Source organism: Fictibacillus macauensis ZFHKF-1 (assembly GCF_000269865.1).
Taxonomy (GTDB): domain Bacteria; phylum Bacillota; class Bacilli; order Bacillales; family Fictibacillaceae; genus Fictibacillus_C; species Fictibacillus_C macauensis.
In genome coordinates, this window is record NZ_AKKV01000043.1 from 1 (window position 1) to 51381 (window position 51381).

At 42.3% G+C, this 51381-nt stretch carries 58 protein-coding genes, 1 pseudogene and 1 riboswitch; of the genes and pseudogenes, 11 read left to right on the forward strand and 48 right to left on the reverse strand.

The window, feature by feature from the left end:
• From A374_RS18245 to A374_RS18265, 4 genes and pseudogenes are all read right to left on the reverse strand, one after another.
• Positions 1–274: pseudogene (locus A374_RS18245) on the reverse strand (NADH-quinone oxidoreductase subunit C); the annotation flags it as partial.
• A 1-nt stretch (position 275) separates the two neighbouring features.
• On the reverse strand, positions 276–788 hold the full coding sequence (locus A374_RS18250; RefSeq protein WP_007203729.1) for a NuoB/complex I 20 kDa subunit family protein: 513 nt from the start codon (positions 786–788) through the stop codon (positions 276–278).
• On the reverse strand, positions 779–1153 hold the full coding sequence (locus A374_RS18255; RefSeq protein ID WP_007203730.1) for an NADH-quinone oxidoreductase subunit A: 375 nt from the start codon (positions 1151–1153) through the stop codon (positions 779–781). Before A374_RS18255 ends, A374_RS18250 begins: the two co-directional genes overlap by 10 nt.
• Positions 1154–1373: 220 nt before the next feature.
• A complete protein-coding gene (locus A374_RS18265; protein ID WP_007203731.1) occupies positions 1374–1886 on the reverse strand; it encodes a Rok-like winged helix domain-containing protein in 513 nt (170 codons plus the stop codon).
• A 103-nt stretch (positions 1887–1989) separates the two neighbouring features.
• On the opposite strand from A374_RS18265, the gene A374_RS18270 reads away from it, so the two are divergent.
• Positions 1990–2388 carry a DUF1722 domain-containing protein gene (locus tag A374_RS18270; protein ID WP_007203732.1) on the forward strand — a complete coding sequence of 133 codons (399 nt, stop codon included), beginning with the start codon at positions 1990–1992 and terminating at the stop codon, positions 2386–2388.
• A gap of 48 nt (positions 2389–2436) precedes the next feature.
• Here the strand turns inward: A374_RS18270 and A374_RS18275 are convergent, their stop codons facing one another.
• The 17 genes from A374_RS18275 to A374_RS18355 form a co-directional block, all read right to left on the reverse strand.
• Positions 2437–2958: a C40 family peptidase gene (locus A374_RS18275; protein ID WP_007203733.1), complete on the reverse strand. Its 522-nt coding sequence runs from the start codon at positions 2956–2958 to the stop codon at positions 2437–2439.
• A 156-nt stretch (positions 2959–3114) separates the two neighbouring features.
• Positions 3115–3591, reverse strand: coding sequence for a C40 family peptidase (locus A374_RS18280; RefSeq protein WP_007203734.1), 477 nt, complete (start codon positions 3589–3591; stop codon positions 3115–3117).
• A gap of 78 nt (positions 3592–3669) precedes the next feature.
• Entirely contained in the window at positions 3670–4146 is a 477-nt protein-coding gene (locus A374_RS18285; protein ID WP_007203735.1) for a C40 family peptidase, read from the reverse strand.
• Positions 4147–4404: 258 nt separating this feature from the next.
• Positions 4405–6066, reverse strand: a complete 1662-nt coding sequence (locus A374_RS18290) for a glycerol-3-phosphate dehydrogenase/oxidase (RefSeq protein ID WP_007203736.1) — start codon at positions 6064–6066, stop codon at positions 4405–4407.
• A gap of 225 nt (positions 6067–6291) precedes the next feature.
• Positions 6292–7785, reverse strand: a complete 1494-nt coding sequence (gene glpK, locus A374_RS18295; protein WP_007203737.1) for a glycerol kinase GlpK — start codon at positions 7783–7785, stop codon at positions 6292–6294.
• A 31-nt stretch (positions 7786–7816) separates the two neighbouring features.
• Positions 7817–8644, reverse strand: coding sequence for an MIP/aquaporin family protein (locus tag A374_RS18300; RefSeq protein WP_007203738.1), 828 nt, complete (start codon positions 8642–8644; stop codon positions 7817–7819).
• A 256-nt stretch (positions 8645–8900) separates the two neighbouring features.
• Entirely contained in the window at positions 8901–9446 is a 546-nt protein-coding gene (locus A374_RS18305; RefSeq protein ID WP_007203739.1) for a glycerol-3-phosphate responsive antiterminator, read from the reverse strand.
• 293 nt (positions 9447–9739) lie between these two features.
• Positions 9740–10141, reverse strand: a complete 402-nt coding sequence (locus A374_RS18310; protein ID WP_007203740.1) for a F0F1 ATP synthase subunit epsilon — start codon at positions 10139–10141, stop codon at positions 9740–9742.
• 22 nt (positions 10142–10163) lie between these two features.
• Positions 10164–11552, reverse strand: a complete 1389-nt coding sequence (gene atpD / locus A374_RS18315) for a F0F1 ATP synthase subunit beta (RefSeq protein ID WP_007203741.1) — start codon at positions 11550–11552, stop codon at positions 10164–10166.
• 62 nt (positions 11553–11614) lie between these two features.
• Positions 11615–12484 carry an ATP synthase F1 subunit gamma gene (gene atpG / locus A374_RS18320; protein WP_040340741.1) on the reverse strand — a complete coding sequence of 290 codons (870 nt, stop codon included), beginning with the start codon at positions 12482–12484 and terminating at the stop codon, positions 11615–11617.
• A 122-nt stretch (positions 12485–12606) separates the two neighbouring features.
• Positions 12607–14106 (reverse strand): F0F1 ATP synthase subunit alpha, encoded by a 1500-nt coding sequence (atpA, locus tag A374_RS18325; protein ID WP_007203743.1) that lies wholly within the window; start codon positions 14104–14106, stop codon positions 12607–12609.
• A gap of 24 nt (positions 14107–14130) precedes the next feature.
• Positions 14131–14676, reverse strand: coding sequence for a F0F1 ATP synthase subunit delta (locus tag A374_RS18330; protein ID WP_007203744.1), 546 nt, complete (start codon positions 14674–14676; stop codon positions 14131–14133).
• The gene (atpF, locus tag A374_RS18335; RefSeq protein WP_007203745.1) at positions 14673–15179 is read right to left on the reverse strand and encodes a F0F1 ATP synthase subunit B; all 507 of its coding nucleotides are present in this window, start codon (positions 15177–15179) and stop codon (positions 14673–14675) included. The genes A374_RS18330 and atpF overlap by 4 nt, the downstream gene beginning before the upstream one ends.
• A gap of 100 nt (positions 15180–15279) precedes the next feature.
• The gene (gene atpE / locus A374_RS18340; protein WP_007203746.1) at positions 15280–15492 is read right to left on the reverse strand and encodes a F0F1 ATP synthase subunit C; all 213 of its coding nucleotides are present in this window, start codon (positions 15490–15492) and stop codon (positions 15280–15282) included.
• Positions 15493–15574: 82 nt separating this feature from the next.
• Positions 15575–16285, reverse strand: coding sequence for a F0F1 ATP synthase subunit A (atpB, locus tag A374_RS18345; RefSeq protein ID WP_007203747.1), 711 nt, complete (start codon positions 16283–16285; stop codon positions 15575–15577).
• 6 nt (positions 16286–16291) lie between these two features.
• Positions 16292–16675, reverse strand: a complete 384-nt coding sequence (locus tag A374_RS18350) for an ATP synthase subunit I (RefSeq protein WP_007203748.1) — start codon at positions 16673–16675, stop codon at positions 16292–16294.
• On the reverse strand, positions 16672–16896 hold the full coding sequence (locus tag A374_RS18355; protein WP_007203749.1) for an AtpZ/AtpI family protein: 225 nt from the start codon (positions 16894–16896) through the stop codon (positions 16672–16674). The genes A374_RS18350 and A374_RS18355 overlap by 4 nt, the downstream gene beginning before the upstream one ends.
• A gap of 411 nt (positions 16897–17307) precedes the next feature.
• Here A374_RS18355 and A374_RS18365 point away from each other — a divergent pair, with 411 nt between their 5' ends.
• Positions 17308–17652, forward strand: a complete 345-nt coding sequence (locus A374_RS18365; RefSeq protein ID WP_007203750.1) for a DUF3889 domain-containing protein — start codon at positions 17308–17310, stop codon at positions 17650–17652.
• A gap of 56 nt (positions 17653–17708) precedes the next feature.
• Here the strand turns inward: A374_RS18365 and upp are convergent, their stop codons facing one another.
• From upp to gnd, 6 genes are all read right to left on the reverse strand, one after another.
• Positions 17709–18338: a uracil phosphoribosyltransferase gene (upp, locus tag A374_RS18370; RefSeq protein ID WP_007203751.1), complete on the reverse strand. Its 630-nt coding sequence runs from the start codon at positions 18336–18338 to the stop codon at positions 17709–17711.
• A gap of 115 nt (positions 18339–18453) precedes the next feature.
• Positions 18454–18861, reverse strand: coding sequence for a disulfide oxidoreductase (locus tag A374_RS18375; protein ID WP_007203752.1), 408 nt, complete (start codon positions 18859–18861; stop codon positions 18454–18456).
• A complete protein-coding gene (locus A374_RS18380; protein WP_007203753.1) occupies positions 18854–19582 on the reverse strand; it encodes a DsbA family protein in 729 nt (242 codons plus the stop codon). The genes A374_RS18375 and A374_RS18380 overlap by 8 nt, the downstream gene beginning before the upstream one ends.
• Positions 19583–19732: 150 nt before the next feature.
• Positions 19733–20968, reverse strand: coding sequence for a serine hydroxymethyltransferase (glyA, locus tag A374_RS18385; RefSeq protein ID WP_007203754.1), 1236 nt, complete (start codon positions 20966–20968; stop codon positions 19733–19735).
• A 129-nt stretch (positions 20969–21097) separates the two neighbouring features.
• Positions 21098–22654 (reverse strand): gluconokinase, encoded by a 1557-nt coding sequence (gene gntK, locus A374_RS18390; RefSeq protein ID WP_007203755.1) that lies wholly within the window; start codon positions 22652–22654, stop codon positions 21098–21100.
• A 106-nt stretch (positions 22655–22760) separates the two neighbouring features.
• A complete protein-coding gene (gnd, locus tag A374_RS18395; RefSeq protein WP_007203756.1) occupies positions 22761–23657 on the reverse strand; it encodes a phosphogluconate dehydrogenase (NAD(+)-dependent, decarboxylating) in 897 nt (298 codons plus the stop codon).
• Between the two features lie 149 nt (positions 23658–23806).
• Here gnd and A374_RS18400 point away from each other — a divergent pair, with 149 nt between their 5' ends.
• Positions 23807–24655, forward strand: a complete 849-nt coding sequence (locus tag A374_RS18400; RefSeq protein ID WP_007203757.1) for a MurR/RpiR family transcriptional regulator — start codon at positions 23807–23809, stop codon at positions 24653–24655.
• Here A374_RS18400 and A374_RS18405 read toward each other — a convergent pair.
• The 5 genes from A374_RS18405 to A374_RS18430 form a co-directional block, all read right to left on the reverse strand.
• On the reverse strand, positions 24633–25301 hold the full coding sequence (locus tag A374_RS18405) for a haloacid dehalogenase type II (protein WP_007203758.1): 669 nt from the start codon (positions 25299–25301) through the stop codon (positions 24633–24635). The two genes, A374_RS18400 and A374_RS18405, sit on opposite strands and share 23 nt — an antisense overlap.
• 981 nt (positions 25302–26282) lie before the next feature.
• Complete coding sequence (locus A374_RS18415; protein WP_007203760.1) at positions 26283–26855, reverse strand: TIGR01440 family protein; 573 nt, start codon at positions 26853–26855, stop codon at positions 26283–26285.
• 42 nt (positions 26856–26897) lie between these two features.
• Entirely contained in the window at positions 26898–27335 is a 438-nt protein-coding gene (gene rpiB, locus A374_RS18420; RefSeq protein WP_007203761.1) for a ribose 5-phosphate isomerase B, read from the reverse strand.
• A 66-nt stretch (positions 27336–27401) separates the two neighbouring features.
• Positions 27402–28022 (reverse strand): low molecular weight protein arginine phosphatase, encoded by a 621-nt coding sequence (locus tag A374_RS18425; protein WP_007203762.1) that lies wholly within the window; start codon positions 28020–28022, stop codon positions 27402–27404.
• An 83-nt stretch (positions 28023–28105) separates the two neighbouring features.
• Positions 28106–28663, reverse strand: a complete 558-nt coding sequence (locus A374_RS18430; protein WP_007203763.1) for a manganese efflux pump MntP — start codon at positions 28661–28663, stop codon at positions 28106–28108.
• Between the two features lie 172 nt (positions 28664–28835).
• Between A374_RS18430 and A374_RS19680 the strand changes: the two genes are divergently transcribed.
• From A374_RS19680 to A374_RS18455, 5 genes are all read left to right on the forward strand, one after another.
• A complete protein-coding gene (locus tag A374_RS19680) occupies positions 28836–31031 on the forward strand; it encodes a PAS domain-containing sensor histidine kinase (RefSeq protein WP_162098309.1) in 2196 nt (731 codons plus the stop codon).
• A gap of 167 nt (positions 31032–31198) precedes the next feature.
• Positions 31199–31387: riboswitch (cobalamin riboswitch) on the forward strand.
• A 170-nt stretch (positions 31388–31557) separates the two neighbouring features.
• The gene (locus A374_RS18440; RefSeq protein ID WP_050979782.1) at positions 31558–32277 is read left to right on the forward strand and encodes an energy-coupling factor ABC transporter permease; all 720 of its coding nucleotides are present in this window, start codon (positions 31558–31560) and stop codon (positions 32275–32277) included.
• 2 nt (positions 32278–32279) lie between these two features.
• Positions 32280–32570 (forward strand): energy-coupling factor ABC transporter substrate-binding protein, encoded by a 291-nt coding sequence (locus A374_RS18445; protein ID WP_007203766.1) that lies wholly within the window; start codon positions 32280–32282, stop codon positions 32568–32570.
• Positions 32564–33340, forward strand: a complete 777-nt coding sequence (gene cbiQ / locus A374_RS18450; protein ID WP_007203767.1) for a cobalt ECF transporter T component CbiQ — start codon at positions 32564–32566, stop codon at positions 33338–33340. The genes A374_RS18445 and cbiQ overlap by 7 nt, the downstream gene beginning before the upstream one ends.
• An 18-nt stretch (positions 33341–33358) precedes the next feature.
• On the forward strand, positions 33359–34213 hold the full coding sequence (locus A374_RS18455; protein ID WP_007203768.1) for an energy-coupling factor ABC transporter ATP-binding protein: 855 nt from the start codon (positions 33359–33361) through the stop codon (positions 34211–34213).
• A 41-nt stretch (positions 34214–34254) separates the two neighbouring features.
• On the opposite strand, the gene A374_RS18460 is transcribed toward A374_RS18455, so the two are convergent.
• The 3 genes from A374_RS18460 to spoIIR all read right to left on the reverse strand — a co-directional run bounded on the left by A374_RS18460 (position 34255) and on the right by spoIIR (position 36606).
• Complete coding sequence (locus A374_RS18460) at positions 34255–35307, reverse strand: L-threonylcarbamoyladenylate synthase (RefSeq protein WP_040340748.1); 1053 nt, start codon at positions 35305–35307, stop codon at positions 34255–34257.
• 103 nt (positions 35308–35410) lie between these two features.
• A complete protein-coding gene (locus A374_RS18465) occupies positions 35411–35860 on the reverse strand; it encodes a GNAT family N-acetyltransferase (RefSeq protein ID WP_007203770.1) in 450 nt (149 codons plus the stop codon).
• A 62-nt stretch (positions 35861–35922) separates the two neighbouring features.
• Positions 35923–36606 carry a stage II sporulation protein R gene (spoIIR, locus tag A374_RS18470; protein WP_007203771.1) on the reverse strand — a complete coding sequence of 228 codons (684 nt, stop codon included), beginning with the start codon at positions 36604–36606 and terminating at the stop codon, positions 35923–35925.
• Between the two features lie 309 nt (positions 36607–36915).
• On the opposite strand from spoIIR, the gene A374_RS18475 reads away from it, so the two are divergent.
• Complete coding sequence (locus A374_RS18475; RefSeq protein WP_007203772.1) at positions 36916–37311, forward strand: nuclear transport factor 2 family protein; 396 nt, start codon at positions 36916–36918, stop codon at positions 37309–37311.
• Positions 37312–37344: 33 nt separating this feature from the next.
• On the opposite strand, the gene prmC is transcribed toward A374_RS18475, so the two are convergent.
• The 4 genes from prmC to A374_RS18495 all read right to left on the reverse strand — a co-directional run bounded on the left by prmC (position 37345) and on the right by A374_RS18495 (position 40521).
• On the reverse strand, positions 37345–38199 hold the full coding sequence (gene prmC / locus A374_RS18480; protein WP_040340749.1) for a peptide chain release factor N(5)-glutamine methyltransferase: 855 nt from the start codon (positions 38197–38199) through the stop codon (positions 37345–37347).
• A 13-nt stretch (positions 38200–38212) separates the two neighbouring features.
• Positions 38213–39289, reverse strand: coding sequence for a peptide chain release factor 1 (prfA, locus tag A374_RS18485; protein ID WP_007203774.1), 1077 nt, complete (start codon positions 39287–39289; stop codon positions 38213–38215).
• 209 nt (positions 39290–39498) lie between these two features.
• Entirely contained in the window at positions 39499–40134 is a 636-nt protein-coding gene (locus A374_RS18490; protein WP_007203775.1) for an MOSC domain-containing protein, read from the reverse strand.
• A 63-nt stretch (positions 40135–40197) separates the two neighbouring features.
• The gene (locus tag A374_RS18495) at positions 40198–40521 is read right to left on the reverse strand and encodes a hypothetical protein (protein WP_007203776.1); all 324 of its coding nucleotides are present in this window, start codon (positions 40519–40521) and stop codon (positions 40198–40200) included.
• A 121-nt stretch (positions 40522–40642) separates the two neighbouring features.
• On the opposite strand from A374_RS18495, the gene A374_RS18500 reads away from it, so the two are divergent.
• A complete protein-coding gene (locus A374_RS18500; protein WP_007203777.1) occupies positions 40643–41977 on the forward strand; it encodes a CoA-disulfide reductase in 1335 nt (444 codons plus the stop codon).
• Between the two features lie 65 nt (positions 41978–42042).
• On the opposite strand, the gene A374_RS18505 is transcribed toward A374_RS18500, so the two are convergent.
• The 9 genes from A374_RS18505 to A374_RS18545 form a co-directional block, all read right to left on the reverse strand.
• Positions 42043–42504, reverse strand: a complete 462-nt coding sequence (locus A374_RS18505) for a hypothetical protein (protein WP_007203778.1) — start codon at positions 42502–42504, stop codon at positions 42043–42045.
• Between the two features lie 197 nt (positions 42505–42701).
• Complete coding sequence (locus A374_RS18510) at positions 42702–43322, reverse strand: thymidine kinase (RefSeq protein ID WP_007203779.1); 621 nt, start codon at positions 43320–43322, stop codon at positions 42702–42704.
• Positions 43323–43456: 134 nt separating this feature from the next.
• Positions 43457–43702, reverse strand: a complete 246-nt coding sequence (locus tag A374_RS18515; RefSeq protein WP_007203780.1) for a type B 50S ribosomal protein L31 — start codon at positions 43700–43702, stop codon at positions 43457–43459.
• A gap of 111 nt (positions 43703–43813) precedes the next feature.
• Positions 43814–45103: a transcription termination factor Rho gene (gene rho / locus A374_RS18520; RefSeq protein ID WP_007203781.1), complete on the reverse strand. Its 1290-nt coding sequence runs from the start codon at positions 45101–45103 to the stop codon at positions 43814–43816.
• Between the two features lie 306 nt (positions 45104–45409).
• Positions 45410–46378, reverse strand: a complete 969-nt coding sequence (gene glpX / locus A374_RS18525) for a class II fructose-bisphosphatase (RefSeq protein ID WP_007203782.1) — start codon at positions 46376–46378, stop codon at positions 45410–45412.
• A gap of 98 nt (positions 46379–46476) precedes the next feature.
• On the reverse strand, positions 46477–47769 hold the full coding sequence (gene murA, locus A374_RS18530; RefSeq protein ID WP_007203783.1) for a UDP-N-acetylglucosamine 1-carboxyvinyltransferase: 1293 nt from the start codon (positions 47767–47769) through the stop codon (positions 46477–46479).
• Positions 47770–47911: 142 nt separating this feature from the next.
• Positions 47912–48562, reverse strand: a complete 651-nt coding sequence (gene fsa, locus A374_RS18535) for a fructose-6-phosphate aldolase (RefSeq protein ID WP_007203784.1) — start codon at positions 48560–48562, stop codon at positions 47912–47914.
• 210 nt (positions 48563–48772) lie between these two features.
• Complete coding sequence (fba, locus tag A374_RS18540; RefSeq protein ID WP_007203785.1) at positions 48773–49636, reverse strand: class II fructose-1,6-bisphosphate aldolase; 864 nt, start codon at positions 49634–49636, stop codon at positions 48773–48775.
• A 217-nt stretch (positions 49637–49853) separates the two neighbouring features.
• On the reverse strand, positions 49854–50225 hold the full coding sequence (locus tag A374_RS18545) for a response regulator (protein WP_040340745.1): 372 nt from the start codon (positions 50223–50225) through the stop codon (positions 49854–49856).
• Between the two features lie 140 nt (positions 50226–50365).
• Between A374_RS18545 and A374_RS18550 the strand changes: the two genes are divergently transcribed.
• A complete protein-coding gene (locus A374_RS18550; protein WP_007203787.1) occupies positions 50366–50887 on the forward strand; it encodes a DUF2529 family protein in 522 nt (173 codons plus the stop codon).
• Positions 50888–51381: the final 494 nt, after the last annotated feature.

The window sequence follows — 51381 nt, forward strand, 5'->3', positions numbered from 1 at the left end:
CAGCGAGCGCTTTTTCTTCTGGTGTCGCGGTACTGCCTGATTCAGTTTCTTCTTTCGCCGCCATTTTGGCTTGTGCGGCAGCTTTTGCCTTCGCGGCAGCGGCGGCCTTGGCTTTTGCGACAGCGAGCGCTTTTTCTTCTGGTGTCGCGGCACTGCCTGATTCAGTTTCTTTCGCGGCCATTTTGCCTTGTGCGGCGGCTTTTGCCTTCGCGGCAGCGGCGGCCTTGGCTTTCCGTTCTTGAAGGGATGCTTCGTCGTCTCGCTGATCACTCACGTTACATCACCTTCTTTCCGGTTTTGGCCTCGCTACGGATTTTCCCTTGTAGCTTATTAATGCCATAAATCAGCGCGGCTGGATTAGGCGGACAGCCTGGAATATAGACATCAACGGGCACGATTTGGTCAACACCTTTGACAACGGCATATGACTTAATATACGGACCTCCAGCGGTTGCACAAGAGCCCATGGCAATCACCCATTTCGGTTCTGGCATTTGCTCATACAAACGCTTTAAAACGGGGGCCATTTTTTTCGTAACGGTACCTGATACAATCATGACATCCGACTGCCGAGGCGACGTACGAAAAATACTGCCAAAGCGATCTAGATCATAATGAGATGAGCCGGTACCCATCATCTCAATGGCACAACATGCTAAGCCAAACGTCATTGGCCATAGGGAGTTACTTCGTGCCCACGCTTTTATTTGTTCTAACGTTGTCATGAAAATATTGCGATCAAGCTCTGCTTTTACATCGGGAGAAATATTTTGTAACGTTAAATCCATTTCAGCACCTTCTTTCTCCAAGCATAAAGAAGACCAAATGCTAACATAACAATAAAAACCGTCATCTCAATAAGAGCAAACATCCCAAGCTTGTCATACGCTACAGCCCACGGATATAAAAAGACGGTTTCCACATCGAATATAACAAAAAGAAGTGCAAATAAATAATAACGCACATTAAACTGAATCCAGCTTTGATGAAAGGGTTCAATGCCGCTTTCATACGTTGTATATTTCTCCTTTCTTGGTTTGTACGGGCGCAGCAATCGTCCTGCTGTTAACGCGCCGACTGGCAAGAGTATGCCAAGCAATAAAAAAATAACAACGACTAAATAATTGTTTTGATATACATTCGTTAAATCCATCTGTGACCTCCTGTAATCATCAGAATCTTTTTAACATTATGTAATCTTTTTTTATTATAGCAAATTCTAACATTTGTGTCGACATGCTCCTGTTCGTCCGTTATCGTTAGTGTATGTTTCATTTTGATGGATAGAATGTGTTTTATTTCTTCGACAACTATAGCGCTATAATGATAAAAAACGACAAAAAAACGCCTCATGCTTGAGGCGCCGAACGTACCTAGTTCTCTTCTTGAACTTCTTCAGTTGCTGCTACTTCATTCACAGCCGCTCTTGAATGATTGTACGTATACTTTCCGCGTTCAGGATTATCAATTAGAGGCGACTCTTTTCTAACTTTCCAAAGAACAGTGGAAAGGTTATTGACATTCATGCCATATGTTTCATCTAGGCGAGCACGAATTTGCTTAATGTTAAGCGCTTCTCCGCTCTCCTTTAATACACTTTCGATTGCTTTTGGGATCGTAATGGATACTTTTTTTCTAGGAGAACGACGCGTACTTGTTGCTTTTCTCTCTATACGTTCCTCTTGAATTGGTTCATCTGCAGTCTCAGTAGTTGCTTTAGGAAACGCTAGCGCTCCACCTTGAAGGGAGGAAACGTCCGAGCGGTCTAATTCTCTTAGACGGTCGTAAATTTCATTACGTTCTTTTTGTTGCTCTTTCAAAAAGGAACGTTTTTCTTCCTCCATTTGCTGCAATCGGTAATGCAACGCTTCTCGTTCATTAAACATGAATTTTCCTCCTAATTCTTTTAAAATCAAAACTACTACAAGAGTACCATAGATCAAAACAATTGAGATATAACTTCGATCATTTTTTTAAGGAGTGATTAACATGATAACTAAAAAACAAGCAGAAAATCATTGGGCACACCATAAATATGAAATTATGGCAAAAGGGTATCAGTTCTATACGACCATACGCGATCGCTTTCGAGAAGCAGGGACAGAGAAAGAATACCTAGAAATTCTAGCTGAAATTGATGTTCTTACAAATAAGCCTTATACGAAAAAAGGGTTTGTCACCACGGCAGAACATATGTGGGGCTATTTTAAAAAAGAGGCAACCGCTTCGGAAAAAGAAACGTTCTTTATGGCTTTGCAAGCATGCAGTACGCTTCCCGATACCTTTACGAAGCTTGAAGGAGCAGCCTTAGACGTTATTGTTGCGTTACAGCAGCTAGAACGCACCTATTCCCGTCCTTATTTAGCCCACTCCTCTCTTTTACAGTAACAAAAAGAACCGAGCATTAACGCTCGGTCCTTTCTTATGTTGCTTATTTTATTTAACAAAGCGCTTCACAGCGAATACTTTGTCTTTCCAATAACCCGTTGTAATGCTGAAAAGTTTAACGCCTTTTGTAGTTGCGGCAACAACTTGTCCTTTTCCATCATACAATCCTACGAATGATGGTGCTTTCTTTCCTGTTAGGTCAAAAAAGACAACGTCACCTTTTTTCCATTTTTGATCTTTCACCGCTACGCCTGCTTTAAATTGCGTTGCTACAGAGCGAGGAATATCTAACTTCGCTCCTTGTTTGAATGCGTAATTTACAAGACCACTTGCGTCGAAGCCTTTTGGTGAAGTACCACCATCTTTAAATGGTTTGCCGATATTTTTTAGTGCCACTTCGAGCGCTTGTTCAGCACCTTTTGTTGTTGTGTATTTTTGCGGTGTTACTTTTTGAGCGTCAACCGTTGTTGGTACGACAGGTGTTGTAGTCTGAGCTGCTTGTGCTGCAGGTACGAGAACGCCTCCTAATAGAGATGCGGATACGACAGATGCTGCAATGATTTTTTTCATGATAAAATTCCTCCAGTTATGTGTCTAGCAAATTATGAAAGTATACTTGATAACATCATGTTAACATTACATTTATATTACAATGTTTACAGATTAATTTCAATCACTCTTTTGCATTATTTTTTAGCTGTGATAAATGTCACTAGCGAGCCGAATTTATTTGGCTAATCGCTTAACAGTAAGCACTTTATCTTTCCAATAGCCTGCTTTTATCGTAAATGTACGAACACCTTTCATCGTTGCAGCAATGACTTTCCCTTTCCCAGCATACAACCCGACAAAAGTTGGCTTTTTCTTTCCTTCAAGATCAAAAAAGACCATGTCTCCTTTTTTCATATGCTTGTCTACAACGACCTTACCTGTCTTATATTGCTTCGCGATTGTTCGCGGAATCGTTAGTTTAGCCCCTTTTTTATAGGCAAAGGCAAGCAATCCACTTGCGTCAAAGCCTGTAGGCGACATGCCACCATGTTGATACTTTTTGCCGATGTTGCTCATAGCAACGGCTAGTGCTTTGTCTGCTCCTTTTTCAGTCGTATAGCTTGGCGTGTTTTTCGCTGCTAAAGCTGATGGTGCAAATGCGCCACTTAATAGTGAGAGAGATACGATTGATGCGACGATTACTTTTTTCATTTGTGATTCCTCCAATTTAAAATATGTAGTAAAGCCTGCATCTCTTACTCATGCAGGCTTCTCGGCTTGCTTTATGATCTATTTAACGAAGCGTTTAGCTGCGATCGCTTTATTTTTCCAATAACCTGATTTCATCGTAAATGTACGAACACCTTTCATCGTTGCCGCAACGACTTTTCCATCCCCTGCGTAAATACCAACAAAGGTTGGTTTTTTCTTGCCTACTAGATCAAAGAAAACAACATCGCCTTTTTTCATAGCGGTTAGTTTCACGAATTTCCCTGCTTTATATTGTGTAGCAATTGTGCGCGGAAGAGTAAGCTTTGCTCCTTTTTTATACGCGTAACGAACGAAGCCGCTTGCATCAAAACCTGCTGGAGATTGGCCACCCATTTTAAACTTTTTACCTAGGTTCTTCATGCTTTCCGCTAACGCTTGGTCGGCGCCATACGTTTGTTTGCTTTGTTTTACGTCATTACTTGCAAAGGTTGTTGGCGCTACAACTCCCCCAATAAGAGATACCGACAAAATAGAAGCTGCAATCATTTTTTTCATAATTCCCATTCCTCCATTTGATTAAGTATTTCGGTGTGTTGCGAGCACACATACATTTAGACGTCTTATGTTACATTAAGGTTACAACGATTACAGAAATATTTCAATTATTTTTTGTAAATATTTTCTTATTTCTCAAAAATAGTATGTATGAACTAGTTCTTAAGAAATGAACTCACAAAAAAAGAGTGCTCCACACCCACCTCTCAAGACTATGCTGAAAGGTTTCGTGTGAGCACTCTTTTTTTATAAATTTGCTTAAATAAATTCTGTGCTATAGCTAATTTGGCGTTCTAATTCCTCTGTGTGTTCTTTTGTTTCTTCTGGTGTCCAGTTAAGGTATTTTGCCATAAATGCGATGACTTTTTCTTTCCACTCGTAAACATAGCCAATGTTAAAGTACATTGCGCTCGTACGACGGATAAAGTAATCAGATGGTGTTGTTGCCATTTCTTCATCCATAGTGTAGACAAGCGTCGCATACACATCAAGCGCTAAGCCGTTAGCTTGTGCTTCTTCTTTTCCTTGATCGACAATCGCAAACAATTGATCAACGTTTGAACCATATTTTCTTACGAGTTGTTCTGCTTGTTCTTTCGTAAGACCATGTTTCATACCTTCAGTTGTTTTTGTACGAATATAGTCAGGGAATTGGCTGCTTCCACCAACATTACCACCAGAAAGAATTAGGTGTTTTGTGTTGCTAGAATCGTATTTAATACCGATTTCTTTTTCAAGATGTTCCGCTACGATGTTTGAAATTTTCTCAGCCATTTTACGGTAACCAGTTAATTTACCACCAGCAATCGTAATAAGACCAGATGGAGAGAAGAATACTTCATCCTTACGAGAAATTTCAGAAGGATCTTTTCCATCTTCATGAATCAATGGACGCAGTCCACACCATGTTGATTCAACTTGTTCTTCTGTAATATCTACTTCTGGGAACATAAAGTTAATACTTTTAATAACGTAATCCAAGTCTTCTTTCGTTACACGAGGATTTTTCAAATCACCTTTATAATCTGTATCCGTCGTTCCAACGTATGCTTTACCGTCACGTGGAATCGCGAACACCATGCGACCGTCTGGCGTATCAAAGTATACCGCTTGACGCAATGGGAAATCTTTTTGGTCAATGACAACGTGAATCCCTTTAGTATGGTGAATTCTTTTGCCTTTTTTCGATTTATCGATATCGCGAAGCTCATCTACCCAAGGTCCTGCTGCGTTAACAATTTTCTTCGCATGAATTTCATGTTCTTTACCAGAAATCGTATCAACAGCTTTTACACCAAGGATTTTACCGTTGTTATCATAAATAAAGTCAACAACTTTAATGTAGTTAACAGCTTTTCCGCCACGGCTCACTGCTTCTTTCATATTTTCTAGCGTTAGGCGCGCATCGTCTGTTTTATATTCTACGTAATAGCCACCACCAAGAAGATCTTGCTTTTTCAATAATGGTTCACGATCTAATGTTGTCTGACGATCGAACATCGTACGACGCTCACTGCGTTTTACACCAGCAAGGAAATCATATACTTTTAAGCCGATAGAAGTTGAGAACTTACCGAACGTTCCTTTTTTATAAAATGGCAATAGCATCCATTCAGGTGTTGTTACGTGTGGCGCATTTTCATAAACGATCGCGCGTTCTTTACCAACCTCTGCTACTAGGCCTACTTCGAATTGTTTCAAATAACGAAGACCACCATGAACGAGTTTTGTTGAACGGCTAGACGTTCCGCCCGCGAAATCTTGCATCTCAAGAACAGCAGCTTTCATACCACGAGTGCTTGCATCTAAAAGAATCCCTGCACCGGTTACTCCGCCACCAATTACAAGAAGATCCAAATCACTGTTTTTCATATCTTGAATGTATTGTTCACGTTTATTACTTGAAAATATTTGACCCATATCACGCCACTCCTTCTTCTTTTCCTTTAGTTATATTTCCCTAAGTGTAAAAAATAAAGCATATATTTTGCGGTGGAAGTAAAAAAAGAGAGACCACAATACGCCTAAATCTCAATTTAGGGTACTGTGGTCTCTCCATAACTCCGACCGTTATTAACTTGCCTTTATAATAACAGCTTATGCGTTAGAATGCAATCGTTCTGCTTCAATGGATTTAATTACCTTTTATTTGAAAACGCGTGCGGCTTCGACAGCTTTTTTCCAGCCTTTATATAATCCTTCGCGCTCTTCTTCTTCCATATCCATTTCAAAATCTTTTTCTACTTTCCACTTATTAGCGATTGCATCGCGACCGCTCCAGAAGCCTGTCGCTAATCCTGCTAAATAAGCAGCACCAAGCGCTGTTGTTTCGTTAATTTCTGGGCGTTCAACTGGCACGCCTAGAATGTCTGATTGGAATTGCATTAAGAAATTGTTTTTTACTGCGCCACCGTCGACACGTAATTTTTTCAATTCAATGCCAGAATCTGCTTCCATTGCCGTTAATACGTCACGTGTTTGATACGCTAGTGACTCAAGCGTCGCACGAACGAAGTGATCTTTTTTCGTACCGCGCGTTAAGCCGAATACAGCTCCGCGTGCTTCACTATCCCAATATGGCGTGCCAAGTCCAACGAAGGCTGGTACAACATACACACCATCAGATGATGTCACACGTTGAGCAAGCTCTTCGCTTTCAGGTGCTGAGCGAATGAGCTCTAAGCCATCACGTAGCCACTGAATAGCAGAACCTGCTACGAAAATACTTCCTTCGAGTGCATATTCAACTTTACCATCAATGCCCCAAGCAATCGTCGTTAACAATCCGTGCTCTGAACGTACTGCTTTATCACCTGTGTTCATGAGCATAAAGCAACCTGTGCCATATGTGTTTTTTGCCATGCCTGTTTCAAAACACGCTTGACCAAAGAGCGCAGCTTGTTGGTCACCGGCAATACCAGCAATCGGAATGCTTTCGCCAAAGAAGTGATAGTCAATTGTATGACCGTAAACTTCAGAAGATGATTTAACTTCTGGTAGCATCGACTTTGGCACACCAAGAACATCCAGAAGTTCATCGTCCCATTGCAAGTCATAAATGTTATACATGAGCGTACGAGAAGCATTGGAATAATCCGTTACGTGCGCTTGACCGCCCGTCATTTTCCAAAGCAACCATGTATCAATGGTACCGAATAGAAGATCGCCATTTTCTGCTTTTTCACGAGCACCTTCGACGTTATCTAAAATCCATTTTACTTTTGTACCAGAGAAGTACGCATCAATAAGTAAGCCCGTCTTTTCACGGAACATGTCAGAATGACCTTGTTCCTTTAACTCTTCACATATTCCTGCTGTTTGGCGAGATTGCCAAACGATCGCATTGTATACCGGTTTCCCTGTATTCTTGTCCCAAACGACAGCCGTTTCACGTTGGTTCGTAATACCAATCGCTGCAATTTCCTTTGGAGAAGTATTGGTACCTTCTAGCACTTGAGCGACAACTGCAAGTACACTTCCCCAAATTTCTTGAGCGTTATGTTCAACCCAGCCTGGTTTCGGAAAATGCTGTGTGAATTCTTTTTGAGCAACTGAAACTACTTCGCCTTCTTTGTTAAAAAGAATAGCACGTGAGCTTGTTGTTCCTTGATCAAGTGATAATACGTATTTTTTCTCCATTTTTCTCTCTCCTTTTCACTAAACAACGGAATTAGTTTTTGATTTTTTCGCCGTGTTTAACAGGTTGTGTTCCTTTTGAACCTGCAAAATGAGCAACTACAAATAACAAGATAGAAGCAACAATCCATACATAGAAGAACGTCGTCACTTCTTTTAGAAATACTGCTTTGTAAAAGAGGGCACCGAATATGCCTCCAAAGATCGGTCCAACGATTGGAATCCATGCATACTTCCAGTTAGATCCACCTTTACCTTTGATCGGTAGAATGAAATGCGCAATTCTTGGTCCTAAGTCACGAGCTGGATTAATGGCATAACCTGTTGGTCCTCCCAATGATAATCCGATTGCAACGATAAGGAAACCAACAATTAATGGATTTAAGCCATCTGCAAAATGATTCGCTCCAATTGTTAATAATCCTACTAAGAGGACAGCGGTTCCAATAAACTCACTTAAAATGTTCCCTAATGTATGTGCAATGGCAGGATCTGTCGAAAATACGCCAAGTTTTGTTGCTTGATCTTCTGTTTCTGCCCAGTGTGGTAAAAATGTAAAGTATACAACGACTCCACCTAAAATACCACCACCAATTTGTGCTGCAATATAACCTGGTACTTTATACCATTCGAAATTACCGATGGCAGCCATTCCAAGTGTTACTGCTGGATTTAAATGAGCACCGCTAAATTTACCTACTGCGTAAACACCCATTGTAACAGCTAATCCCCATGCTAATGCAACTACAATCCAACCGCCACCTTCAGCTTTCGACTTTTTCAGACTTACGTTTGCAACTACGCCTCCCCCGAAAATAATTAAAATCATTGTTCCGACCAATTCTGCAACGTACATATTCACCGTTCGACACACTCCTTTTTTCTTTATCGGCAGCATCATTATAGAAAATTCCATAAAAACAAATGTATTCCTGCCTCATTCTATAGATATTGGCAATCATGAGAAAAAAGACCAGCTACAAAAGTCCTTACTTCGTATTATGTAAGGGTTTGCGCTGGTCTCCATTTCTCCGTCCAAAGTATTAACTTAGTTTTTATTTAAACATATGCTGAAAACGCTGTCAACGAAATCCTGTGTGGTAAAAGTAGACATCTACTTACCACAGTTCTTTATCCGACGTTGTAACCGCTACCGCACCTGCGCCAAGCGCCATTTTAACATCTTCTTTTGTGCGAATTAACCCTCCTGCAAAGACAGGAATCCCAGTCTTCGCGTGCACTTCTTCAATAATATTCGGCATTAATCCTGGCAAAACTTCTATGAAATCAGGCTTGGTCTTTAAAATGATCTTATAACTCGTCTCTAGCGCAATTGAGTCTAGTAAAAATAAGCGTTGAATGGCAATAACACCTTTTTTCTTAGCGGTCATAATAACGTTCGAACGTGTTGATATAATACCTGCTGGCTTAATTTCCTGACAGATAAACTCAGCTGCATATTCATCTGCCTTTAGCCCGTTAATTAGATCAGCATGAACAAACACTTTCTTACCTGCTTGTCCAGCAATCTTCACCATATCCTTTAACTGAGCAATATGACTATCTAATATGACAATATACTCATAGCGACGGTCACTTAGCAGGTGCTCAAGCTCTTTCCATTTTCGAACAGCAGGTAATACAGTTTGGTTATGAAAACTCATAGTTAAAACGTCCTCCACACACAGCTTTGTCTTTATTTAACCATACTTTATGCAAAATTTCAGCGAGTATTTTAAAGTTCATTATGTAAAGTATTTTGCTAAAAAGCATATCAATGTACCTATTCCCTAAAAAGGAGAAAAATACTAGTGATTTTTAAAATTTCGCGATAGGTAGGTCAGACGAGGGAGCTGTCTTCACCTTCGACAAAATGCCTTAAAGACTAACACTGATCCATCTCAACAAAAAAACCTTTTTAGCCCCATGCATGGAGCTAAAAAGGTTTTTTGCAATTCTATTTACGGCTTGCGATTTCGAGACGGTTGGTAGCACGTTTCAAAGCGAGTTCTGCTCGTTTACGATCAAGATCGCTTTGGTTGCTTGCTAGACGTTGCTCGGCGCGCTCTTTCGCTGCGCGGGCACGGTCGACTTCAATGTCGCTAGCTAGCTCAGCTGCTTGAGCCAACACGGTCACTTTTTCAGGCCGAATTTCGATAAATCCACCGCTAACGGCCACATAATGTGTTTTACTACCTTCATGCACACGAATGGCATTGATAGTTAAAGGAGCAACTAACGGAACGTGTCCAGGCATAACGCCGAGCTCTCCGCTTTTCGCTTTTGCGCTGACCATATTCGCCGTTCCCTCAAACACAGGACCATCAGGGGTGACTACACTTACTTCTAACATTTTCATTTCGTCTTACCCCCTTGTAGGTTTAGACCATTGTCTTTGCTTTTTCAATCACTTCGTCAATCGAACCTACAAGACGGAATGCATCTTCTGGCAGGTCATCGTGCTTACCATCAAGGATTTCTTTGAATCCTCGAATCGTTTCTTTAACTGGCACGTAAGAACCTTTTTGACCAGTGAACTGCTCAGCCACGTGGAAGTTTTGAGAAAGGAAGAATTGGATACGACGCGCACGGTGTACAACCAATTTATCTTCTTCTGAAAGCTCATCCATCCCGAGGATTGCGATGATATCTTGAAGCTCTTTGTAGCGTTGTAGCGTTTGTTGTACTTGACGAGCAATTCCGTAATGCTCTTCTCCAACAACTTCTGGAGAAAGCGCACGAGAAGTAGATGCTAATGGATCTACCGCTGGATAAATGCCCATCGCTGTCAATTTACGCTCAAGGTTCGTTGTTGCATCCAAGTGAGCGAACGCTGTAGCAGGAGCTGGATCCGTATAGTCATCGGCAGGTACGTAAATCGCTTGAATCGATGTTACAGAACCTTTTTTCGTAGACGTGATACGCTCTTGCAATTGACCCATTTCTGTAGCAAGCGTTGGTTGGTAACCTACCGCTGAAGGCATACGGCCTAAAAGGGCAGATACTTCAGAACCTGCTTGTGTGAAACGGAAAATGTTATCAACGAAGAATAGTACGTCTTGTCCTTCTTCATCACGGAAGTATTCCGCCATTGTAAGACCTGACAAGGCAACACGTGCACGCGCACCAGGCGGCTCGTTCATTTGTCCGAATACCATTGCTGTTTTCTTAATAACGCCAGAATCGCTCATTTCGTGGTAAAGGTCATTTCCTTCACGCGTACGCTCACCAACACCAGCAAATACGGAAATACCGCCATGCTCTTGAGCGATGTTATTGATCAATTCTTGGATTAGTACCGTTTTACCTACACCCGCACCACCGAAAAGACCAATCTTACCACCTTTTACGTAAGGAGCAATCAAATCAACAACTTTAATTCCTGTTTCAAGAATTTCAGTACGTGTTGTTAAGTTTTCAAATGTTGGCGCACCACGGTGAATCGGGTCACGGCGAACCTCAGCAGCTACTGGCTCTCCAAGGTCGATTTCTTCTCCAAGTACGTTAAATACGCGTCCAAGTGTTGCATCCCCTACAGGAACAGAAATAGGACGACCTGTATCAACAACCGGCATGTTACGTACAAGACCGTCTGTAGAGTCCATTGCGATTGTACGAACGGTGTTGTCTCCGAGGTGAAGGGCAACTTCTAGAGTTAAGTGAACGCCTTCAGCTTCTACTTTCAATGCATTCAAAAGGTCCGGAAGACTGCCGTCAAACTTTACGTCAACAACCGGTCCTAGAATTTGAGTAATATAACCTTTATTCATCGTTTCCCCTCCTAACTTCTGGCACAAAGTGTGCCTGCTATGCCTATTTTAAAGGCGTTAATCTATTCGAGTGCAGCTACGCCACCAACAATTTCGGTAATCTCTTGTGTAATTGCCGCTTGACGTTCACGGTTATACGTAAGCGTATATTCATCAATAAGTTCACCGGCATTGTCCGTTGCATTTTTCATCGCTGTCATACGAGAAGCATGCTCAGCCGCTTTTGCATCCAATAGGGCACCGTATATAAGACTTTCCGCATATTGTGGAAGAAGCTCTTCAAGAATTTCTTCTTCGGAAGGCTCATACTCGTAAGAAGCGCTTGCTTTCGTCGCTTCTTGACTAGCTAGATCTGATAGAGGAAGAACTTTCTTTTCTGTCAAATCTGATTGGATGGCACTCACAAAGTGATTGTAGTACATGTATAATTCATCAAACGTTCCGTCTGCATATAAACCAACAGCTTTGGCAGCAATCGCCTTAATCTCTGTGAAAGATGGTTGATCTGCCAATCCTGTAATGCTATCAAGTACCGTCATATTACGGCTTTTAAAGAAGTTCAAGCCGACTTTCCCGACAACGATTAACGCATATTCTTGTTCAGACGTATGACGCTCTTTAATCGTGCGAAGAACATGGCGCAATACGTTTGAGTTATAGGCACCTGCTAATCCGCGGTCTGCCGTGATCACAAAGTAACCTGTCTTTTTCACTGGACGACTGATGAGCATTGGATGGCGAGCACTCTTGCTTCCTGAAGCGATGCTTCCCACAACCTCTTGAATTTTGTTCATATACGGAACAAATTTCTTAGCGTTTTGTTCGGCACGGTTCAAAGCAGCTGCTGATACCATTTCCATTGCTTTTGTAATCTGCATCGTCTTTTTCGTTGCGTCAATTTTATCTTTAATGTCTCGTAATGCCACTCGTATTCACCACCTTTGATGGAAGCTGGTTGCAAGGCACTCATGCCTTACAGTGAAGTATTTTATAGAAGACGAAGCCGGTTATCTCGACCGGACTTCGCTTACGTTGTTATTGTAAACTAGTATCTTTAAGCGAAAACTTTTTTGAACGCTTTGATCGCGTCGTCTAGTTCGCTGCCTTCTGGAAGTTTGCCAGTCGTTTTGATTTGGTTAAGAACATCTTTCGCGTTCACTTCCATATGAGCATGTAGCTCTTCTTCAAAACGTGTTACATCTTCAACGGCAACATCATCAATATAACCACGAGTAAGCGCAAAAAGACTCGCTACTTGAAGTTCAACACGAAGTGGCTTATGAAGTCCTTGTTTCAAGATTTCAACAGTACGCGCACCACGGTTTAGTTTCGCTTGTGTTGCTTTATCAAGGTCAGATCCGAACTGTGCAAATGCTTCAAGCTCACGGAATGAAGCAAGATCCAGACGAAGTGTACCTGATACTTTGCTCATCGCTTTAATTTGCGCAGATCCCCCTACACGAGATACAGAAATACCAGCGTTAATTGCAGGTCGTACCCCTGAGAAGAATAGATCTGATTGTAAGAAGATTTGGCCGTCCGTAATCGAAATTACGTTCGTCGGAATGTACGCAGATACGTCACTCGCTTGTGTTTCGATGAACGGAAGGGCTGTAATTGAACCACCGCCAAGCTCATCATTTAACTTCGCTGCGCGCTCTAGAAGGCGTGAGTGAAGGTAGAACACGTCCCCTGGGTAAGCTTCACGGCCTGGAGGGCGACGAAGTAGCAAGGAAAGCTCACGATAAGCTGCTGCTTGCTTCGATAGATCATCATAGATGATCAAGACGTGCTTGCCATCCCACATAAATTCTTCAGCCATCGATACACCTGCATATGGCGCTAAGAAGAGAAGTGGTGCTGGTTGAGAAGCACTTGCTGTTACAACGATTGTGTAGTCAAGAGCACCATGCTCGCGAAGTGTTTCTACCACACCTGCAACCGTAGATTCTTTTTGACCAATCGCTACGTAAATACAAATCATATCTTGATCTTTTTGGTTGATAATTGTATCGATTGCTACCGCTGTTTTACCTGTTTGACGGTCACCGATAATAAGCTCACGTTGTCCACGACCAATTGGTACGAGGGCATCGATCGCTTTAATACCTGTTTGAAGTGGCTCGTGTACAGACTTACGTGCCATTACGCCAGGTGCTTTTTGCTCGATTGGACGAGTCTTTTTCGTGTCAATTGGTCCTTTACCATCAAGTGGCAAACCAAGTGGATTCACGACGCGACCGAGAAGTTCAGGACCTACAGGAACTTCCATAATACGTCCTGTACGCTTTACTTCATCACCTTCACGAATGTCTTGGTAAGGTCCAAGGATGATAATCCCGACGTTGTTTTCTTCAAGGTTTTGGGCCATACCCATTACACCGTTAGAAAATTCAACAAGCTCACCGGCCATAACATTATCCAATCCATGCGCACGGGCAATTCCGTCCCCGATTTGAATAACGGTACCGACATCGTTTACTTCGATATCTGACTGATAGTTTTCAATCTGTTTTTTAATTAAAGCGCTAATTTCTTCAGCTTTAATGCTCATGAATTTCACCCCTATCTTTTTAGCCTATACCGTGGCTAATTGACGCTCCATGCGTTCTAATTTTCCGCTAATGCTACCATCAAAAATGGTGTTTTTAATGCGGATCTTTATTCCACCAATGAGTGATGGATCAATCTTATTTTCAATGCGTAACTGCTTTTTGCCGACTTTTTGTGCAAATGTTGCTGCAAGCTTCGCCTTCTCATCTTCTGATAAAAGACGAACAGATGTTACAACAGCTTCGGCTACACCACGCGTATCGTTTGCTAATTGAATAAATTGATCAGCCATTTCAGCAATTAAGCTAGAACGGTTGCGATCGATTAAAAGAAACAACGTATTAAGAACAGGCTTCGAAATGGCAGTGCCCATGCTGTCTTGTACGAGTTGCTTTTTTTGTGCAGAAGAAATCTTTGGATGCGTTAAAATCTTTTGCAATTCAGTGTTGTTCATCATCACTTCTTTTACGACACGAAGCTCTTCTTCAAAAGCTAGCAACTCAGCTTCCGTAGCTACTTCATAAAGTGCTGTTGCGTAACGTTTAGCGATTACAGTTACATCCTTGCTCATTTCGATTCGCCTGCCTCTTGAAGATAATCGTGGATTAACTTCTCTTGGCTACGCTCGTCCAATTCCTTCGCGATCACTTTAGAAGCGATCATTACAGATAGAGAAGCGACCTCACTACGGAGAGTTGCCACTGCTTTGTCTTTTTCGCTTGCGATATCAGCAAGCGCTTCTTCTTTCACGCGCTCTGCTTCTTTACGAGAGGCTTGAATGATTGCTTCACCTTGCGCTTCACCTTGCTTTTTCGCGTTTTCGATGATCATTCTTGCTTCTTCTCGTGCTTGTTTCAATTCTGCAACTTGAAGAGCGAGTTGAGCCTCTGACTCTTTACGGTTCTTCTCTGCTGCTTCAATTTCATTTGTAATAAAATTCTGGCGTTCTTTCATGATGCCCATTAGCGGACCCCATGCGAACTTGCGAAGTAACACAAGTAAAATTAGGAACGCTAATAGCTGGAATAAAATATTGCCTATTGGAAAGGCACTAGCTAGTACTAAGGATTGCACAGAATTTCCTCCCTTCAGTAGGTCATACATAAGGAATGGCGAAGATACGTTTCATTAGTTGAAACAGACTCCGCCATTATTCTAGATCTTTTAAAAAATGTTACTTGTTCAATACGATGAACGCGATAACGACACCAATGATTGGAAGTGCCTCTACTAATGCAACCCCGATAAACATTGTTGTTTGAAGCGTGCTCTTTAATTCTGGTTGACGAGCGATACCTTCTACTGTACGTCCTACGATAAGACCGTTACCAATACCTGCACCTAGTGCTGCTAGACCGATTGCAATTGCTGCTGCAATAAGATTCATTTCTGAATACTCCCTTCTAATCCCCGAAAATTTTTTGTATTTTTTTGCGCCGGCTGGGTGACCAGCTACAAGAATATATTAATTAATGGTCGTCACTCACTTTGTGAGAGAGATAAACCATTGTTAACATCGTAAAGATAAATGCTTGGATTGAGCCAACGAATACGGAAAACCCTTGCCATACGACGAGCGGAATAATTCCGAGCACGCCTGCGAAAATCCCTTGATGCGACAGTCCTACGAGAAGACCGAGCAAGATCTCACCAGCATAAATGTTACCGTAAAGACGAAGACCGAGTGTTAGTGTGTTAGCGAATTCCTCAATAATCTTAAGTGGGAACAAGAACCACATTGGTTTGAAATAATCAGCTGCATATTTTTTGCCGCCTTTCATTTTCACCCCATAATAATGGGTTAATGCTACAACCATAACCGCTAACGTTAGTGTAATGGATGGATCGGCTGTTGGTGATTTCCACCACAATTCGTGTCCGTAGGCAATGGCAAAAGGTAGCCCGAGCATATTGGATACGAAAATGTACATAATGAGCGTCAGTCCTAATGTTAAAAAGCGTCCGCCCGTCTTCCAGTCCATCGTGCTGTTAATAATTCCTTTAACAAAATCTACAGCCCACTCCATAAAGTTCTGCATGCCAGTTGGTTTCATTGCTAATGAGCGTGTAGCTAGTACTGCAAGTAGGAAAACAATAATGGATGAAACGGTTGTCATTAAAACAATCGATAGGTCAAAATCAATCCCCATCCACGTATAGATTGGTGCTTTGTGCTCCACCTGTGTTCACCTCTTTTCCTTTGAAATACGAATAGTTTGAGATAGTGAATCTATTAACATGATAATATAGATTGTCATTAACCCTATTACCACACTTAATAAATTGAATAGATGCGGGTACCTCATCGCGATTAAAACCGCTAGGCCGCCCATGAGAAGTCTGGATAAAGAGCCCATCGTCTTGACCTTTTGCTTGGTAGTGATTGCCTGTCCAAGCCGTTCAATCTTGCTGTACATACTCCAAAGATTGTACAGACTGAACAAGGTGCCGAATGTTAAACCGAGGAAAATGGATTTATAGGATGTAACTCCGTATCCGAGGACAAAAAAAGAGAGCATAAAGATGGTGTACTTTATGTATCTTCTAAAGGTCATGGTGTACTCGGTCATTTGCTTTCGTCTCCTGAATAAGTGGATAATATGTGAATCATGGCATATACGCCGACTCCAAGCCCTGCAAATAATCCGATAATGAGGAACAAAGGGTTTGTCCCCGCAAGGCCGTCCAGCCACATACCGCCAAAAAGACCGATTAAAATACCGCCAACAAGTACTGATAGAATACTTGACATTAACGCCATTGCTCGAAATGGTCTTTTTCCAGTAGTCATGTTTGGACTCCTTCCAAAAATATAATAAAGTCATTCATAATTCTCTTTTAGGAAAATTCTATTATGAAAACCTTACCATATTCCCTTGATAAGAATACAATAGAGCAAGATGGAGTGTCAACGGCATTCAGCAGGAAAACGACTATAATTTGTGGAAAATTTGTCACAATTAATACATAAAGTATCAAATGCGCTATAATATAGCTTTCTCATAAAGATATTTCCTTAATTTTTACATTTTATGGCTTGTTTTTTTCCAATTTTATTCATTGTAAATCTTCGCCAATACCAGATGTTATTTAGGAAATTTTTAAAATTACCAACGAACGCTATTGGAAATTTTGGTATAAATTTCTCCAAAACAACACACCCTTTAAGTGACGAAGCTAACACCGACTGGAGGCATCTCACTTGAAGCATTTTAAAACAGCCATCATCTTCTTCATTGCTTTAATTATTATCATCGGTACGATGCTAAGCATCAACACCACACCACACCAGGTGAAGTCGTACACAAAACCACATGCACCTAGTAAATGGCATAAGGTAGCTGCCAAACGCGTCTCTGAACGCTATCCAACCTGGCGCATATATGACGCGCAATACGACACACAGCGCAGTAATAATGACGGTACGCTCATCGACACCTTTACGTTTACACTCGTTAAAAACCTTCATGAAAAAAACCTCAATGTTTACATTAAACACCGAGGTACCCAAACGCTATTAGACGCATGGATCGAGGAATTGGATTAACGTTTCCTACATACATAAAAAAAGCTGCTCCCGCTTGTAGGGAACAGCTTTTATCATTATTTTGTACCGAACAGTCGGTCACCGGCATCGCCTAGACCTGGTACGATGTAGCCGTGGTCGTCAAGTTTTTCATCAAGAGCAGCCAAGTAAATATCTACATCCGGATGATCTTTTTGTAAAACTTCTACGCCTTCTGGTGCCGCCACTAAACACATTAACTTAATGTTTTTAGCGCCACGGTTTTTGATGGATGTGATGGCAGCAGAAGCAGAACCACCTGTTGCAAGCATTGGATCGATCACAATAAAGTCACGCTCTTCTACGTCCGTTGGTAACTTAACATAGTATTCAACCGGCTTTAACGTCTCCGGATCGCGGTATAAACCAACATGTCCGATTTTTGCAGCTGGAATCATTTTAATGATTCCGTCTACCATGCCAAGACCAGCACGAAGAATTGGTACGAGTCCAAGCTTTTTCCCTGCGATTACTTTTAATGTTGCCTCTGCAACTGGTGTTTTCACTTGGATCTCTTCTAGTGGAAGATCACGCGTGATTTCAAACGCCATGAGCCCTGCAACTTCATCGACTAATTGTCTAAATTCTTTCGTACCTGTGTTTACGTCACGAATGTGCGTTAACTTATGCTGTATCAATGGATGATCCAGAACAAAAACATTACCCATCCTGCTACATCTCCTTTAAAGTGGGGGTGGCTTAATCCCCTTTACGTTTTAACCTCTTGTGCATTTTACAGAAAAAGCGGTCACGATTCAAGGTTAAATAACTACCATTTGCAAATTAACGACTTACCTGTTTTTTCATAAAAAAGAGACAAACGGTAATTATGACAAACGCTATGAAAGAAAGCATTGGAATTGTGATAAACCCAAACCAATTTAAGTAGTCTTGCGAACACGGTACCCCCGCCTTACAAGCTTCTAATTCTTTCAATGCTGGGACCTTTTGCAACGCAATATGATAGCCTGAAATAAGAATCCCTAAAAGCGATAGTGGCAGCGCATATCCAGTTACACGAAGATCTTGCTTATAAAAGGCAACACCTAAAATAATCGCTAGTGGATACATAAGAATGCGTTGGTACCAGCATAACGTGCATGGAATATACTCCAGCACTTCACTCATATAAAGAGAACTAATCATGGCAATACAAGCGGTCACCCACGCCAGTAGAAGCGACTTACTCATCTTTCTTTTCTTTCTCAGCATTGTTAATTTGTTTTTTCAATGCATCATACGTGCCGCCCGTAAATTCCTTACCGTTAATAAATAATGTTGGCGTAGCTTTTACTCCTAGTTTTCCAACAAGGGCATCATCTTTTTTTATAGCATCTGCAAAAACTTCTTGTTTAAACGCTTTAGCAACTTTAGCAACTCCGTCTTTTGAAGCAACTTCACCTAACGTTTTCACAAGGAAATCTTCTGTGAAAATATCTTGCTTCTCATATTTCTCATCGTCCGGCTGTTTGCTGTACAACAATTTATGGAACTTCCAAAATGTATCGTTACCAAGCTCTTTATAGACCGTTTCAGCAAATTGAGCAGAGCGCTTTGAATCAATATTAATAAACGGATAGTTAATAAAATAAAACTTAATTTTTCCTGTATCAACGAAGTCTTTTTCAATTTTAGGAACAAAATCGTTATTAAAGTTTTTACAAACGGGACATTTATAGTCTCCGAATTCGAGTACACTCACCTTTGCATCTTTACTTCCTATGTAAGGTTGATTGTCATAGCTGATAGAGGTTACTTTCTTCGGATCGTCTTTACCAATGTTACCAAACACGATGACAACGACAATGCCCACCACAAGCAAGCCAATAAGCCAGAACACCCAATTCGATGACGCTCCTTTGTTACTTTTTACATAACTTTTTGCTTTCTTTTTGTTTGATTTATTCGCCATTCTCTCACCTCATTGATTTTGAAATCCTTCTCCTATATTCCTATTAAGAGTATACAAGTTTCAATGGATTATCAATTGAAGATTGTTTGAACAGAGCTGTTCTAAAAAAAAAGCTGCCCAGCAACGTGGACAGCTTTTCGAAAATAGGGGTTATTCGTACAATTTGAATTTGCCTGCTAGTGCCGCTACACGCTCACTCGCTTCTTTCAAAGAGGCTTCTTCTTCTGGATTTTTTAATACGAGCGCGATTAACGCTGCGATTTCATCCATATCTTCTAAACCGAAGCCACGAGTTGTTACAGCTGCTGTTCCAATACGAATACCGCTCGTAACAAACGGGCTTTCTGTATCAAATGGTATCGTATTTTTATTCACGGTAATACCGATATCATCTAATGCCTTTTCTGCTACTTTACCTGTAATACCAAGTTTCTTCACATCAATTAAAATTAAATGATTATCCGTACCACCAGAAACAAGGGTCATCCCTTCTTTCTCTAGTGAGGCAGCGAGACGTTGTGCATTATCAACGATTTGCTGTGCATACGCTTTGAAATCATCACGTAGTGCTTCACCGAAGGCAACAGCTTTTGCGCCAATAACGTGCATTAACGGCCCACCTTGAATGCCAGGGAAAATCGACTTGTCTATTTTTTTCGCAAATTCCTCTGTGCAAAGAATCATCCCACCACGAGGACCACGCAACGTTTTGTGCGTCGTCGTCGTCACAAAATGAGCATGAGGCACAGGGCTTTCATGAACACCAGCAGCAACAAGACCAGCGATGTGCGCCATATCAACCATTAAGTAAGCGCCAACTTCGTCTGCAATTTCACGAAACTTCTTAAAATCAATGCTGCGCGGATACGCACTTGCACCGGCAACGATCAGCTTCGGCTTATGCTCAATCGCTTTTTGACGAACATCTTCATAATCAATGCGATGTTCTTTTTCATCTACACCATATTCTACAAAGTTATACAATTCACCAGAAAAGTTAACCGGGCTTCCGTGTGTTAAGTGTCCACCGTGTGACAGGTTCATACCGAGCACAGTATCACCTGGTGTTAACACAGAAAAATAAACAGCCATGTTCGCTTGCGCACCAGAGTGTGGTTGTACGTTCGCGTGTTCAGCACCAAATAATTGTTTCGCACGATCTCTCGCTAAATCTTCAACAACATCTACGTATTCGCAGCCTCCGTAATACCGTTTGTTAGGGTATCCTTCCGCATATTTGTTCGTTAAAACCGAACCTTGCGCTTCCATAACCGCCTCGCTTACAAAGTTCTCAGATGCAATCAATTCAATTTTATTGCGTTGACGACCTAATTCGTCCTGGATAGCAGAAAAAACTTCTTGATCTACAGCAGCTAGCTTTTTCAAGTGTACGTCCCCCTTATGTAAGTGTGCTAATGTCCTCTGTATTGTATCATAGCGCACCATTTTTGTGGCAAAAGGAACCTAGAAAAAACGAACGAGATTTGAAGGCTATTCAAATTCGTTCGCATCTCTTTACGATTCCTGATGTTCTAAGCGCTTGCGTTGAAAATCAGCAATCATGCTATATTCTTTTTCTAAACTGCGTGATACGGAAAGGAAAATACTCATTAATTCTTGATAGATTTTCACATGTTCCTCGTTCGGCGTATGTTTATGTGTACTGCCAACCATATCTGACACGACGGCGAAGGAATCAATTTCCCCAAGGGCATACAATCCGAGAATAACCGCTCCAAGACAAGAGCTTTCGAAGGATTCTGGAATGGTCACTTCTTGATTAAAAATATCGGCCATCATTTGACGCCATAGTGGGGAACGGGCAAAGCCACCCGTTGCTTGAATCCCTTTAGGAATACCAATCAATTCTTGTAGTGCAAGCATCACGCTATATAAATTAAACAGCACACCTTCTAACACAGCGCGTACCATATGTTCTTTTTTATGATAAAGAGCCAAGCCGAAAAAAGAACCACGTGCATCTGCATTCCAAAGCGGTGCACGTTCTCCTGCCATGTACGGGTGGAATAACAAGCCATCGGCACCAGGAGCAACTTTTTCAGCAATGTCAGAAAGCAGTTCATAAGCATCTTTTCCTAAGCGCTTAGCCGTTTCCGCTTCAGAAGCTCCTACTTGTTCTTTGATCCAACGAAACGCCATACCACCGTTATTAACAGGTCCGCCAATCACCCAATGATTTTCGGTTAGTGCGTAGCAAAAGGTTCGGCCTTTTTCATCGGTAATCGGCACATCACTTACCGTTCGAATGGCCCCACTCGTTCCAATTGTAATGGCGACAACACCCGGCTCCATTGCATCCACACCAAGGTTGGACAGCACACCATCGCTTGCGCCAATGACAAACGGTGTTTGTGGAGCAATGCCAAGCTTTTTCGCTAACTCACTAGAAAGACCTTTCATACAATGGGTCGTCGGCACGAGTGTTGAAAGTCTATCACTTGAAATGCCAGCAAGCGCTAGCGCTTCTTCATCCCATTGCAGCGTTTCTAAATTCATCATTCCTGTTGACGAAGCAATGGAATGATCGACAACAAATTCACCAAACAGTTTAAAGAATACATACTCTTTAATACCAATAAATTTATAGGCATGTTCATGGGCATGCTGTAACTCATGCTTCATCCACATTAATTTTACAAGTGGCGACATCGCATGAATCGGCGTCCCTGTTCGTCTGTATATGTCATGTCCATTATGGTCTTCTTTTATTTTTTTAGCGTACGGCGCACTGCGATTATCAGCCCACGTAATACTTTTCGTTAACGCATGTCCCTCCTGATCGACAGCAATGACACTATGCATGGCCGAGCTAAAGGAAACAAGTTGAATGCTGTTCGCGCTTAATAAATTTTTTGATGTAACAGCATGAATGCAATCATAGACGGCTTGCAAGATCACTTCTGGATCTTGTTCAGCGGTCGCTGGCGTTGGGCTTAAAAGGGGATAACCTTGGGCATGCTGTGCAACAATCCCACCTTTACGGTCAAACAGAACCGCCTTTGTACTCGTCGTGCCAATATCAACGCCCAGTAAGTATTTATTTTCTTCCACTGCTATTCATCCTTTCTCACTTCCATCACCATTAGTGTAAACGTTTTTTTCCCAGTCAAAACAAAAAGGGTGACTTTTGTGTAAGCCACCCTTTTTCGTTATATCTTTATTTTTTGACTACAGCATGTCCACCGAACTCGTTACGAAGAGCGGCAACAACTTTACCAGTGAATGTATCATCCTCTAGTGAACGGTTGCGCATCATAAGAGAAAGGGCGATAACCGGTGCTGGTACTTGAAGGTCAAGCGCTGCTTCAACAGTCCATTTACCTTCTCCAGATGCGTGCATTACGCCACGGATTTCATCAAGCTTCGGATCTTTAGAGAACGCACTTTGTGTAAGTTCCATGAGCCAAGAACGAATAACAGAACCGTGGTTCCACATTTTCGCTACTGCTTCATAGTCATAGTCGAATTGGCTTTTCTCAAGAACTTCAAAGCCTTCAGCGATTGCTTGCATCATACCGTACTCAATTCCGTTATGAACCATTTTCAAGAAATGTCCGCTTCCGACTTTACCTGTGTAAAGGTAGCCGTTTTCGATAGAAAGGTCTTTAAAGATTGGTTCGATTGTTGCGAACACATCAGCGTCGCCACCGATCATTGTACAAGCACCATTACGAGCACCATCTGTTCCGCCGCTCGTACCAACGTCTACATAGTTAATGCCTTTTTCTTTAAGCTCTTCTGCACGACGAACTGTATCTTTGTAGTTAGAGTTACCACCATCGATCACGATATCGCCAGGCTCAAGATCTGCTTTAAGTTCAGCAATAACGCTTTCTGTGATGTCGCCAGCAGGTACCATCATCCACACGATACGTGGAGTGCTTAAGTTTTCAACAAGTGCTTTAATGCTTTCTACACCTTTTGCACCGTCTGCTGTAATTTTTGATACTTGCTCTTTATTTACATCTGTAGCCACAACATCATGTTTGTGGTCTAGTAGATTCAATACGAGATTGTAGCCCATTTTACCAAGGCCGATCATACCTAGTTGCATGAATAAGTTCCCCTTTCAAATTGCGATGTGTGCCATCGCTTTGTGAAAATTATTTTCTTCACTACGTATTATACACTAAAATTTTTTCACTTTACAAGAAATTAATTTTCATATTAAGATTAAATAGAGAAAAGAAAGGACGTGTTGCAATGTCCACTCCCAATTGTTTAACACAAATTCGCTCTTCTTATGGTCAATTTTCCGAAAAAGAAAAGAAAATTGCCGATTATATGCTAGAGCATCCGCAAGATATTATTCATTCAAGTATTACAGAAGTGGCGGATCGACTTCAAGTGGCCGATGCTACGGTGTTTCGCTTTTGCAAACGTCTTGGCTACAAAGGCTTTCAAGCGTTTAAAATTGCGCTTGCCTCTGATGTCGTCGAACCATTACAAGATATTCATGAAACGATTGCACAAGATGATTCCAGCATTCAAATTGCGCAAAAAGTATTTCAATCCAACATTAGCACGCTAGAAGATACAAGACACGTATTAGATGAAAAAAATTTTCAGCTCGTCGTTGAAGCCTTGCTTGCTGCTCGCCGCATTGAATTTTTCGGTAATGGCGGCTCTGGCATTGTCGCGATGGATGCACATCATAAGTTTATCCGGACAGGCAAGCCGTCGATTGCGTATACAGATACACATTTTCAATTAATGTCCGCTTCTCAATTAACCGCTGACGATGTGGCGGTCTTTATTTCTCACTCAGGTACAAATAAAGACTTACTACAAGTGATGAATGTCGCTAAAGAAGCAGGCTGTGTAACGATTTCGCTTACTGACTATGCGAAATCAGCTCTAAGTGAACGCGCTGACTTGTCGTTACACACTGTATCCATTGAAACCGAATTCCGCTCAGAATCACTGTCATCCCGAATTGCACAGCTTAGTGTCATCGATGCGCTTTACGTCAACGTAATGATGAAACGACACGAACAATCGAAAGCCTCGCTTCAACGAATGCGCTCCGCTATTTCCGAGAAGAAGTATTAATTTCTACTAATCCACGCAAATTCCTAAACATATAATCAGGTGGCAGCCCAAGCTCTTCTCTAGGCTGCTTTCCTCGATTAATCCATGCCGTAGTAAATCCATAATTTTTTGCCCCAGAAACATCCCAACCATTGCTAGAAACAAAAATAATATCTTCTTTAGGTACTTGTACTGTTTGGTGAGCATGCGCATAGCTCGCCATAGTAGGCTTGTACGTTTGTATTTCATCAACACTAATCACATGATCAAGAAATGGTGTCAGCTCAGCATGATGCAATAAAGCGTCTAACATATCGTGTGAGCCATTTGAAAAAACGGCGAGTGAGTGCGCAGACAGCGCCGTCAGTACCTCTTGTACTTCTTCAAACGGTGCCACTTCAACATATGCCTTCATCACGTGCTGCTGCGCTTCCTCACACCACGTTTCTCCACAAGCAGCTACTGCATAGTGAAACGCCTCTTCAGTGATCCGTAAAAAAGGTTCATAGCGTCCCATTAATTGCCGCAACTGCGCATATTCAATTTGCTTTTGCCGCCAAATTTGACTCATTTGTGTTCCCTTACCAGGAAAATACTTATCACACGCCTCTTTCAGCGCATACACATCAAAAAGCGTGCCATACACATCAAAAACAAAAGCTTTCATCCCGACGCCCCTTTCTTACTGCATTCACTTATTTTGTATTACCCACCCTAATGCGGCCTCAATCCAGGAAAAAACTGTATACATTTCGTGCGCTGATTAGATTAGGGGAGCGGTGCTGCAATAGAGCGCGCAAAACTTAATACCTCCTCTGTTTTGTGGTGTAGTTGGAAGCTTGGCTGCTGATATTTTTTGATGCCTTGCACGTATTGTTTGCGTGGGGATCGGGTGCTGTTGGGTGGGAACTATTTTGAGCTGTGCGGGAATGAGCGCAAACGGTCATGCTCAGTGCGGGATTTGGGTGCTCTGGGGGGCGAACTATTTGAGCTTTGCGGGAATGCTCTTGTGAGCGAACCTCTCTTATCACGATAATTGAAGAGCTTAGCAGCTATTTTTACTCGTTTTTTTGATGATTTTGAGGGCTTGGCTCTTCATTTGCTCTCTTTTTCATCTCTGGCATACGTTGTTGAGGGCAATTTGGATGCTCTGCGCGCGAACTGCCCCGGTCTGCGCGCGAATCAGGCGTTCCTGCGCGCGAACCGCCCCGGTCTGCGCGCGAATCGAGGGCTCCTGCGCGCGAACTGCCCTAGTCTGCGCGCGAATTGGATGCTCTTGTGCGCGAACCTCTCTTTTCACGATTATCGAAGAGCTTAGCAGCTATTTTTACTCGTTTTTTTCATAATTTTGAGGGCTTGGCTCTTCATTTGCTCTCTTTTTCATCTCTGGCATACGTTGTTGAGGGCAATTTGGATGCTCTGCGCGCGAATCAGGGGTTCCTGCGCGCGAACTGCCCCGGTCTGCGCGCGAATCGGGGGTTCCTGCGCGCGAATCGAGGGCTCCTGCGCGCGAACTGCCCTGCTCTGCGCGCGAATCGGACCCTCCTGCGCGCGATCCACTCTTTTCACAGAGTTTACTCCGGGTGTTAGTGACTTCACATAAAAAAATGGCTTCACCACCACAATCGATGATGAAGCCATTATAAGTTTAAAAACAGCGAATATCTTCACGTGAAGGATAAACTGCACGCTCGCCACCAATTAGCTTCGGGCGTGTTTTTGCTAAATTCACATGTGCTTCGCCAACTTTTTTTACTTCGCTTCGCACAGGGACGGCTACATGCTTTAAATGCATGCCGATCAATGTATCACCGATGTCCATTCCTGCATCCGCCTTAATATACTCAACAATGACAGGGTCTTTAAAATGATGAAACGCATACGTCGCAAGCGCACCGCCTGCTGAACGAGCTGGCACGACTCGAACTTCCTCATAGCCGAAGCGTTCTGCTGTTTCCCTTTCTACGACGAGCGCTCGATTTAAGTGCTCACAACATTGAAAAGCAACGACAACTCCAGTTTCTTCTAGAAAAGCGGCAACACCATTAAATAACGCTTGGGCAACTTCCATCGTCCCTGATGTTCCAATCACTCCGCCCGTTACTTCACTCGTGCTCGCCCCGACTACAAGCAACTTTCCGCGTTGTAGCTTCGCTTGCTTTTGTAATTCGGATAATGCATGATAGACCTGCTTTTCTACAGTTTGTAGCTGGTCGTTCATTTCCTCAATCGTCCCTTCTTGTCCTAAGGCTTCAATCGTACGTTACGCTTCATAAGCCGTAATCTTGTCCACACGTCGGCCATGACGGCCACCTTCGTATTCTGTCGTCAGCCACACTTTTGCAATTTCCAACGCAAGGCCTGGACCAATAATACGTTCTCCCATCGCTAGCACGTTGCTATCATTATGTTCGCGCGTTGCTTTTGCGCTGAATAAATCGTGTACGAGTGCACAACGAATGCCTTTTACTTTATTAGCGGCTATACTCATTCCTATGCCTGTACCACAAAGTAATATGCCACGATCGGCTTCTTTCTTTGCAACCATTTCAGCAACAGGAATGGCAAAATCAGGATAGTCAACGGAGCTGTCGCACTCACAACCTGCATCGATGACTTCTATTCCCATCTCTTTCATCATATCCGAAATTTCTCGTCTTAAATCAATGCCTGCGTGATCTGAACCAATTGCTACTTTCATGGAGCACACCCCTCAATCTATATAGTTTCATTTTAAAACGATTCCTAGTGTCTTTCAACTTATGTTTTATAGTTTGTTCATCAGCTTTAAAATCAGTTGTTCTAATTCATTGCGCGTCTCGCGGTAATAAGCTAAGCCTTGTCCGAATGGATCGATCACATCAAAAGACCCTTGCTGCCCTTCTAGCTCAGAAATCTTTGCTTCATATGGCGCAATGGCTTGTAGGAATTGTTGCTGTATCTGTTCTTTTTCCGTATCATCTGCTCTTTGCCACTTGAATCCATACAGTGCTCGTTGCAGCTCAATCTCTGCATAAGCTGCTCGTAACTCTGCTTCATCCTTTTCTTTTCCCGGCACATCTTCTGCGAGAAATTCCTTTAATGTAAACACGCGCTCACGCTCTTTTGGATAGAGACTGGCTAGCGTTTCTTTATGTTGTTCAGTCATCGTTAAAACGAAATCCGCCCACTGCACTAATTCTTGCGAAATTCGCTGTGATGAATGGTCCATTGCTATCCCTTGCTCTTGTATGGCTTGCTCGGCATATTCACTCGCTTCCATCCCTTCAGCCGCATAAACGCCCGCTGATTTCACGAGAAAACGCTCCCCACCGTGATGCTTTAATAGGGCTTCTGCCATCGGACTGCGACACGTATTACCTGTACATACAAATACAATTTTTTTCATCCCACATCTCCTTATTTCAAAGATCCGCTCTCTTCTCTTGATTGTAAATAGGTAAGCAAAAGAAAGTCAAAAGAAAGCTCATCTTAAATAGGAAATAAAAGCTTCGCGCCAAAAGCTAGAAGAATGACACCACCAAGCGCCTCACTATATGGACCTAACCAGCCTTGTACTTTTTTTCCAAGCAAAAGGCCACCCCACGTCAGCAACATGCTCATCATGCCAAACATAGCAATCGTTAAAAGTGTGCGTGCTCCGTAAATACCGAGACTTAACCCCACCGAAAAACTATCTAAACTTGCACTAACCGCAAAAACGATAAGCCCAAAACCAACAGGCGTAACAAAAGGTTCCGCTCCGGCTTTAAATGAGGATACAATCATTTGCATACCGAGTAGTAACAATAAGCCACCACCAATCATGATTGCAATGCCACCGAAATGAACGGATAGTTGCTTTCCTAGAAGTAAGCCGGCAAGTGGCATGCCAATGTGAAAAAGACCTATAACAATTCCAATTTTCATAATTTGTCGGAGTCGTAACCGCAGCATTCCCATCCCTAATCCAATGGAGAACGCATCCATACCAAGCGCAAATGCCATCAGCCAAAGTGTAAGCCACTCTCCGATTGTTGCTGAACTCATGTCTTCTCCCCCCTATTGCCTTAGTACAACCTATGCTGCGGCTTGTACTGTTAGAATCAGGAAGATTAGGGGGTCCTCCCACCTATTTGTACACACAATTTTCGACAAAGGCAGGGATATGGTTTTTTTTAACGTAAATGTAATATATAAGGCTTGCAACGGAGGGGACACAATGATGGCGGATGATAAACAATCGACGCTCCCACACGTCGTTAACTATACAAAGAATAAAGAACATATGCGGTTAACTTCTCAACAAAATATGACGTTTACGTTCGTTAAAGAAAACGGCGTATTTACCGTAACCGAATGTAAAGGAGCGCTGGCCTCCTCACTTGGCTATGAGCGCGATCAAGTAATCGGTAAAACATTGCATGAGCTCTTTCCTAAAAAGCTCGCAGATTTTAAAGCGACGTGCTATGAGCGCGCTTGGCAAGGCGAGGTCATGACGTATGAGGCCGAGCTCAATGACGTTCCCTTTCTCGTAGTATTAAGTCCGATTTTTGAAGGGGGTCATGTCATTGAAGTCCATGGCATGAGCATTGATCTTATTCAACGCGTCACAATGGAAAAACAACTAGAGGAAAGTGAGCAACGCTTTCGTTCCTTAATGGAGCATAATATCGATGCCCTATTTTCGTTAGATCTTACGGGCACCTTTACGTCGGTAAACGAAGCAGCTACTCACTTAACAGGCTTTACTGAGGAAGAGCTACTGCAAATGTCTTTTTATCCATTAATGGTGGATGCCGTTCATTTTCCAAGTCGCTTTCGGAAGGCGCTCGCAACCGCTTCTGGCACCTATGATGTAAAACTCAGACGAAAAGATGGAGAAGTTCGGCTCGTTAACTTAACGCTAACACCCATTATTGTTGAAGAAGAAACACTCGGTATGTATTGCATTTGTAAAGATATTACAGAACGGAAGCGCCAAGAAGCCGAATTGCGTGAAACGAAAGAGCTACTCGAAACTTTATTTGCTCATTCTGCAGACATGATTTTTATCTATGATTTCGATAAGCGATCTATTACTTTAAATACAGCTTTTGAAGAGACGTTTGGATGGAGTAGCGATGAGTTACAGCAATGGCAAAGCCCCATTCTTCCTTTTGTTGTCGAGGAAGGATTAACGGAGTATTGGAAGATGCTAGAGACCGTAAAAGCAGGTCAACCTATTAAAGGCTATGAAATGGTATGTCGCCGCAAAGACGGCTCGCTTTTAAATACAAGTATTACGTTGTTTCCCTTATTTGATCAAGATGGTCGCGCCTATGCTTACTCGGGTATTTCGCGTGATATTACCGAAAAAAAGGCACAAGAAAAAGCGCTCGTTGCCTCAGAGGAAAAGTATCGGATCATTGCTGAGAATACGACCGATTTAATTGCCTCCGTTAACAAGCAAGGTTTCTTGACCTATTTATCGCCTTCACATCAAACGATTCTTGGCGCGGATCCACACGTCTATAACCATACGTATGCGATTTCCTACATTCATCCGGATGATCAGGAGCGGGTGCGCATGATCACCTGTCAAAGTATCAATGACGGGGAGCCCTTTAAATTTGAAGCACGCTGGCAGCATCAGCAAACGAAAGAATTTTTTCTACTAGAAACGAGTGCCACGCCGATCGTTGGACCTCATGGCCAAATTGATGGCATTGTCGTCGTTTCCCGTGATTTAACAGAGCGCATACGCACAGAAGAGATGTTGCGTAAGTCAGATAAATTATCGATGCTCGGTCAGTTGGCTGCAGGAGTTGCTCACGAAATTCGCAATCCACTAACGAGTATTAAAGGCTTTCTCCAATTACTAGAATCACGAGCCGAGGAGCATCTCGATTATTATACGATTATGCTCTCTGAAATTGATCGCATAAATACGATCGTAAGTGAATTTATGGTTCTTGCTAAACCACAAGCGATGAGCTTCGTCCCTACGAATATTACTGAACTCATGAAACATGTCATTTCGTTGATCGAAACGCAAGCCATTTTAAAAAATGTGCAAATTCATTATTCTGCTGAAACAGGTCTTCCTCTCGTTTCTAGCGCCGATAATCAGCTAAAGCAAGTGTTTATTAATCTATTAAAAAATGCAATTGAAGCCATGCCAACTGGCGGCAATATTTGGATTACTGTCATTAGGGATCACGATCAGCTCGTTATCTCTTTTCGAGACGAAGGTTGTGGCATTCCCGAAGAACGCCTTGCCTCGCTCGGTGAACCGTTTTATACAACGAAAGAAAAAGGAACTGGCCTTGGCCTGATGGTGTGCTTTAAAATTATTGAAAATCATGGTGGCAAAATACATGTCACAAGCACGCTCGGAAAAGGCAGTAAATTTACCGTCCTCCTCCCGATCGATTAGGGAAAGTGGGCGGTTGACCTTGTTTGATTGCGGGAGATCACCAAGAACGAACGGACCTTCTCGTTTCTTTTTCTCCATTTATTGGAGCTAAAACAGCGCTCTTTTATCTGTTTTTTCTAAAATCGAAATAGACAGTCTTTCGTTCTTTGTGTAGAATCGAAGTACATAACCATCATTTTTTTATAGGTGTTGTATTGAAAAATACAGCTTAAAAGGGAAGTTTGGTGTAATTCCAACACGGTTCCCGCCACTGTAAATCTGAGCTGCTTGCGAGATGCCACTGTCTGACTATAGATGGGAAGGCGTAAGCAGTGTTGACGATGAGTCAGGAGACCTGCCTATAGAAGAAGCAATGCGACCTACGGGATATAGGTGTGTTTACTAAATGTAGTCTGTACTGACTTTGCACAGTACTCTATTTTACATGTGAGCATCTATCTCTTTTTGAGGTCAGATGTTTTTTTGTGTTGTAAAAAACAAGGAGGAATGACTGTTGAAGAAACGAACACTGCTCACTTTTTTTGTCATGTTGCTCGGTTTTTCTGTTTACTTTTGGACGAACTCTTTCGAAACCGCTTACGCGATGCATATTATGGAAGGATTCTTGCCGATAGGTTGGTGTATTTTTTGGGGTGTTGTCACGCTCCCTTTTGTCCTACTTGGATTGCGCTCGATTTCAAAACAATTAAAAGAAGAACCTGAATTAAAATCAATGCTCGGTTTATCGGGTGCTTTCACATTCGTCTTATCCGCTTTAAAAATCCCATCTGTAACAGGTAGTTGCTCACATCCAACCGGCGTTGGACTTGGTGCCATTGTGTTTGGACCAACCGTAATGAGCGTTCTCGGTACGATCGTTCTTCTGTTTCAATCGTTACTGCTTGCACATGGTGGCTTAACAACGCTTGGCGCAAATGCCTTTTCTATGGCAGTTGTCGGTCCATTGCTATCGTATGGTATTTATAAACTGGGACGTAAACTTAATTGGTCTTTTGCGGTTTCTGTCTTTTTAGCGGCGATGCTTGGTGACCTTGGCACGTACGTTGTTACATCTGTTCAATTAGCGCTAGCTTTTCCAACCGGCGGATTTTTGGCATCGTTTACGAAATTCGTTAGCATTTTCGGCTTAACGCAAGTGCCGCTTGCTGTGAGTGAAGGACTCTTAACCGTTGTCATGTTAAACATTTTACGAAAATATAACATGCCTGGGATCGAACGCGAGAAAAATCTCAAGGAGGCTGTTTAACGATGAAGAAGAATCTTATTTTATTATTTTTCGTAGTTGTGTTAGCGGTTACACCTCTTTTTATTCAAAAAGGTGCTGCATTCGGCGGTGCCGACAATCAAGCCGAAAAAGCAATCGGCGAGTTAGCACCTGGTTATAAGCCATGGTTTTCTTCTATTTGGGAGCCACCAAGCGGTGAAATTGAAAGCTTACTCTTTGCCTTGCAAGCAGCCATTGGAGCCGTTGTTATTGGTTATATTGTCGGATTTGCTCGCGCGAAAAAGAAATACAATTCAAAAGATGATCAATGCTAAAATTACAAGATTACGCGTACAGTAATGCCTTACGCAATGTACATCCTGCCGAAAAAACACTATTTGTTATGCTGTTTTTGCTGTTTACGGTCGCTACTAAAAATATGTATGTGGCGTTACTTTCCTTTATTATCATGAGTAGTAGCACGGTTTTGGTAGCGCGCATTCCTGCTCTACATTATATGAAACTACTAACGCTTCCTTTTTTCTTTCTTGCAACGAGCATTATCGCTATTTTGTTTACGCTATCAACGGAATCGCTCGCAAGCGCTCCGGTCCTATGGCATGCATCGTTGGGATCATTGCATATTTACATTACTCAAGAGAGTTTCCATCGCGCGATCCAATTAGCCGTTACAGCGATTGGAAGCATAAGCTGCCTGTACTTTCTCATCTTAACGACGACCATTCATCAATTAATCTGGGTGTTGCAACGTCTCAGGCTTCCGATATTATTTATTGAACTATTTGGCTTAACGTATCGTTTTATTTTTGTGCTTGTGGATAAAACCAATGAAATTTATACAGCACAAGTAAGCCGACTCGGCTATCGCCACTATAAAGAATGGATTTCTTCGCTTGGACAATTGGTGATTAGCTTATTCGTAAAATCGACGCAAGCAGCGAAAGAATTGCAAACGGCCCTTGATAGCCGTGGTGGTGACGGACATTTATATGAAGTAGAAATGAAGATTGCAGCGAGTTCTAGCAATCGGCTTCTTCTCGTACTAGCAGGCTTACTATTACTAGGGGTTAGCATTTTTTTATAATAGAAAGAAGGTTTTCTCATGAATGAACACATCGTTTCTTTTGAAAATGTATCCTACGTATATAGTGATGGTACCGTCGCTTTAAACGATTTATCGTTTTCCTTTGAATATGGTAAGAAAATAGCGTTAATCGGTAATAATGGCGCCGGTAAATCAACTCTGTTTCTTTTATTAAACGGCATCTTAAAGCCAACAAAGGGGACCATTTATTACAAAGGTTCACCGTTATCGTACGGTCGCAAGGCATTGCAGAAGCTTCGTCAGGAAGTCGGCATTGTCTTTCAAAATCCTGATACACAGCTTTTTTCATCAAGTGTATATGAAGATGTAAAGTTTGGTCCGCGTAATTTAGGGTTAAAGGGAGAGGCGCTCACTGCCACTGTGCAACACGCTTTAGAAGAAACAGAAACGGTTGAGCTTCAAGAGAAGCCGCCTCATTTCTTAAGCGTCGGACAAAAGAAACGTGCAGCCATTGCTGGTATCATTGCGATGAAGCCTGACTTGATGGTATTTGATGAACCGACGGCTGGCCTTGACCCTTATTATGCCAAGCATATGATGACTTTGCTTCATACGCTACATCATAACGAGCGTACCATTTTATTATCCACTCATAACGTAGATCTAGCTTACGAATGGGCAGATGACGTGATCATTTTACACAATGGAACGATTTTAGCAAACGGCGCACCGGCTGTTGTCTTTCAAAATGAAGAGGCACTCCGACGCAGTCACTTAGAAAAACCGTTTGTCGTTGAGACGTTCGATCGGCTAAGAGAAAGCCAGATTTTATCCGGCAACATCTATCCGAAAAGTAAAGACGAACTCTATTCATGGATTGCTACACGTAAACAAACGGCTTCTATTTATTAATAAAAAAGCGAGCGATGTCGCACCCATCGCTCGCTTTTTCTTTATTCTTCTCGTAAAATAACGCCGCCTGCTGATTTTTCTAAACGATTCATAATCGCCAGGCCAACACCTGCTTTCGGAAACACTTCACTATAAATGACATCAACGTCTGTTTCATTAAAAGCACGTAAGGCATCGTATAAGTGATGAGCGACCGTGGCTACTTGTGCTCGTTGTCCACAGGGAATTACCACATCGGCATGATAGTGATCCTTCGTTTCTTCTGTGGATAAGACGCCTACTTTTTTGCCTTCTGCACGGTCCTTATCCACAAGATGCTGTAGAAAAGCGAAAGACCCATCCACAAGGCGCAATGGTGCATCCGGTGCATAGTGTGTATATTTCATACCTGGTGATTTTGGTGCTTGCTTTTGATCCACAAGTCCTGGATCCATCATCACGTTATCCACAACGGCTTCAAGCTGCTCTTTCGTAACGCCACCAGGTCGCAATATGGCTACGACATCACCGCTACAATCCACAACTGTCGATTCAACACCAACACCCGTAGCGCCACCATCCACAATGGCAGGAATCGCTCCTTTTAAATCGTGATACACATGTTGCGCCGTCGTCGGTGACGGTCGTCCAGAACGATTGGCACTTGGTGCAGCAATTGGCAAATTCGCTTCTTCAATGAGCGCTAAGGCAACGGGATGATCCGGCATACGAACACCAACTGTGGATAACCCTGCCGTTACTTGATGTGCTACATGCTCACCTTTTGGCATAATAAGCGTTAACGGTCCCGGCCAAAAAGCATCCATGAGCTTTCGTGCAGTTGGAGAAACTTCTGAAACAAGCCCCTCTAACTGCTCATATTTAGCAATATGTACGATGAGTGGATTATCACTAGGACGTCCTTTTGCTTGGAAAATCTTCGTAATGGCTTCATCATTTTGTGCATTTCCACCAAGTCCATAAACGGTTTCTGTCGGAAAAGCGACGACTTCATTTTCTTTTATCCACAGCGCAGCTTGCATAAGTTGGGGACAATTGCGCTGATTTTCACCTAAGTTATCCACAGATAAATATTTTGTCTCGTATTTATTCATGCTAAAAATCCTTTCAAACCGCTTTTCATCAAGGTAAAATGGTGTTTTACACATCATCCACAAGTTATACACAGAAGCTGATAACATGTGCATAACTTGTGGATTACGGAGATAAATGAGCTAAATCACATGAAAGTAGCAAAATGCCTTCTCCGGTCGTTACTTGATAATGAGCCGTTTCTGTAATATGAGCAGGCGCTTCATCCTCGGGCACTACGATAAAACCAAGTGGTTCAAATAAATAATCAGCTTTCGTTAATAAGTAAAGCGTCGCTGCCCCTTTTTCCTTACAGTATAGCAAAATTCGTTGGATTAATCGCAAAAACAATGATTCGCTAGAATACTCTTTTTTCATAACGAATGAACGCAATAAACCATCTTGTTCAATCAGCTCTAAACCAACTGTTCCAATGAGCATTCCTTCTTTATTCTCAACTACTAAATAATTACGAATTCCTGATTGAATACCATCTGCCTGCAAGCCTGCTTGTTCAATAAGTTCCGTTAGTTGCTTTGTCTCATGAGGCATGGCAGTTCGTAATGAGATCGCCATCTCGCTCACTCCTCTAGCATTTTTTTATTAGTCTATGAAAACGGTTCGGAACATATGACCATTCACGAGAAAAAGTTACTCACTGATTTAGCTACTGATTGAAACACGTCACCTAAAAAGAATTTCACTTTCACATCCTTTTGCGCTGGCTCTGGATCACTTTGTGGGACATACGTTTCACTATAATCGCTCGTAGCAGCAAGTTCCTTCTCAGAATCTTGATTCGTTTTCACCGCATCACCATTTTCAAAGTCTAAAAAGCAAAGCGGTGGAAATAAGACACACCACCAGTTAGCGCCTTCTCCTTTACCGAGCGTAATTAACACCGCTTCATAGGAGCCAGCTGGATACACGTAGTTACCATATACTTTCGTAGGAAACGCTACATCTCCGAACGTCACTTTATACGGGATGTCTAAGCCTGCTTCTTGTAAATAGGTGGCAACGACCTTACGCACTTCTGGCAAATGCGCTTGAATGACTTTTTCTGCTTGATCATGATCTTTCAACCCTGCTACCCATGTTGTAATTTGCTCATTTACTTTATCACGAATCTTCCGCTTAACGGCTTGATCTTTTTCCTCATCACTATTGGCTAGAATTCGTAAACGAATGGCGTCTTTCGGAATTTTAACAGATTCATTTAACGTCGCATTCGCAATCTTCGTTTCTGTTTCAAACAACAAAACCATTCCCGCTAATGAAAGAATAATACATAAAAATGACCATCTCTTCATTCGTTTCATATCCTCATCTCCCCTTCTCTTAGTTACATTGTCGTCAAGAACAACAGCGTTCATACGAAAAAGTAGTAAGCAAAAAACGGGACATTTTGACAAAACTGTCTTCGGGTGAGAGAGTTTGTCACAAATATAATAAACATATCAAAAAGGTCACATAATTAAATAAATGATTTGTGAGGCTGTTATGATAGAGACATCCCTATCACCCCCTTTTTCATGTAGATAATGAAAAACGACAAGAGAGCTTCCCGCTACCCCGCGGGGGGCTCTTTTTTTTGTTAAACTAGTATAAACTGAGAGGGAGGTACACCGATGGAACCAACATTAAAAGACCATTTACAAGCGTTAGAGGAAAGCCACTTAAAAATAGACGTACGAAAAAATTCTACAAAACTAGCTGAACTACTTGCAGACACTTTCTTTGAAATCGGTAGCTCTGGGTATAGGTATGATAAAAAAGACTGCCTTGAAACGGGCGTTGTGTTAACGGAAATGTCCCTTCATAACTATGAAATTCATCTCTTAGCCTCTGATGTTGTTTTAGCCACTTATTTTATCGTCGATCGAACGCGAAGTCGCAACACGTTTCGCAGTTCAATCTGGAAAGTGATCGATGATCGCTGGCAATTATATTTTCATCAAGGTACGATCACTCCATTGCTATTACGTGAAGTTCTAGCCGAAACAGGTAAGCAAAATCCTTTATGAACAACAAAAAAAAGCGGCATAAAAATGCCGCTTCTACACTAATTCTGCGATGACCATTCGTTCTTTTTGACTAATATCACGAATAACGGAAACGCGTGCACCAGGGAACGTTATACGCAGCATTTCTGCAACGACTTGCCCTTGATCATGGCCAACCTCAAACGCAATAATGCCATGTGGTCGGATGACGTGCGGAAGCTCTTCCATAAAGCGTCGATAAAAGACATACCCATCTTCACCGCCACTCAGGGCGCGATACGGCTCTTGGTCTTTAACGATCGTTTCTAGTGTTGTAATTTCATGATCCGGAATGTACGGTGGATTCGAAACAACAATATCCACTTTTCGTTCAGCTTGAATGAACGGTTGCAGCAAATCACCATGAATAAATTCAACATTTGCTCCAAGAGCCTTCGCATTTTGGCGCGCCACTTCAAGCGATTCTTGAGCAATATCAATGGTCGCAACCGAAAAGGCTGGTTCTTCTAAAGCAAGTGTCACCGCAATAGCACCACTACCTGTCCCTACATCAACGACCGTTACCGGCTCGTTTTGGAAACGACGCTGTGCGCGTTGGAGCACTTCATAGACGAGCTCTTCCGTCTCAGGACGTGGAATAAGCACCTCTTTATTCACAGAAAAACGTCGTCCATAAAACGATTCATAACCTGTAATATACTGAACAGGAACACCTTCTGCGTGCTGTTTCACCGCTTCGCTAAAAGCAGTTTGCACAGAGGCTGGTAATGGTTCCTTTAAATCAAAAAGAAGTTCCGTTCGGCTAATGTCACCTAACGCATGACGCAAAAGCCATTCAGCAGCTCCTTCTTCTCTTCCTTCTTGACGTAAAACAGATGAAGCCCATTTCAGGGCTTCATGACGTTTCATTGGAATCATGAGCTTACGCTTCTTCCGTAGCTGCCTTCATTTTACTCGTTTGATCTTCGGTAATGAGCGCATCAATAAATTCGTCCATTTTCCCAAGCAATACTTGGTCTAGCTTTTGGAGCGTTAGTCCAATGCGGTGATCGGTTACGCGGTTTTGCGGGAAGTTATACGTACGAATACGCTCTGAGCGGTCTCCCGTTCCAACAGCAGATTTTCTTGTTTCATCATACTCTTTTTGTTTTTCTTGTTGGATTTTATCATACACACGCGCACGAAGAACCTTCATCGCTTTTTCTTTATTTTTAATTTGTGACTTTTCATCCTGACACGATACAACGGTTCCCGTCGGTATATGCGTTAAACGAACCGCAGACTGCGTCGTATTAACGGATTGTCCACCAGGGCCACTCGATGTAAATGTATCAACACGTACGTCTTTCTCATGAATGTCGACTTCTACTTCTTCCGCTTCTGGAAGAACGGCAACAGTGGCTGTTGACGTATGAATACGGCCGCCAGATTCTGTTGCTGGTACACGCTGAACACGGTGTGCGCCGTTTTCATATTTCAATTTAGAATAAGCACCGTTTCCTGTAATCATGAAAATAATCTCTTTATAGCCACCAAGCTCTGTATAGCTTGCTTCAATGACTTCTGTTTTCCAGCCTTGTACTTCCGCATAACGGCTATACATTTTATACAAATCACCAGCAAAAAGGGCTGCTTCATCGCCACCTGCTGCACCACGAACCTCGACGATTACGTTTTTATCATCATTCGGATCTTTAGGAAGCAGAAGGATTTTTAATTGTTGCGTGAAATCTTCCATTTTCTCTTCAAGCTCAGCAATTTCCTCTTTAACCATTGCTGTCATTTCCGCATCAAGCTTGTCTTCAAGCATTAATTTTGCTTCATCAAGCCCTTCTTTTGCTTCCTTATACTCACGATATACAGCAACCGTATCTTGTAAAGAAGACTGTTCCTTTGAGTATTCACGTAATTTATTTGTATCACTAATCACTTCGGGATCACTAAGCAAGTCATTTAATTTATTATAGCGAACCTCGATCGCTGCTAAACGTTCTAACACGGACTTCACCTCATTTTAATGGCATAACATTCTAATTATAATACAGTAGATAAGCCATCGTCAAAAGAGGTTTGTTCCTATTTTTTCCTACCCATTAAGAAGAAAGTGAGCAATCGGCAACCATGACGCATTTTTATAATCGAGAAGGATGCCATCCATAAAAAAAAGAGAGCACATTGTCGCCCTCTCCTTTTTTTCTAACACTTAACCTATACACGCTTTTCTAGCATTGTTCGCCAGCTCTCGGCGAGTTCAGGTACGCTGAGAATCGTATGAAGCGCTGCTGTATTGTCTTTATCTATGTACGTTGCCTTGTTCACGAAATCAACCGTAACGCGTGCCGAGTGGGCTTCAATGCGCTTTAGAACGTCTTGCTTCGCCACATGACCTTCTTGTAATACGCGTACATAATACCCTGAAAATCCCGTGTCTTGAATCCACTTTACCATAAAAGGTTGCTTTAGCTTAGCAGCCACTTTAAAGCAAGGCATACGCGGTTGACTAATTTGGATGACCGCTTCACCAAGCTGAAACACATCACCTATTGCGATGTCTTTTTCCGTCATGCCTTTCGTTGTAATATTCTCTCCAAACGTAGGCACAGGTAACGAAATGCCTAATCCTTTTTCCCAATAGGCATAATGCTCATGACAATACACGCAGACTGCTTTGTCTTCACCACCATGATGAACGGTGTCGACCTGTACATCTCCCGTAAAACCTAGCGTCGCAAGCCAAATCGGTTCATTCACTGGCACTTTGTGAATGGCAGAGCTGACAGCTTTTCCTTGCCATTCTACCGTTCCTGCTGTTCCCGTATTTAATGATACAATGTGTCCTTCCACAGTTAGGCACCTCTCTTTTACAACATCGTACTCTATAGGATGTACGAGCGCCAGCCGTTTTAGTTAAAAATTCGTATGATTTTTCAACGCCTCATAGTCCAGTCGCTGCTGATTCATGCGAATGGCTTTTGCTAATTGTTCAATGACTACTTTCTCATCCGTTACAATATTGAACACATAGGGTATGGTAGCAAAGTGGCCGACAAAACGTGTACAGCCTCTGTAGCGAAAATCACTATGACTTTCAGACTCTGTAATTTTTACAATAAAATTACCCATTGCTTCATAAATGGGGTCTAGCGGCTTTTCTTGAAGTTTCTTCACTAACATCGTTAGCGGGTTTGGCGTATCATTCCAGCCAGATCCGTTTGCTATAATATCGAGCATACGCTACACCTCTCTCTTATGAATGTTCGCATGATACGCATCATTCTTGATGGTTACAGAAAAAATGACTAAAAGGGTACACTAGAGAATAGTATATAGGAAAAGAAAGGGGACAGGTTATATGAAGTATTGCATTATTGGTGGCGATGCAGCTGGCATGAGTGCCGCTATGCAAATCGTCCGCCGTGATCCAGAGGCTACGATTACTGTATTTGAACGAGGTGACATCTACTCTTACGGTCAATGTGGCTTGCCTTATACTGTGAGCGGCTTAATTCCAAGTACGGACGATTTGATCGCTCGAAGCGTTGCTACATTTCGAGATCGTTATCACATCGATGCCCGAACGTGCCACGAAGTTAGAAGCATTGATTCTGAAGAAAAAAAAGTTGTTGGCGTACATACGAAAACGGGTGAAGCTTTCTTCCACTCGTACGATAAACTTCTTATCGCTAGTGGAGCAAGTCCTGTTATGCCAGAATGGGAAGGAAATCACCTGCCAGGCATTCACACAATCAAAACGATTCCTGACACGAATCGGCTAATAAACGACCTTACATCAGCGGTTAGAGAGGTTGTCATTATTGGCGGTGGCTATATTGGACTTGAAATGGCCGAAAACCTTCACGCATTAGGCAAAAACGTCACTATCATCCAACGCGGCAACCACCTTGGAAATATGTTTGATGAAGATATGGCACAATCCATTCATGATGAAGCAAAAAAACATGGCATTTCCGTCTACCTTCAAGAAGAGGTAAAACGCTTTAAGGGGCATGATCGCGTGCAGTTTGTTAAAACGAATAAACGCGATGTACCTGCCGATCTTGTCATTGTTGCTGTCGGCATTACGCCCAATGTTTCTTTTTTAAAAAACAACGATATTCATCTACATGACAATGGTGCGATTCTCGTCAATCATTATATGGAAACGAATCTAGAAGACATTTACGCTGCTGGCGACTGCGCTACACAGTATCATCTCGTTAAAGAAATGGATGATTATATTCCATTAGGTACACATGCAAATAAACAAGGACGAATTGCTGGGATCAATATGGCGGGTGGTCATCAAACGTTTAAAGGTGTTGTTGGCTCCTCCATCGTTAAATTTATGGATTTAGCACTAGGAAAGACGGGGATTAATGAGCGCGAAGCTAACGAGCTCCAGTTTTCTGTAGAAGCTATAACAACGGAAGCCAAAGACATTGCTGGCTACTATCCTGATGCAAAGCCACTCACCGTAAAACTGCTCTACAATAAAAGCAATCAGCGCCTACTTGGTGGACAAATTATCGGCTATCATGGCGTTGATAAACGGGTGGACGTCCTCGCTACAGCGCTCTATAACAAAATGGATTTTCATGAGTTGGAAGATCTAGATTTGTGCTATGCACCACCCTTTAATTCAGTTTGGGATCCGATTCAACAAGTCGCTAGACGCGCCAAAAATTAGCATGATAAAAACAGCAGCTGTTTGTGCGCATGCACAGACAAACTGCTGTTTTTTTGTACAGAAGGTTACACTTCATCCATGGTAACAGAGTACTTATAGCGAGGTACTGCTGCGTTCACTCCGTGTAAAATGTCTCGGCGCATCTTAGCCACTTTTCCATTCGAATAGCTGGACGGAACGTTAATATGAATGTGCGCGTAGTTACCATTAATGGTTACGATTTGCGGATTTATGCCTGATATGCTTACGACCTGCTCACGGATCTTATCTTGATCATCTGAGAGATCAAAGCGGGCCGTGTTCATTTTTTGATAATCGTGGGGATTTTTATTGGTTTCGTAGCTATAATTAAAATTCGGATTGTTTTTGGTGGCATGATAGTTCACAACGCCATGACCCCACAAATTATCGCGCATGTTCTTCGGCGATTCATTCGCCGTTGGTTCATAATGATCTTTATTTGTAAAAGAACAAGCCGTCAGCAATAGCATAGAACAAGCGCAAACTGTAAGCTTTTTTATCGGCATACAGAACACCTCCTGTATCTTTAGGGTTTGTGTTACAGGGGCAATTCATACATGTATGGCATGAAGCTAACTTTAAGAAACTCCCTTATAGAAAGTAGGATACAGACCGATATACCTTATGTGAGCTCTTTACAAAGAACAAAAAAATAACACCGCCGTCTCTCTTAAAAAAAGAAACACACAGTGTTATTTACTCTTTAGCGCTGCAAGCTATTTTCTATGGTTGCTTCCAGCTTACTCGGCTTTCCCGGCACTTCGTGGCAATGACGACAGCGCGGTTCATACGATTCAGATGCACCAACAAGAATAATCGGATCATGATAAGAAGCAGGACGACCATCAATGAGCCGTTGCGTACGACTAGCTGGTGAACCACAAACCATACAAATCGCATGAAGCTTCGTTACATCTTCACTTAGCGCCATAAGCTCTGGTACACGACCAAATGGCTCTCCTCGGAAGTCTTGGTCAAGGCCGGCAACAATGACGCGAATACCACGATCAGCAAGCGTCTGCACAACTTCAACCACATCTTCATCAAAAAACTGAACTTCATCTATAGCGACCACTTCAGTGTTAGGAGAAACATTTTTCAGAATATCAACCGAACGTCCGACTGGCTCAGCAATAACTGCTGTTCCGTTATGAGATACGACGGATTCTTCACTATAACGGTTATCAATAAGCGGCTTAAATACTTGAACATTTAGCTTTCCGTATTTGGCGCGTCGTACTCTGCGGATCAACTCTTCTGATTTTCCAGAAAACATGCTTCCGCAAATGACCTCCACCCAGCCATTGTGCTTCATAACATACATGTTTTTTTGTTCCCCTTCCTGCAATGGTTTTGGACTCTATTTATGACGCCGTTTCCTTAGAAACGAGCGATTTTACGCAACTTCTGCAAAAAAAAAGGAGCAAGAAGTTCTCTTGCCCTTGCAACTTACAAAAATTACTTGAGATTGTATTTCTTTTTGAAACGGTCAACACGTCCGCCGGCATCTGTGAATTTCTGACGACCAGTGTAGAATGGGTGAGTATCGGAACTTACGTCCACTTTTACTACAGGGTATGTGTTACCATCTTCCCATTCAATTGTTTCGTTAGAACTCATAGTAGAACCGGATAGGAACTTGTATCCACTACTTGCATCCATAAATACTACTTTTCTATACTCAGGATGTACATTTGGCTTCATTCGTTTCCACTCCTTCTGCCCTGAACCCTTTGGGAACAGAGTTAAAATAAGCACATAGCGATAGTATAACAGTCTGTTTCCTAATTTGCAACAGCAAACCGCTTAGATTTTTTACGTATTCGACAAAGACTTCACGCGCTTCGTGGATCCTGTCTTTTCCGCTTCAAACATCGTAAAGAACTCAGCATTATTAGCCGTTTTACGTAAACGCTTCATATAATTTTCTACAAAATCTGGAGAATCCACCATCGTTTTACGAATCGCCCATAACGATTCTAAATGATCTTTTTGAATGAGCATTTCTTCTTTACGCGTTCCTGATCGACGAATGTCGATTGCTGGGAAGATGCGACGCTCGGCAAGCTTACGATCTAAGTGAAGCTCCATATTTCCTGTTCCTTTAAACTCTTCATAGATGACATCATCCATACGAGAGCCTGTCTCAACAAGCGCAGTCGCAAGAATCGTTAAGCTACCACCTTCTTCGATGTTACGCGCCGCACCGAAAAATCGTTTCGGACGATGAAAGGCTGCCGGATCAATACCACCAGATAGTGTACGACCGCTCGGTGGAATAACAAGGTTATACGCACGTGCAAGACGTGTAATGCTATCTAATAGAATAACAACGTCTTTTTTGTGCTCAACAAGGCGCATCGCACGTTCTAATACAAGCTCAGCGACTTTAATATGGTTTTCTGGTACTTCATCAAACGTCGAGCTAACAACGTCACCTTTAACAGAACGTTCGATATCTGTTACTTCTTCCGGGCGCTCATCAATTAATAATACAATAAGCTCAGCATCCGGATGATTCGTTGTAATGCTATGCGCTACGTCTTTAAGCAAGCTTGTTTTCCCAGCTTTTGGTGGGGCAACAATCAAGCCACGTTGTCCAAAACCAACAGGTGCAAACATGTCAATAATTCGTGTTGATATGTTATATTGTCCTGTTTCAAGGACCATCTTCTTTTCCGGATAGAGCGCTGTCAAAGCAGGGAAATGAACACGTTCCTTCGCTGTATCAGGATCTTCTCCATTTACAGCTTCTACTTGTAATAAGCCATGATACCGTTCATTTTCTTTCGGTGGACGAACCTTACCAGATACTTTATCACCATTTCTTAAATCAAACCGACGAATTTGCGACGCAGAAATGTAAATATCTTGCGAGCTTGGTGAGTAATTAATCGGTCGTAAGAAACCAAATCCTTCATTTGGAATGACTTCAAGAATACCTTCCATAAATGAAAAGCCGTCTTTTTCTGCCTGCGCTTTTAAAATAGAGAACATTAACTCTCTTTTCGTTAATTTTCCGTAATACGGAACACGATATTGCTTAGCAAGTTCGTATAAATCTTTTAGTTTTTTATTTTCTAATTCAGCTAATACTAAACCCATAATGACACCACACTTTATTCTATTTTTTCTTAAAACATATTTCTGTAATGATCAATTGTTTGAAAATCGGGCGACAGAAATGAATAATAATAGGAAGGTAAAAAGAAGAAAATCGCTGAAGGAACAAACGTTTTATAATATAAAATAAAAGCACTTCATATTTTAACCACAAATTAACTATTTAATCAAGAGTATCTTCTTGAAAAATGACGAAATCCCTGCAAAAAAACTAGAAAAATAAAAAAACGCCAGACCTTCCTCCTCTTTTTAGTAAAACAGAAAGATCCGACGTGTTCATCTAAACCATTATGGCTTAATCACTAAGTCTGGTTTCTTTTTCAAACTGTGCGTTCCATCGATAAAGCGTACAGTACCTGATTTCGCACGCATAACAACTGAGTGAGTTGTCCCACTCGTTCCTGTGAAGCGAACTCCTTGCAAGAGTTCTCCATCTGTAACACCTGTCGCAGCGAAAATAGCGTCGTCGCCTTTAACGAGGTCTTCCATATGAAGGACTTTATCAACGTCTTCAATGCCCATCTCATGACAACGTTGTAATTCTTCATCGTTTTGAGGTAAGAGCTTCGCTTGAATTTCACCGCCGAGGCATTTAAGAGCAACAGCAGCAATAACGCCCTCGGGCGCTCCGCCTGAGCCGAATAAAATATCAACACCAGTATTTTCAAACGCTGTATTAATGGCAGCCGCTACATCGCCGTCTGAGATCAGCTTAATGCGCGCGCCAGCTTCACGAATTTCTTGAATTACTTTTGCATGACGTGGTCGATCTAGAATAACAGCTGTTACATCTTCAATGTCTTTGTTCTTTGCTTGTGCTACCGCACGAAGATTATCAATTGTCGGCGCATTAATGTCAATCTTGCCTACCGCTTCTGGTCCGACAGCGATTTTCTCCATATACATATCTGGAGCGTGTAGAAGGTTGCCATGATCTGCGACAGCAAGAACTGCTAACGCATTCCAAGATCCAGAAGCAACAATATTCGTTCCTTCTAGTGGGTCCACTGCGACGTCCACACGAGGACCATAGCCTGTACCGAGCTTTTCTCCAATGTACAGCATTGGCGCCTCATCCATTTCACCTTCTCCAATTACAACGGTTCCTTTCATCGGAATGGTATCAAATACATCACGCATTGCTGAAGTAGCAGCGTCATCCGCTTCATCCTTCTTACCGCGTCCCATCCAACGAGCAGAAGACAAGGCTGCTGCTTCTGTTACACGAACTAACTCCATTGACAAACTACGTTCCATTTCAAATTCCCCCTTTGTATCTAAAGCAACTTACTTTTCATTAGCTTTGAAGTTGTCACTCATTATATAGCGAGTCATTCTTTCAAGACAAGCCATGTCTACTTTTCAATTTCTTCCATCTCTTCAATGTCTAAATTTTCACGCCAAATTTTTGCACCAAGCCCAACAAGCTTGTCGACGAGAAATTCATAGCCACGATCAATATGCTCCAGCCCAGAAACTTCCGTAATGCCATCTGCCATGAGACCAGCAACGACAAGGGCCGCTCCTGCTCGCAGATCACTCGCTTTCACTTTGGCACCTTCTAGTCGACCTTTGCCATTAATGATGGCTGAACGTCCTTCTACCTTGACATGAGCACCCATGCGACGGAGTTCATCAATATGCTTAAAGCGAGCAGAGTAAATGGTATCTGTGACAATACTCGTTCCTTCTGCCTTCGTTAATAACGACGTAAAAGGCTGCTGCAAATCCGTTGGAAATCCAGGATATACTAACGTCTTAATATCTACGCTTTTTAACGTTCTACCGGTATTATGAATCAATACTTGATCATCTTTCGTTTCAATATGAACGCCCATTTCACGAAGCTTTGCAATAAGAGATTCTAAATGCAGCGGAATGACATTATCAATGACGACTTGTTGACCTACTGCTGCCGCTAAAATCATATATGTACCTGCTTCAATACGATCAGGTATGATGGAGTGACGACAGCCGTGTAAATGATCGACACCGTCAATGCGAATAACGTCTGTTCCTGCCCCTTTAATCTTTGCGCCCATGCTCGTAAGCAATGTGGCCACATCGATAATTTCAGGTTCTTTTGCTGCATTTTCAATAATCGTTTGCCCTTTAGCACGCACCGCAGCAAGCATAATATTAATTGTGGCTCCCACACTCACAACGTCCAAATAAATACGCGCACCGCGAAGTTCATCTGCACGTAAATAAATCGCACCTTGCTCGTTCGTTACCTTTGCTCCAAGTGCTTCGAATCCTTTTATATGCTGATCAATCGGCCGTGGACCAAGATTGCATCCGCCTGGCAAACCAATCACTGCTTTTTTAAAACGACCAAGCATTGCGCCCATTAAATAATAAGAAGCTCTCAGCTTTTTAACTTTGCCATTCGGTAATGGCATCGCAATCATTTTTTCCGGATTCACTGTAAGCGTTTGATTTTCATCCAATTCGGCTTCACCACCGATTTCTCTCAGCAAGTCTCGTAATAAACGGACGTCGGAAATGTTCGGTAGCTGATCAATGATGACTTGAGATTCTGCAAGAATGGTAGCCGGGATCAATGCAACCGCACTGTTTTTCGCACCACTAATATGGACGGTCCCTTCGAGAGGGTAGCCCCCTTCAATCATAAGCTTTTGTTCCATCGTTTGCTCCCTTCTGCATCAACAGTAAAACAAGCGAGTATTTTTTTGTAGTATTCTCTTCGTCTGGAAAATCATGTGTAAATATGAAAAAAACCCAAAACAAGCACCACATAAGGTGGTGCTTGAAATGGTTTTTAACTCATTATCCGCGGTTTTCTACTGCTTTCCAGTCTTCGAGGAAACGCTCGATACCAGAATCAGTTAGTGGGTGGTGCATAAGACCTTTGATAACTTTCAATGGAATTGTTGCAATGTGTGCACCGCGTAGTGCTGCTTCTGTTACGTGAACTGGGTGACGAACAGATGCTGCGATGATTTCAGTTGGTAGTTCATGGATCGCGAAGATTTGAGCAACTTGCTCAATTAGTGTTAAACCATCTTGTCCGATGTCATCAAGACGTCCAAGGAATGGAGAAACGTAAGTAGCACCAGCGCGTGCAGCAAGCAACGCTTGGTTCGCATTGAAGATCAACGTTACGTTTGTTTTGATACCAAGATCAGAGAAAGCTTTAACTGCTTTAAGACCTTCAGTTGTCATTGGTACTTTAACTGTAATGTTTGGTGCGATTGCAGCAAGTACTTTACCTTCTTCAATCATTTCGTCTGCTTTTAAAGAAATAACTTCAGCACTTACAGAACCTGGAACAAGTGCAGCGATTTCTTTAATGCGTGAATGGAAGTCAACGCCTTCTTTTGCGATTAGTGTTGGGTTTGTAGTTACCCCAGAAAGAATCCCAAGCTCGTGAGCTTCGCGGATTTCATCAATGTTTGCAGTATCGATAAAAAATTTCATGATTACTTCACTCCTATATTTTAAGTGGTTGTATAGACATTAGATGTCTAAATTCCCTTATTAGTTTTTCCACACAACAACTTTCTACCCGGTCCATATCTCTGTTTTACAACTTTCTGTTGCAAAAGTAAAGAAAACCGCCTTATGTGCGGAGGCGGTTGTTCTTTACAGAAAAAACAGACTTTTAGCTGCTTTTTCCTTACAACAAACTTACGCCTTGTTTGAAGAACCGAACTCACGCATTTTTGCTTTAACAGTCGCTAAAATAGCTTCGCGACCAGCAGTTAAGTACTTACGTGGATCGTATTTATCAGGGTTTGCAGCAATAAATTCATTTATTGCATTAAAAGACGAAATTTGGCTTTCAGTATTTACGTTAATTTTCGCTGTGCCAAGAGAGATGGCTTTTTGGATATCATGTGTAGGAATTCCAGTTCCACCATGTAGTACTAGAGGAACACCAGTAAGTTCATTAACTTCCTTCATGCGATCAAAACCAAGGTTTGGTTCACCTTTGTATGGTCCGTGTACGCTACCAAGTGCTGGAGCAAAACAGTCTACGCCCGTTTCACGAACGAGTTGATCACACTCTGAAGGGATTGCGTAAGCAGCATCTGCGTCATCTACGATTAAGTCATCTTCTTGTCCACCAATACGGCCAAGTTCTGCTTCTACAGAAACACCGTGGATGTGAGCAAGCTCTACCACTTTTTTCGTAAGCGCGATGTTTTCTTCAAGCGGGAAATGAGATCCGTCAATCATAACAGATGTAAATCCAGCATGAATCGCTTTTGCACAGTTTTCGAAGCTTGATCCATGATCTAAATGAATAGCTACAGGTACAGTAATGCTATACTCTTCCATCAATGCTTTTGTCATGGCAACAACAAGTTTAAATCCACCCATATAACGAGCAGCACCTTCTGATACACCAAGGATTACTGGAGAGTTTTCCTCTTGAGCTGCTTTAAGGATTGCTTGCGTAAACTCTAAGTTGTTAATGTTAAATTGACCGACAGCATATCCTTCTGCTTTTCCTTTTTCAAGCATTTCCTTCATTGAAACTAAAGGCATCTTACTTGTCCTCCCTTTACTATTGGCACACACAAAAAAACGAAAAAAGAATCACCCTGATCTTTTTCCCTGAATGCCGTATATTTAACATGATTTGATTCTAATTCCAAAACCTATTATAGCATATCAAGAGCACTTGAAAACCGCAATATACCTGCGTTTCTCACTGTAAACGCTACCATTGCCGTCTTCTCAAGGAATAATTATTTCCAATTCGTCATTTCGCGCTAAGTGGTAATTCTTTCCTAACTGCCGCGCGAATTTCATCAATATCAAACGGTTTAGCAAAATGCGTAATGGCACCAAGTTGAATGGCTTCATGAATCATATCTAATTCGCCATACGCTGTCATAATAATCACTTGAATGCTTTCATTCATTTTCTTCACACGTCGTAAAATTTCAAGACCATCCATTCCAGGAATCTTCATGTCTAAAATCACAAGATCTGGCGTTTCCTTCTCTACGATTGCTAGAGCTTGGACCCCATTCGCCGCCTGAAATGTTTCATATCCTTCTCTTTGGAAAATCTCATTTAACAGGATACGAATCCCGTACTGATCATCCACAATTAGAATTTTCCCCAACACGCTCACCTCTAACCATTTTTTTCGTACAACTATATCTTACCCTTCATTCGACCGCTAGGACATTAATTCCTGCTGTTTTATGTGAAATAAATCAAGATAAGGTATACTATAGGGGCTAATTTCATATTAAAGGAGTTCCTATGTTAAAAATATTTTCAACTCAACTACATGGCATCTTTCAAACCATTGCGGAAAAAAATGAATTCGCCATTGAAGATAGTGCGCGTATGATGGCGCAAACGATTTTGTCACACGGTCATATTTACGTGTATGGACGTAATGAGTTAGCTTCACTTTCCGCGCACGCTCTCTATAGCAACGAAGCACTTCCTGGCGTCGCGATGCTTCCCGACGATCTTACTACGATTACAGCGACCGATACCGTTTTAATCGCCGCTCCAACCAAAGAGGATGAGGAAGCAAATGAACGATTGCGGGCCATTAAAGCAACGTCTAATGCTTATGTGATTTTTCTAGCTGCCTCAAGCAATCGAGCACTAGAACATACAGGCGTCGATTCCTTCATCCAACTCTTTGCAACGAAAGGCCTTGTCCCGAATGAAGCAGGCGAGCGCGTCGGTTTACCGACGAGCATGGCCGCACTGTACGCCTATCATGCCCTTCATCTCACTACCCAAGAAATCTTGGAAGAATATGAATAACGTGCAGGATTTTGTCGGTAATTGACGAATCGTATTAAGGTGCCTAGAAAAATGGCAAACAAACGCCTCTTGCACACCCCTCCATTCAACAACAAACACCAACGACTACACTTCTTCTAAGAGAAGCTGCCGACTTACGGCAGCTTCTTTCTTGCTTGCGCTACAATCCATCGTAGGCATAGGTACGGGAACTGGGGGGGCATGCGCGCGAATTGAATGCTCTGGCGCGCGAACGAATCTGGTCTGAGCGCGATTTGGGGGCTCCTGCGCGCGAACGGACCTTGTCTGCGCGCGAATCGGGGGCTCCTGCGCGCGAACGAACCTGGTCTGCGCGCGAACGATCCCGGTCTGCGCGCGAATCGGGGGCTCCTGCGCGCGAACGAACGCGGTCTGCGCGCGAATCACTTTTTTCGCGATCATTTCATAGCTTGCACGCTTTTTTTACTCGTTTTTTGGGCGCATTCGCGGGCTTGGCGCTTGATTTGCTCTTTTTT

Bases quoted from the DNA above. Each gene is read 5' to 3' on its own strand.
- A374_RS18250 (WP_007203729.1), bottom strand. From the start codon at position 788: ATGGATTTAACGTTACAAAATATTTCTCCCGATGTAAAAGCAGAGCTT.
- A374_RS18255 (WP_007203730.1), bottom strand. From the start codon at position 1,153: ATGGATTTAACGAATGTATATCAAAACAATTATTTAGTCGTTGTTATT.
- A374_RS18265 (WP_007203731.1), bottom strand. From the start codon at position 1,886: ATGTTTAATGAACGAGAAGCGTTGCATTACCGATTGCAGCAAATGGAG.
- A374_RS18270 (WP_007203732.1), top strand. From the start codon at position 1,990: ATGATAACTAAAAAACAAGCAGAAAATCATTGGGCACACCATAAATAT.
- A374_RS18275 (WP_007203733.1), bottom strand. From the start codon at position 2,958: ATGAAAAAAATCATTGCAGCATCTGTCGTATCCGCATCTCTATTAGGA.
- A374_RS18280 (WP_007203734.1), bottom strand. From the start codon at position 3,591: ATGAAAAAAGTAATCGTCGCATCAATCGTATCTCTCTCACTATTAAGT.
- A374_RS18285 (WP_007203735.1), bottom strand. From the start codon at position 4,146: ATGAAAAAAATGATTGCAGCTTCTATTTTGTCGGTATCTCTTATTGGG.
- A374_RS18290 (WP_007203736.1), bottom strand. From the start codon at position 6,066: ATGGGTCAAATATTTTCAAGTAATAAACGTGAACAATACATTCAAGAT.
- glpK (WP_007203737.1), bottom strand. From the start codon at position 7,785: ATGGAGAAAAAATACGTATTATCACTTGATCAAGGAACAACAAGCTCA.
- A374_RS18305 (WP_007203739.1), bottom strand. From the start codon at position 9,446: ATGAGTTTTCATAACCAAACTGTATTACCTGCTGTTCGAAAATGGAAA.
- A374_RS18310 (WP_007203740.1), bottom strand. From the start codon at position 10,141: ATGAAAATGTTAGAAGTAAGTGTAGTCACCCCTGATGGTCCTGTGTTT.
- atpD (WP_007203741.1), bottom strand. From the start codon at position 11,552: ATGAATAAAGGTTATATTACTCAAATTCTAGGACCGGTTGTTGACGTA.
- atpA (WP_007203743.1), bottom strand. From the start codon at position 14,106: ATGAGCATTAAAGCTGAAGAAATTAGCGCTTTAATTAAAAAACAGATT.
- A374_RS18330 (WP_007203744.1), bottom strand. From the start codon at position 14,676: ATGAGCAAGGATGTAACTGTAATCGCTAAACGTTACGCAACAGCACTT.
- atpE (WP_007203746.1), bottom strand. From the start codon at position 15,492: ATGAATCTTATTGCAGCAGCAATTGCAATCGGTCTAGCAGCACTAGGT.
- A374_RS18350 (WP_007203748.1), bottom strand. From the start codon at position 16,675: ATGACCGAGTACACCATGACCTTTAGAAGATACATAAAGTACACCATC.
- A374_RS18355 (WP_007203749.1), bottom strand. From the start codon at position 16,896: ATGACTACTGGAAAAAGACCATTTCGAGCAATGGCGTTAATGTCAAGT.
- upp (WP_007203751.1), bottom strand. From the start codon at position 18,338: ATGGGTAATGTTTTTGTTCTGGATCATCCATTGATACAGCATAAGTTA.
- A374_RS18375 (WP_007203752.1), bottom strand. From the start codon at position 18,861: ATGAGTAAGTCGCTTCTACTGGCGTGGGTGACCGCTTGTATTGCCATG.
- A374_RS18380 (WP_007203753.1), bottom strand. From the start codon at position 19,582: ATGGCGAATAAATCAAACAAAAAGAAAGCAAAAAGTTATGTAAAAAGT.
- gnd (WP_007203756.1), bottom strand. From the start codon at position 23,657: ATGCAACTAGGTATGATCGGCCTTGGTAAAATGGGCTACAATCTCGTA.
- A374_RS18400 (WP_007203757.1), top strand. From the start codon at position 23,807: ATGTCCACTCCCAATTGTTTAACACAAATTCGCTCTTCTTATGGTCAA.
- A374_RS18405 (WP_007203758.1), bottom strand. From the start codon at position 25,301: ATGAAAGCTTTTGTTTTTGATGTGTATGGCACGCTTTTTGATGTGTAT.
- A374_RS18415 (WP_007203760.1), bottom strand. From the start codon at position 26,855: ATGAACGACCAGCTACAAACTGTAGAAAAGCAGGTCTATCATGCATTA.
- rpiB (WP_007203761.1), bottom strand. From the start codon at position 27,335: ATGAAAGTAGCAATTGGTTCAGATCACGCAGGCATTGATTTAAGACGA.
- A374_RS18425 (WP_007203762.1), bottom strand. From the start codon at position 28,022: ATGAAAAAAATTGTATTTGTATGTACAGGTAATACGTGTCGCAGTCCG.
- A374_RS18430 (WP_007203763.1), bottom strand. From the start codon at position 28,663: ATGAGTTCAGCAACAATCGGAGAGTGGCTTACACTTTGGCTGATGGCA.
- A374_RS19680 (WP_162098309.1), top strand. From the start codon at position 28,836: ATGATGGCGGATGATAAACAATCGACGCTCCCACACGTCGTTAACTAT.
- A374_RS18440 (WP_050979782.1), top strand. From the start codon at position 31,558: ATGTTGCTCGGTTTTTCTGTTTACTTTTGGACGAACTCTTTCGAAACC.
- A374_RS18445 (WP_007203766.1), top strand. From the start codon at position 32,280: ATGAAGAAGAATCTTATTTTATTATTTTTCGTAGTTGTGTTAGCGGTT.
- cbiQ (WP_007203767.1), top strand. From the start codon at position 32,564: ATGCTAAAATTACAAGATTACGCGTACAGTAATGCCTTACGCAATGTA.
- A374_RS18455 (WP_007203768.1), top strand. From the start codon at position 33,359: ATGAATGAACACATCGTTTCTTTTGAAAATGTATCCTACGTATATAGT.
- A374_RS18460 (WP_040340748.1), bottom strand. From the start codon at position 35,307: ATGAATAAATACGAGACAAAATATTTATCTGTGGATAACTTAGGTGAA.
- A374_RS18465 (WP_007203770.1), bottom strand. From the start codon at position 35,860: ATGGCGATCTCATTACGAACTGCCATGCCTCATGAGACAAAGCAACTA.
- spoIIR (WP_007203771.1), bottom strand. From the start codon at position 36,606: ATGAAACGAATGAAGAGATGGTCATTTTTATGTATTATTCTTTCATTA.
- A374_RS18475 (WP_007203772.1), top strand. From the start codon at position 36,916: ATGGAACCAACATTAAAAGACCATTTACAAGCGTTAGAGGAAAGCCAC.
- prmC (WP_040340749.1), bottom strand. From the start codon at position 38,199: ATGAAACGTCATGAAGCCCTGAAATGGGCTTCATCTGTTTTACGTCAA.
- A374_RS18495 (WP_007203776.1), bottom strand. From the start codon at position 40,521: ATGCTCGATATTATAGCAAACGGATCTGGCTGGAATGATACGCCAAAC.
- A374_RS18500 (WP_007203777.1), top strand. From the start codon at position 40,643: ATGAAGTATTGCATTATTGGTGGCGATGCAGCTGGCATGAGTGCCGCT.
- A374_RS18505 (WP_007203778.1), bottom strand. From the start codon at position 42,504: ATGCCGATAAAAAAGCTTACAGTTTGCGCTTGTTCTATGCTATTGCTG.
- A374_RS18510 (WP_007203779.1), bottom strand. From the start codon at position 43,322: ATGTATGTTATGAAGCACAATGGCTGGGTGGAGGTCATTTGCGGAAGC.
- A374_RS18515 (WP_007203780.1), bottom strand. From the start codon at position 43,702: ATGAAGCCAAATGTACATCCTGAGTATAGAAAAGTAGTATTTATGGAT.
- rho (WP_007203781.1), bottom strand. From the start codon at position 45,103: ATGGGTTTAGTATTAGCTGAATTAGAAAATAAAAAACTAAAAGATTTA.
- glpX (WP_007203782.1), bottom strand. From the start codon at position 46,378: ATGGAACGTAGTTTGTCAATGGAGTTAGTTCGTGTAACAGAAGCAGCA.
- murA (WP_007203783.1), bottom strand. From the start codon at position 47,769: ATGGAACAAAAGCTTATGATTGAAGGGGGCTACCCTCTCGAAGGGACC.
- fsa (WP_007203784.1), bottom strand. From the start codon at position 48,562: ATGAAATTTTTTATCGATACTGCAAACATTGATGAAATCCGCGAAGCT.
- fba (WP_007203785.1), bottom strand. From the start codon at position 49,636: ATGCCTTTAGTTTCAATGAAGGAAATGCTTGAAAAAGGAAAAGCAGAA.
- A374_RS18550 (WP_007203787.1), top strand. From the start codon at position 50,366: ATGTTAAAAATATTTTCAACTCAACTACATGGCATCTTTCAAACCATT.